Source organism: Vibrio sp. HA2012 (assembly GCF_002812955.1).
Taxonomy (GTDB): domain Bacteria; phylum Pseudomonadota; class Gammaproteobacteria; order Enterobacterales; family Vibrionaceae; genus Vibrio.
This window is the reverse complement of sequence record NZ_PFXK01000012.1, coordinates 1-52,545: the sequence shown is the minus strand read 5'-3', so window position 1 is coordinate 52,545 and position 52,545 is coordinate 1. Positions and strand designations below refer to the sequence as shown.

Below are 52,545 nucleotides of genomic sequence, written 5' to 3'. Positions count from 1 at the left end.
CCGTGTACAGGAGGCGGGAATTGAAGGAAAAGAGATCAGTATTTCTTTGACCCGGGAAGATGTGGTGGTTCAGGAACATGCTCTGAATCATAGTGAGCTTCCGGACGAGTTTAGTGAATTTGATTTTTACGATTGTGAAAGTTCAGCTTGTTGTGGTTTGGAAGATTTTGAACAATTGCTGTTTTCATGGATGGAATTTATTCGCCGGTAAAAGACCGATAATTACCGGACGGAAAGGGCCTCTTCTTGTCTGGAGAAGAAGACTGTGCTTATTCTTTATTGCACAACAATGGGGCTGATAGCCTTCTCGCTTTAAAATAGGGAAACTGGCGCACTATTCTGGTGCGCCTTTTTTCTTTTGTACCTGTATATAAATATATTTTACCTTTTAAAACAATAAGATATTGAGTTGGCATACTCCTTGATAATAGTCTAGGTGTTCAAGAACTCAATGCTCAGAGGGGATGCAATGAAACTTATCAACGCAATTATTAAACCATTCAAACTGGACGATGTCCGTGAGGCACTGTCTGATGTTGGTATCGAAGGGATGACGGTTTCTGAAGTAAAAGGCTTTGGTCGTCAGAAAGGTCATACTGAACTTTATCGTGGTGCAGAATATCAGGTAGATTTTCTGCCTAAAGTAAAAATTGAAATTGCAACACAGGCGGAAAACGCAGACAGGGTAATCGATGCTATTAGCAAAGCCGCTCATACAGGAAAAATCGGTGACGGTAAGATTTTTGTTTTTGACCTGGGACAGGTTGTACGTATCCGTACCGGTGAAATGGACACCGAGGCGCTTTAAGGCTTAATGGACGAGGATTTTATAATGGAACTATTAACGACAGTAACAGAGTTGCGTTACGCACTGGACACATTTTTCTTTTTAATTTCAGGTGCGTTGGTTATGTGGATGGCAGCAGGATTTGCCATGCTGGAATCAGGCCTTGTACGTTCTAAGAACACAACGGAGATTTTGGCTAAAAACTTCATTCTATATGCAATTGCTTGTACTATGTACCTGCTGATTGGTTACTACATCATGTATGTCGATAATGCAGAAGGTGGTTGGTTCCCGTCTTTGGGCGGTCTTATCGGTACACAGGGTGAAGACGCAGACCATTCTCTGGAATCTGATTTCTTCTTTCAGGTCGTGTTTGTAGCAACCGCCATGTCTGTGGTTTCCGGTGCAGTTGCTGAACGTATGAAACTATGGGCATTCCTGTTTTTCTCTGTAGTGATGACTGGCTTTATTTATCCAATGGAAGGTTACTGGACCTGGGGTGGCGGTTTCTTGTCTGCTGCAGGTTTTAGTGACTTTGCCGGTTCCGGTATTGTACATATGGCTGGTGCTGCTGCAGCTCTTGCTGGTGTACTTCTGCTTGGTGCTCGTAAAGGTAAGTATGGTAAGAATGGTGAAATCCATCCGATTCCGGGCTCAAATATGCCGCTTGCAACACTGGGTACATTTATTCTGTGGTTTGGCTGGTTCGGTTTTAACGGTGGTTCACAGTTGATGGTGTCTGACTTTGAAAATGCAACCGCTGTCGGTCAGGTTTTCCTGAATACTAATGCTGCAGCATCAGCTGGTGCGATCACTGCTCTGCTGGTTTGTAAAACAATGTGGGGTAAAGCGGATCTGACAATGGTACTGAACGGTGCGCTTGCGGGTTTGGTAGCTATTACTGCTGATCCTCTGTCTCCGTCTCCGGTTGCGGCTGTGATTGTTGGTGGTCTGGCTGGTGTGCTGGTGGTATTCAGTATTCTGGCTCTGGATAAAGTGAAAATTGATGATCCTGTGGGTGCAATCTCTGTTCACGGTGTTTGTGGCTTCTTTGGTTTGATGATGGTTCCTGTAAGCAATGGTGACACCAGCTTTGGTTCTCAGTTACTGGGTGCTGCCGTTATCTTTGCCTGGGTATTTGTGGTAAGTCTGGTTGTATGGTCAGTTCTTAAAGCAACTATCGGTATCCGTGTATCAGAAGAAGAAGAGATGGAAGGTATGGATATGAGCGATTGTGGTGTTGGTGCTTATCCGGAATTCGTTACCGTAAAATAAGTTATCTTCTGACTGTTTTACTCTAACTTGAACATAAAACCCGTCGTAATGGCGGGTTTTGTCTGTTTAATAAGATGGGTTTTATTTGACTGGCAGTCTGTCTTTGAAAACTCTCTCACAAGGTTTGTTGCGATTTTTATCGCTTATCAGATAAAAACTGATTGAATTTTCAAAGATTTTTTGTTTTAACTTTTATGTAAGGATAAAAGCGTAGTAATGGATCATACTTGAAGTTTTCTTTCCGTATGCTAAGTCTTAACTATGAGACAAGAAACTTTGTGAAAATCCCGTTTCTCGTCAGTGTCACGTTTGCTAGATTTGATGTTAGAAAAATAAAAAGAAAGGAAAAAAAATGGCTACTAAATTCCGTATGGATTCTGTACCAGGTTCATTGACTGTGGTTGGCGGTAAACATGAACCTTGGTTATCCGTACTTGAACAGGCCGGCTGGCAGTGCCAGCGCTGTGGTGATCTGCGGAAAGCAGATTCATTGTTTACTGAGTCAGGGCCATGTATCGGTATTGTAGACCTTACTCAGGATGAATTCAGTTTGAATGGTATTGCGAATTTGGTCAGCAGTCATAAGCAGGTACGTTGGCTGGCTTTTATTCGTGAAGCTCAGTTAAGTTCAGATACGATCTGCCAGTTTATTGTTAACTTTTGTATCGACTTTTTTACGGCTCCGATACCGGATACGCAGCTTTTGAGTACGATTGGTCACCAGTTGGGTATGCTGAAGCTGGAAAAGAAGGTATGGCCTACTTACGGACAGAATACGGACATGGGATTACTTGGCGATTCCATGCCGATAAAGCGTCTTCGAGAACAGATTAAGCGTATTGGTCCGACGGATGTCAGTATCCTTATTTACGGAGAAAACGGAACTGGCAAGGAAACGGTTGCAAAAGCCATCCACAATACCTCTTCCCGGGCAAAGAAAGCATTTATAACGGTTAATTGTGGCGCTCTTTCTGAATCCCGAATGGAGAAAGATCTGTTTGGTATTAACAGAGAAGAGGGGGATGCTCCGTCTTTACTTGAACAGGCTGATGAAGGCACTCTGTTTTTGAATGATATTTTAAGTATGCCCAGATCACAGCAGGTTAATCTGCTGCGTTTTATGCAGGAAGGAAGACTGGAAACCGATGAAGGCAGTATTGAGCTGAATGTCAGGGTGCTGGCTGCCAATTGTTGTGATATCGAAAAGGCATTGCTGGAGAATGATTTTGACGGAGATCTTTATCACTATATCAATGTACTGAGGATCAATGTTCCGAGCCTGAAAGAAAGAGTCGGAGATATTCCGGTTCTTGCTGCCCACTATTTGCGGGAGTTTTCCCGAGAGTATCATGCTCAGGCTGTTGAGTTTTCAGATGAAGCCATGAAGGCTCTGACACAGTATATGTGGCCCGGCAATATTCATGAATTGATCAATCAAATTAAGCGGGCTGTTTTGATGTCAGACGGAGCCATGATTCATATGGCTCAGCTTGATTTACCACAGCGCCTGAACGGAAAACGCAGCCTGAAAAGGATAAGGGAAGATTCTGAACGGGATGCGTTGGTACTGGTACTGGAATCTCATGGCGGACAGGTATCACCGGCAGCGAAAGAGCTGGGGGTTTCCCGGGCAACTATGTACCGTTTGCTGAATAAACATAACCTGATTGCTGAAGAGGGATAAAGAGAGCTTTGCATGGAGAACGGGGCTGATGAACAGCCCCGTTTTTGTAGATTATTTCTTTTTCACACGACTTTTTTTTCCGCCTGCTGCGGAAGCCTTTTTACCTGCCGGTTTGGTTTTACTTTTTTTCTTCTTTTTGAATACCGGTTTTTTATGTTTTGGACGAAGCCCTTCAACAAAACGTTCTTTGATATCTTCTTTAATGTAACGGGAAACTCGTTCCAGCATCGGCTGATCGTGAGCTTCAACCAGAGAGACGGCACTGCCTTTTTTACCGGCTCTTGCTGTACGTCCGATACGGTGAAGGTAAACGTCTGCACTGCGAGGCATATCATAATTGATTACGTGACTGATATCCGGCAGGTCTATACCCCGAGCCGCTACATCAGTTGCCAGAAGGATATTTACCTCTCCGTCGCGGAAGCGGCGAATTGCATTGTTACGTCTATCCTGAGGCATTTCTCCCTGAATCCAACTGCACGTGATTTGAGCACTTTCCAGTTTACTGCGCAGTTCTGACAGGCGTTCCCGAGTTTTTACAAAAATAATGGTTCGCTCAGCCTCTTCTGCCAGCAGATGCTTCAGCAAATCCAGTTTATGCCCCATATCATCGGCTCTGTGATACCACTGGGTAATTTTCTTTCTTTCCCGGCGTGAAGGCTGGGCATCGATTTCTGCCGGATTATTCAGCAGATCGGCGGTGAACCCTTCGACGCCTTTTCCTTCTAGTGTTGCAGAAAACAGCAGCGTCTGTTTCCGCCAGCGGCATTCATCGGAAAGCCGGTCTACTACTGGGCCGAATCCCATATCCAGCATCCGATCTGCTTCATCCAGTATCAACCATTCAATAGCACGACAGTCGAAACGTTCGGCCTCTATATACTCCATCAGACGGCCGGGAGTGGCGACCACAATATCTTGAGTCGCCGCCAGAATATCAGCGTGTTCCTGATACATGACACCACCGGTAATGGTGATGATTTTCAGTTTGGTATTTTGAGCCAGTAATCGGGTTTGTTCCGCTACCTGCATTGCCAGTTCGCGGGTTGGAGTCAGGATCAGGATCCTGGCTGGTCCTGCTTTTTGACGGGGAAAATCCTGCAGATATTGCAGTGCAGGGATCGCAAAGGCGGCTGTTTTTCCGGTTCCGGTTGGCGCTGAAGCGAGAATATCCCGGCCATCCAGTGCTTGTGGGATGGCTTCAGCCTGAATCTGGGTCGGACGAGTAAAGCCACACGTCTGAATTGCATCCAGCAGGTTTGAATCCAGTTCAAGTTCAGAGAAATTTTTGATCACAATAGGATCTCCACAAGCAGGGGATGTTAACAGAACAACGTTGTTCTTAGAATGAAGGCAGTTACCTGACGGAAGGTAGTTACCTGTTTGGCCGCGCATTATAGAGCGATATATCTGTCATCTCAATATGTGAGATTCGACAGAAACTGATCTCACTACATTTTGAGATAAAAATCTCTGGTAAGAGTGGTAAAAGATTCGCTGTATCCTTGCATATCATGCACGATCAATTCAGATTCATCACAATTGCCTTTTTGCAACGATAGTTCAATCAGTAAACGGTGTACAGGTTTGTTTGCTGTAGAACGTACTTTGCAGAGCCGGGATATAAACCATTCGCAATTTTCTGCCGTATGAATAAATGCCAGGCCTTCTGTGAGCGGAAGAATAAAATTGGCTCTGCCTTTAAGTGTAATTAATTCTTTACACTTGTTAATAAGATCATCGTGTGAAAGAGAGTTTGTGTGTCGGGCTATGGCTCTTGAAGGATGCTCTGATTGTGCGCCAGAGTTGAAATAGGGTGGGTTACATATGATGGCGTCAAAACCACACTTTGAATCGAAGTTTTTTATATCATTATGAATTAAATTGATTTTTTCTTTCCATGGGCTTTGGCTGAAATTGTATTCAGCGGCCAGTGCAGCCTGAGGTTCAAGCTCGACTGCCGTGATCAGTGTTTTCGGATAGCGCTGTGCGCACATCAGTGCCAGTAGCCCGGTTCCTGTACCGATATCAAGTATTCTATGGGTTCCGCTCATATTACACCAGGCTCCCAGTAGTACACCGTCTGTACTAACCGGCATTCCGGATAATCCACCATAAATGGAGAATTGTTTGAAATGGAAATCTTTAGTGGTTTTTTCTTGTTTTTGCATAAAATTTCACAAATAGATCACAATATAGAATCAAAATCTGTAAATCAGGCTATGAATGGTTTTATCTTTTCGATTCTTGCTTTGTTTATTTTTGGTTAATTGGTTTTAAAAACTAATTAATCTGCTAATGTTGGGCTTTAACTCTGGTTTTTTGGGTTTTGGTTGGATTAAAGCTCTGTTTTTGTCGTTCCGGTTGATCCTTATTACTCATTTGTTCATGATTCGCGCTAGGTTTTTAGTGAATTATCCTTTTGTTTATAAAAAGAGCAAAAGATTGTGATAGAGGTGTTCTGTGGATCAGAATCTTAAGTTAACCGATATATTTGCTGTCGGTTTTATGTTGTTTGCCTTTTTTCTGGGTGCAGGCAACATTATCTTTCCTCCTATGGCCGGTCAACTTGCCGGTGAAAATTTATTGCCGGCGATGTCTGGTTTTCTTATTACAGCTGTCGGTCTTCCTCTGATCACCATTATTGCTGTCGCTATTGCTGGTGGCACATGGGGTCATTTGACGGAAAGCTTGCCTAAGCGTGCTGCGACAATTATGGCTGTGTTGATTTTTGTGATTATAGGGCCGGCTTTTGCTGCTCCGCGAACAGCATTGGTTTCTTATGAAATGGCTGTTAAGCCTTTTATTACTGATGCAACTCAGACCGACCTGACTCTTTTTTCTATCCTGTTTTTTGTTGTCGCAATGTTTTTTGCCTGGTCTCAGGGAAAGTTAATTGATGTTATCGGTAAGCTGCTGACTCCAGTATTGTTCATTTGTCTTTTGGTTCTGGCTATTGGTGTGTTTGTTAATCCTCAGGGTTATGCTCTGGCTGCTCAGGGAAACTATATTTCTCAGCCACTGACGACAGGGTTTCTGGAAGGCTATAACACAATGGATACTTTTGCTTCTCTGATGTTTGGCATGTTGATTGTCGACGTATTGCGTAAAAAAGGGATTCATAAAGAAGCTGCGATGACGAAATATCTGATTCAGGCTGCCGTTATTGCTGCTGTCGGCCTGGCCTTTGTTTATATTTCCCTGTTTTATCTGGGAGCAACCAGTGGGGGGGTGATAGTCGGAGCAGATAATGGTGGGGTGATTCTCAGTGCCTATGTTCAGGCTTTATTTGGTCCATCGGGTCAACTTGTTTTGTCGGTGATTATCCTGCTGGCATGTTTGACAACAGCTATCGGGCTGATTTCTGCCTGCTCAGATTATTTTTGCTCATTAACTCCGCTTTCGTATAAATCTTGGGTAATTGTTAATGGCATCGCTTGTGCAACCGTAGCGAATGTTGGCCTGTCACAGTTGATCACTCTGTCTGTTCCGGTTTTGTTTGCACTGTATCCGGTGGCTATTGCTCTGGTTATGTTGACGTTTTCCCGGCGCTTTCTGGCTAATTCGGAGTTGGCGTATCGCACTGTGATTGCGGTTTCTCTGCTGTTTGCTCTGATTGATGCCGCGAAAGTGGCGGGTGCTGATGTATCTGTATTTGGCTTCCTGCCTCTGGTTGATTACGGGATGGGATGGCTGTTGCCAACAGTGGTAACGCTGGTGGTCATGTGTTTTATCGGTTCTCAGAGCTCTGCTCGTCTGGTTACCGGTTCCGGGCAGTAGACGTTAGGTATTGATGCAAAGGGAAAGCAAAGCTTTCCCTTTGCATTTTATCCCAGCAGATCCTGCAGCTTATTGTACAGATAGCAGAGCTTTTTCCGTTTTTCGGATGTAGCTGTGCAATGAGTCAGAATGAAATCAGCCGATTTTAATACGGTTCTCCAGCGTGGGCTTTTCGGCAATGTTTTAAGATGCAGGTATTTATCCAGTGTCCGGGTCTGCAATGTTCCCCTGTCAAGATAAACACGCCACAGACCGCTCTGCTCTGCTAAATCAAATTTGTTGTAGCCGGTGGCCTCTTCCCAGTAATTCAGTGCTGCGTTCATGGTCTCTACCAGAGTTATCCGTATGGTTTGCCTCTGCTTTTCCTGATCTTGTTGCTGGTTTAGCTCTTTTTCCTGACCATGGGATGTAGATTTTTCTGCTGTCAGAAGTAGTTTTAGCAGAGGCGAAGAAGGTGCTGTAAACAGGGTATATGAGGTAAGAAGAGCCAGAGCCGCTGTAAATAGTACACTAATGATAAGAATCTGTTTCAGGTGCACGATTTTGTTGTTTGCTCTGTTTCCCGGTGCTTCGGTCAGCAGTGCCCAGTGATGATTATTGACTCTCACTGGCGTATAGGCGGCGATAACATCTGTATTCTGGCTGTTTGTATAGTTGCTTACACAAGCTTCTCCAGAGAGTGTTTTTTTCAGTATCATCTGTCGGTTTTTTATCTGCGAGTCTGTTATTCCCAGCGTTCGGGGTAGCAGGTCACTGCCGACCAGAAGGGTTTTCAGGGATTCATTACCTGCGTTATCTGTGATTATGCGGCTGATGCCAGTCATAGGCAGGCGGAGTAGTACATAACTGTGCAGATAGCCTTGTTGAATTATTGGTGCGGCAAACCAGGCGTAGCTTTTGTCTCCTTGTCCGGAAAAATCAGACATAATAACCGGGGTATACTCTTCTATGTCTTTGTGTGACTGTGCTACGGTTTGCTGTAAGGTTCTGAATGTCTTACCCAGATTTGAATTGCGGTAGATTCCCGTTAACAAATTGGTACCGAAATCATCATTCTTATTGGCTGAATAAGTAACGTTACCTTGGGGGTCAACCAGCAAAATGTCATCAAAATCTGAGCGTTTCAGCAATTCAATAAAGGCTCTGTGGTAACGCTCATGTAATAGCCGATAGCGTTCACTACCGGAATAGTTGTCTGATTCTTTTAATACGGATGTTTGTATCTTATCTCCAGAGCCTTGAATATATCGGCGTTGGGCATTTTTTCTCGCCTGATCCATATCCTGTCCCAGATCACGGAAAGCGTGGATCAATCCATAAAATTTTCCGCCGCTGACATAGGTCAGTTCTGAACGGACAACCCCCAGTACATAAGATTCCTGCGCATTAAAGTAATCAATTATCTGCTGATGTTTGGCGTCCCGGATTGAACGGAGGTATGCATGGTCTTGTTCTTGCAGAGCCTTGGTGTGGGCCTGAAGGTAAACCAGAGCAATACTGGTCAGCGGGATAAGGCTAAACAGCAGTAATATCCCGGTCAGAGTGCACTGCAGGTGTTTTAGTCTCCGGCTATTAGCGTGTTGGATTAACATTGGATGTAAAATACAGATTGATTGCCATGGTATGTGCGGACAGCAGCCATGCTGTTGTCCGACGGATACACTAAAACTACCAACTTATTTTTCTTTGGCAAGAAAGTTTTGTCTGAAACGTGGTTTGTGGTTTGTTTTTGTCCTTTTTGTCCTTTTTGTCCTTTTTGTGCTTAGATATTTATCATTTTAAACGATTTAGGTTATTTTTTTGCATGGTAAATTGTGAATTTACTGGTCTTATTAATTGCTGCGTAATTACCGAATGCCGTTTCGATAATCGGAGGGTATTTTAAGAAACTGTTGGCAACAATGTAAAGTTCTCCATGGGAGGACAGGTATTTCGGAGCCTGTTCCAGCAACGTTTCGGTCGCATTGTAGCTGGTATCCAGTCCTGAGTGAAAAGGAGGATTACTGATCAGAAAATCATAGTTTCCGGATATATCCGAATAGACATCAGACGCAAAGACTTTACCCTGAAGGCCATTTTCCTGCAGGGTGGCACGACTTGAAACAATAGCAAACGCATTGATATCGCACATTTCCAGTTCTATTTCTGGATTTTTTCTGGCTAATACACTGCCGATAACACCGGCACCACATCCGAAGTCCAGTACTCGTCCCTGCAATATCGGCAAGGTGTTAATAAGTAACTGGGTTCCGAGATCAAATTCACCATGGCTGAATACACCAGGCAGACTTTTGATGGTTAAATGTGTACCGGCTATGTCCAGCGGGTAAGTTTTAAACCATTCTTCCAGCCGGAAAGGGCGGGGTATTTCACTACAGATTCCGCGGTAAAAGGAGCAACGCCGGGCTGAATCGTATTTGCGGATAGTACCGTAAGGCTGAAATATCTTTTCGATGCTTTTCACCCCGGAGCGATTTTCTCCAACAACACAGATTTCAGTATTTGTACCCAGACGGGAAAAGAGCATATGTAACAGATACTGGGCTTCTGCTTTGGCTTTCGGCCAGTACAGCAGGATCATATCGGCTTCAGCTTTTGTATCCAGCTCTACATCAAAATAGCAGTTGATTGTCGGGTAGGCAGAGAGCTGACGGTAATAGCCGTAGTTGGTCGTAAATACGGAAACGGATTCACAATGGCCGGCGAGTTCTACCGGCAGCAGATCTTCTGCTTCACCGGCTACTAATACCCGTTTACCTTTGAAGCAGGAAAACTGACGTTCGGTTATCTGACTTGGGGCGGTATAAACTGACATTTTTTTCTCTTAGCGGGTGCAGTAAAACAGCAAAAACGGGCAGATTTTCGCATAATCTGCCAGCACCATGAAGTAAATTTAATTTTTATCCTGATTATGGAGAAAGTGATGAAATTCTTCTTCGTAGATATTAAATAAAACAATCGTAATAGCGAATATCAGTGGACCATATATTAACCCAATCAGGCCGAATACGTGGATCCCTCCCAGTAAAGAAAAAAAGATCATTAGTGTATTCATACCAGCACTGCCCTGCATCAAAAACGGGCGTAAGAGATTATCAATGGAGCCGACAACAGTGATACTCCAGAGCGCGAGGAAGACAGCCCATCCTGTTTCACCGGTCAGCAGAAGATAGGCTGTTGCCGGTAGCCAGATCAATGCGGTACCGACGACAGGAATAAAAGAGGTGAATCCCATTACTGTTCCCCAGAAAAGTGCCGGAAATCCGACTATCAGCATCCCTATGCCTCCGGCCACTCCTTGTGCCAGAGCTGTCAGGAAGGAACCCATGACAGCGGATTTTGATACTTTTTCTATTTCATCCAGAAGTTTGTCTTCTTGACTCCGGGATAAAGGAAATACGTGTCTTATTACCCGGATGATCCGGTCATGATCCCTGAACAGAAAAAACAGAACAAACAGCATCAGAAAGAAGTTAACCAGAAAGTTTGTTGCATCACCGAGGATCTTTGCGCTGATGGATACCAGCTTGCTACCAAAAGTAGTTGAAAACTGTGCAAGTTTTTGGGCTATTTGTTGTGGTTCTATGTTATCAAACGGTGAGTATTCGTTAATCAGGGTCACAATATTCAGGAGCCAGGGTTGAGCAAAAAATTGGTCAATTCCTCCGTTGCTTACCCAGTGATAGACATTTTGTGACGCAACGGATCCTTGCTGAACTATAGCAGCAAAGATAACCAGCAATGGGATCACGATAATAAACGTCAGTACAATACAAGAGAGAAAAGAAGCCGTATTCGGTGAATTGGGCAGCCTGTTTTCAATGCGTTGGTGGACGGGAGACATCAGCAGAGACAGAATAAAAGCCATCACGATAGAATTTATGTAAGGCTGAATCAGCAGGTAACAGGCATATCCTGCGGCCAGTAGAGCAGTGATGAGTACCCAATGACCGGAATTGAGCGGTAGTTTCGTTTTCACCTGGAGATTCTCTTTTTCATCATGATGTTAGTGGTATTACTTCGGTCTATATAATGGACGTTTAAGTGGTTATTTTCAATTAGCAGTTCGGTGAAATGCAGAGGATCATTGCCAGAAGATGGTGTGGTCTTTTTAAGGTTATCCACAGGTATTTCTTTGTTACAGGATCTATTTTCTGTTTACTGGATCAATTAACAGGGAGTTAGTAGTGATAAACCGCTTGCAAAATGGGGTTTCTTCTTATTTGAATATTTGTTGATGTGGATAAAGAGCGGTGTGATGGATCTTTGACCGATCCGTTTTTTTCGAAAAAAAACGTAGCCAGAAAAGATCTTTTTAAGTTCTTAATTAAGATTAACTTATTGTTATTTTGGTATTTTTGTTTTTATTTTTTTGTTCTTATAATTCGTTGGTTGATGCTTGTATGATCTAAGCTTCATTCAGGATCCTAATTCTTCACACACTTATTCACAGAAAAGGTGAATAAATGTGGATTATGTCTCACTCGTGTGTTGATAACTTATTTCTTCACAGAAAGTTATTCAAAATATGGGCTCTGGATAATAAAACTTAAGTAAAATCACCTGCTAAGTTTGCCCCATCTGGGGATATGTGGAAAAATCAGGCCAATAGAAATTTTTTTAGAGGTCAGCCAGTGATCGATGGCGATGGTTACCGCTTAAATGTGGGAATTGTGATTTGTAACAACCATAGTCAGGTATTCTGGGCTAAACGATACGGACAACATTCCTGGCAGTTCCCTCAGGGGGGGATTGATGATGGTGAAACTCCCGAACAGGCAATGTATCGTGAATTATACGAAGAGGTTGGTCTTACAAAACAAGACGTGAAAATCATAGGAACAAGTCGGCACTGGCTAAGGTATCGCCTGCCAAAACGACTGGTTCGCTGGGATTCAAAACCGGTTTGTATCGGACAGAAACAGAAGTGGTTTTTACTGCAGCTGAATTGCGATGAGTCGCAGATTAATATGCAGCGTGGTAATACGCCTGAGTTTGATGGTTGGCGTTGGGTAAGTTATTGGTACCCTGTCAGACAGGTTGTTTCTTTTAAACGAGATGTTTATCGTCGTGCAATGAAAGAGTTTGCATCTGTTGCAATGCCTTTTAGGGAGCGAAAAGTAAAAGGTAAACGTAAAAACCGCAGAGGATAGAAATGCTTACCCAGCTAAGGGATATCGTTGAACAGGTATCAAAAGTCGATGACGTCCATCAGGCTTTTGCTGTTCTGGTTAAAGAAACCTGTAAGGCCATGCAGACCGAGTGCTGTACCGTTTATCTGGCTAATAATGAAAAACAGAGGCTGGAACTGATTGCAACACAGGGTCTGAAGTTTCGGGGTAAAACCATTTATATCGGTTACCATGAAGGACTGGTTGGTCTGGTACGCAGAAATGCGGAGCCTCTTAACTTGGCTAAGGCTTCTGAACACCCCGAGTTTAAATATTTTCCTGAGCTGGGAGAGAATATTTATCACTCTTTTCTCGGTACACCTATTATTCACCGGAAGCAGGTATTGGGTGTACTGGTTATTCAGCAGAAATCTCCCCGTCAGTTTAGTGAAATGGAAGTGTCTTTTCTGGTCACACTGGCGGCTCAGATTGCTGTCATTATTGCTCATGCACAGGCGCAGGGACACTGGCTGATTTCTGATAAAACCAGTGAAGTGATTCAGGGGCTGGGGGCATCGTCCGGTATCGCTGTGGGTTCTTTCTGGTGGGATAATACTCAGCCTGAGCTTTCTGAGGTTTATCCTGCTTCTTCTTTGGATACAGAGCAGGAGCAGGAGCGGATGGCGATGGCAGTGGAAAATGCCACGGTCGATTTTCGCCGGATGCGGAAGAAACTGGATAATGAAATCAATAAAGATGCTCTGGCTATTTTTGATCTTTTTACTCACCTATTGAACGATCCTATGCTGCGTTCTGATCTGAAAAGTCAGATCAATAAAGGGGATCGCGCTGACTGGGCATTAAGGCAGGTTGTGGAAAGTTATTCCAACCGTTTTGCCAAAATGACGGATGTCTATATGCGGGAAAGGGCACAGGATATTCGTGAGCTTGGTCAGCGTCTGCTGTATTTTCTTTATAATACGGAAGCCTGTAGGCTGGAGATGAAGGATCCGGTTATTCTGGTTGTAAGGGAGTTAACCGCTTCAATTCTGGCTGGTATTCCTAAAGATAAATTATTGGCGGTTGTTTCTATGGAAGGAGCCGCCAATTCACACGCAGCAATCCTTTCCAGAGCTCTTGGTATACCGGTGGTGATGGGAGCCAACTGTAATCCTGAAGCCCTGCATGGTAAAACCGGTGTTATAAACGGGTATAATGGTCAAATTCTGGTTGATCCGGATCCACAGATTCTGCACGAATATCGTCTGCTGCAGACGGAAGAATCAGAGTTCTCCCGCATGGTTGAAGGTGAAATCACTGAGCCAGCCAAGACTAAAGATGGATATAACATTGAAGTATTGCTGAATGCTGGGCTGAACGCTGATGCGAATACCGGCATTAATCCCGGGGTTGATGGGGTTGGTTTGTACCGTACGGAGTTTTCTTTTTTACTTCAACACCGTTTTCCTTCTGAAGAAGAGCAGGCACAACAGTATCGGGCAATTTTGCAGACCTATGCCGGGCAAAAAGTGGTGCTGCGTACACTAGATATTGGTGGAGATAAAGCATTGCCATATCTGCCGATAGAAGAGGATAATCCGTTTCTAGGCTGGCGGGGGATCCGCTTTACTTTAGATCATCCGGATATCTTTCTCATTCAGGTCAGAGCCATGCTCCGGGCCAGTATCGGAATAAATAACCTGAGTATTTTGCTGCCGATGATTTCCAGTTGTCAGGAGTTCGATGACGCCATGATGCTGATTTGGCAAGCGTATAATGAGGTGAAACGGCTTTTTCCTGATCTCATCAAGCCACAGATTGGTGTGATGGTCGAAGTACCTTCCATGCTTTATCTATTGCCCATGATGGCAAATGATGTGGATTTTGTTTCTGTCGGAAGTAATGATTTAACCCAGTATTTATTGGCCGTTGATCGAAATAACACCCGTGTGGCTGATATTTATGAATCGATGCATCCGGCAGTGATTATGGCACTGAAACAGATCAGGGATATCTGTACTCGTTATCAGTTACCGGTTTGTGTCTGTGGTGAGCTGGCGGGAGATCCTATCGGGGCATTATTATTGACCGGACTGGGTTACCGCTCTCTGAGTATGAACGCTTCTAATGTGGCACGGATTAAGTACCTGCTGCGTCAGTCTGACTGTTCGGAATTAAACGAGTTGGCGGAAAAGGCTCTCATGCAATCGTATGGGCATAAGATATCTAATATTGTATTTAGGTATCTGGAAGAAAAAGGGCTGGCCGGGTTGGTTCGGGCCGGTAATAAATAGAGGTTATCTTGAATTACGAATTATTAGTGATGCTTTTCCTTATTGGGGGTATCGTCGGTATTATGGCTGGTCTGCTGGGTATCGGGGGCGGAATTATCGTGGTTCCGGTTTTGTTGTGGCTGCTGCCGGAAGCCGGGATTGGTGCTGATAATATTATGCATATTGCACTGGCAACCTCTCTTTCTACTATTATCGTGACATCCGCTTCGTCGGTTCGTAACCATCTGAGAAAAGGGAATGTTGATCTGTTTGTCGTAAAATGGCTGATCCCCGGCATTATTTTGGGAGGATTTCTGGGGGCTTATGTTGCTGAACTGGTTCCGGCTGACAGTCTGCCTAAAATATTTGGTGTGATTTTACTGGGGCTGGCACTGCAGATGTTTCTCTCGGTTAAAACCACAAAAGCACGTCATATGCCGGGAAAAGTTTGTATGGCGCTGTCTGGCGTGCTTATCGGTACGGTAGCAACACTAGCCGGGATCGGTGGTGGCTCGCTTACAGTCCCTTTCCTGAGCCGATTTGGTGTTGAGATGCGAAAAGCTATTGGCTCGGCTTCAGCCTGTGGTTTTATGGTTGCAGTATCCGGTATGATCGGTTTTGTATTGAATGGAGCCGGAGAAGAAAACTTACCGGATTACAGCCTTGGCTATGTATACCTTCCTGCTATGTTTGCGATTGTGGCTGCATCTATGTTCACTACCCGTATTGGGGTGTCATTAACTACCCGGTTGCCAACCCGTTTGCTGAAAAAAGTATTTGCTGTTTTTTTGCTGTTTGTCGCTGGTAAGATGCTGTTTATCTGATTGATCCATCCTGTTTAAAAAGAGAATGTTTATGACTCAGGGGTTTATTGAGTTTCCACAGATTGATCCTGTTCTGGTTTCGCTTGGGCCTTTGTCCATTCGTTGGTATGGGCTGATGTACTTGTTTGGCTTTATCTTTGCTCTGTGGCTGGCAAACCGGCGGGCAGATAAAAAAAGCAGCGGATGGAGCAGAGAGCAAGTTTCGGACTTATTATTTGCTGGTTTTTTAGGGGTTGTTATAGGCGGACGGGTTGGTTACGTTCTGTTTTATCATTTTGATTTGTTTATGGATGATCCCCTGTATTTGTTTAAAGTCTGGACAGGTGGTATGTCTTTCCACGGAGGGCTTCTGGGGGTTATCAGTGCTATGTACTGGTATGGCTGGAAAAATAAACGCTCTTTCTTTAGTGTTGCCGATTTTATTGCGCCACTGGTTCCTTTCGGGTTGGGCATGGGCAGACTGGGGAATTTTATGAATGATGAGCTTTGGGGACGGGTGACGGATGTGCCATGGGCTATCCTGTTTCCTAGTGGTGGTTATCTGCCACGTCATCCTTCCCAGTTGTATGAATTTGCACTGGAAGGGCTACTGTTGTTTGCTATTTTAAATCTGTTTATTCGTAAACCAAGACCTGCCGGTTCGGTTTCTGGATTGTTTTTAACAGGTTATGGCGTATTCCGGTTTATCGTTGAGTATTTCCGTGAACCTGATGCTCACCTTGGGTTATTTAGCGGCATTATTTCTATGGGACAGATCCTGTCGTCTCCAATGATTATTATCGGGATTCTGATGATGGTTTGGGCATATCGGGCAGAGTCGAAAAAAATATAGTTTTTGGGTGTTATCAAGGCTGTACCGTATGATGGTACGGCCTGCTTTTTATTATTTCTCATTACACAGGAATTCTTCCAGCACATCGACAATCAGCTGGTGGTCTTCAGCCTGCGACAGACCAGAAACCGTAATGGCTCCTATTGTACCGACATTGCGGATGTTGAGAGGGAAGCTGCCACCGAATGGGGCAAATTCACAGGGGTCAACCAGTGATGCTTCAGCAATAGATTTTCCCTTTGCTTTATAGTAGTTACCGACATACCACGAACTGTTTTGATAGCGTTGAACTACGTTTCTTTTACGTCGAATCCATTCGACATTGTCGAGGCGAGTTCCTGGCATGGTATAACTGAAAATACACAGGCTGTTCATAGTGATATCAATAGCAATCTTTGCTTCTTTCTGTTCTGCTGCTTTTTTTAATGCACATCCCAGTTCCCAGGCTCTTGTATGGGAAAAATGGAGAAACTGTAGTCGTTGCTCTTGTTGCAAAAGGTGGTCTAAAAGTTTGTTCATTGCTCAGTCCTTATTTGGCATCCCTGATATAAGTGATAATGAAAAAGGGCAGTACTGAATAAGTACTGCCAATATCCCGAAGGAGAGTATATCACCATATGAAATGTAACATTTTGAAATAGAAGGAATCTTTGTGTTTATAATTCCAGTTCAGCCTTAAGTATTGTTTCGATAGCTTCGGTTGATGCTGCATTCATCAGGTTTTGGCGGAACTCGGCATGCATAATACGTCGAGCTAATTTAGAGAAGATTTTCATATGTTGATCTCCTGCAGCGTGTTTATTCAGGGTCAGCATAATGACAAACTGCGCTTCTTCATCTCCCCAGGTTATGGGGTTAGCTAAGCGGGATACACTAATAGTGGATTGCTCGATATGTTCACTTTTGGTGTGAGGAATCGCGAAACCAAAGCCCAGCCCCGTAGAAAAAACATCCTCACGCGCCCATAAATCATCAGCTAGTTTTTGTGGGTAGCGGCAGCGACCTGCCAGAAACAGGTTGTCGGAAAGCGTCTTGATTACCTCTTCCTTGCTGCGGAGATCATTGTCCAGCGTAATACACTCCTGGGAAATCAGTGGTGCATCACTCTGCTCCATACGGAACTGAGCCAGCAGGTGTTCTACTTCCAGAGAAGTGCGGCACTGCATGGCCTTATTCAGCAACCGGCGACAGGAGCGGCTGTCCAGTTTTGCTATCCGTTCTTTGGTAGCAGGAATACTCGGAGCACTCATACTGATCTCATCCAGACCCAAACCTACCAGCAGTGGTAGCACCGATCCTTTGGCACCCAGTTCACCACACAGACCGATCCATTTGCCATGACGGTGAACTTCACGTACGACATGATCCAGGGTTCTCAGAAAAGCCGGGTTTAAGCTGTTGTAGTGCTTGGTTACTTTGGCGTTGTCTCTGTCTACAGCCATCAGATATTGGGTTAGGTCGTTACTGCCGATACTGAAGAAGTCGATCTCTTCACAGCATTGATCGATGATAAAGGCCACTGATGGAACCTCCAGCATGATGCCCAGCGGGATCTTCTCGTCGAAGGGAATATGTTCGGTGCGGAGTTCTTTACGTACCTCCGCCAGCACATCTTTCACCCACAAGATCTCTTCCAGAGAAGAAATCATCGGGATCATGATCTTCAATGAACCGTGAGCCGAAGCGCGAAGGATGCTGCGTAGCTGTATCTTGAACATGTCTAAGAACTCTTCGTAGATACGCACGGCACGATACCCCAGAAACGGGTTGTTTTCCTGAGGAATATTTAGGTAGTCCACCGGTTTATCACCACCGATATCAATGGTTCGAATGATTATCGATCTATCGTTTGCTGCATCCAGAGCCTGACAGAATATGTTGTACAGTTCATCTTCATCCGGGGCTGAGTCGCGATCCATGTATAGCATCTCAGTGCGGAACAGTCCGATGGCTTCTGCACCGTTACCAAATGCAGATTTAGCTTCCACTGAATGAGCGATATTAGCGGCGATCTCCAGCTTTTGGTCATCTGCAGTTTTACCTTGTTTCTCACGAAACTTGCTCTGACGTTGTTCAATAATGCTGGCCATGCGCTGTTCTTCTGCGTAGTAGCGGCGCAGAGGTTCGGTGATCTCTGTTGCAACCAGTCCTAGGTTGCCATCAACGAAAACCTGAGTATCGACCAAGGCTGACAGTTTGGTTTCATCAATACCGACGAGAGTTGGGATGGCAAAAGATCGAGCCAGGATGACTGTGTGGGAAGTACTGCCACCGTGAGTCAGGATGAGTCCTTTCAGAAGTTTTTTATCCAGTTCAAGAAACTGACTCGGTGTCAGGTCGTCGGCAATACAGATACTCGGCTGCTCAAGCGTGAGCTGGTTGGAGAACTTGTCTTCACCATAGAGAGTCTGAAGTAACTGAAAACAGACGTCACGAATATCCAGTTCACGTTCACGCATATAGGCAGAAGTTGAGTTTTGCAGTTGTTCGCTGAAATGTTTGGCGGTCGCGATAACGGCATCAGCACAACTGCGTCCTTCTACGAGGTTTGCTTCCAGTGTTTGGTGAAATTCAGCATCTTTAACAATCGAAATATGGGCTGTAATAACTTCCGCTTCAGTATGGTTCGTGGTGGTTATCTGTAATTCAAATGTTCGGTAAAGTTGTTTTAAGCCTTTTGATAAAGCGGCTTTTTCTTCTGCAATTGTTCGATTTTCAGGAAGATCATTCAGGTTATCGAAGTTGATTGCACCAACTTGAACCAATTGGCCAGATCCAAATCCGCTGCTAACTGCGTGGCCGCGAATTACAGGTATATTCAGATTGGAAAAATTACGCGGAAGAATGCTCAGTTCCCCATCATTCTGCTCAGTTTGTTCCAGAGGGGCATCACAGTGTGGAAATTCGTGTTGAATAAAAGAGAAAAGTTTCTGGAATGCTGCATCTTCGTCTTTACCTTCGATAAAAACCAGACATGGATCTCCTTGCAATGTATCAGTGCCTATCAGGGAGAGTACACTTTTTGCGTTGGCAGAAATACCGGTACGTTCATTTTTCCACTGAATGTCAGCTTCAAATTCATTACACAATGCCTCTACATAGCTCGCCGGACGAGCATGGACACCATTTGGCAGCTCACAAGAGAAAGAGAAGGTTTTCATAAATACTGTCCTCAGAACGAATAATTTTTTTGCCTCTGAATCGGTTGCTTCATCGGGTTCATTTTGTTTTTACACAATAAAACGTCATTTTTATTATCTCTATTGGAGATTTCTTCGTTTTACTGGATATTTGTTATATTTGTTCTCGAGTGTGATCTCTGTCTAATATGCTGTGTATATGGATAAAAAAGTGAAGGTTCTAAATGTGTGTTTTGTTTTTATTTTTTACTAATTTGTTTATTTTCATGTAATTAGTTTTGTATTTTTATCTTTTTATGTCAGGGTGACTATTGTGTGTTGTAGATCACCTTCTGAATTTGATCTTACAAAAATCCAGTAAATAGAAGTTTTATCTTCTAACTTGATAGCATATTTGCTAACTATATTAGTGTCACAACTTCGAAGGTTAGTATCGGTAATTCCGATGCTGTGAACTTATTGCGCAGTAAGTAAACGTGAACAAATCCAAGACTAACTATTAAAAGCTTTGTGCTCTAAGGAACAATGTTATGAATGACATCATTTCCATACTGAAAAATACAAGACAGCACCTGATGACGGGTGTATCCCATATGATTCCATTTGTTGTTGCAGGCGGTATTTTGCTAGCAGCATCGGTTATGTTGTACGGTAAAGGTGCTGTACCCGAAGAGGGAACCTGGCTGCACGATTTGTTCTTTATCGGCGTGGCAGGTTTCCAGTTAATGGTGCCGATTCTTGCAGCTTATATTGGCTACTCGATTGCTGATCGCTCAGCTCTTGCTCCGTCTGCAATTGCTGCTTTTATTGGTGCCAATATGTACAACACGGGCTTCTTTGGCGCTATCTTCGCCGGTATTTTGGGCGGTATCGTTGTTCATTATCTGAAAAAGATAAAGGTTCCTGCATTTGCCCGTTCCATTATGCCCATTTTTGTCATTCCTATTATTGGTACGTTTATTACTGCGGGTGCAATTGTTTGGGGAATTGGTGAGCCAATCGGTTCGGCTACCGCTGCTCTGACTGGTTTTCTTAAAGGTATGCAGGATTCCAGTATCGTTGTGTTGGCAATTATTATGGGTTTGATGATCGCATTCGATATGGGGGGGCCGGTAAACAAGGTGGCATATGCATTTGTCATTCTGTGTGTAGGGGAAGGCATTTATAACGTTGCTGGTATCTCTTCAGTGGCTGTGGCTGTCCCGTCTGTCGGGATGGGGCTGGCAACCTTTATGAATAAAAAACTGTATGCTGCTGACGAACAGGAGGCCGGCCGCGCATCTATTCTGATGGGAACCATGGGGATAACTGAAGGTGCTATTCCGTTTGCGGCTGCAGATCCTCTGAGAGTATTGCCTTCTATCATGATTGGTACAGCTTGTGGTTCTGTAATCGCTGCTGTACTTGGTGTCAAAAGTTTTGCAGCATGGGGTGGGCTGATTGTACTGCCGGTAGTGGAGGGTCGTTTTAGTTTTATTATTGCACTGGCTGCGGGTTCGGTTGTCACTGCACTTATGGTGAACTTTCTTAAAGCTCGCCGTAAGGTTGGTGCAGGAAAACAGACAACAACGAAATCAGATGAGGTAGATCTAGATATTTCGATTGGTTAATTCATATCCGTATTCAATAGATGATTTGGTTCATTATTCAATGCAGAGCTGTTTGTCAGAAGACTGGCAGCTCTTCCTAACAAAAATATCTCAGGAGAAACAATATGGTCAATGTCGTCGCTGTTACCGCATGTCCGTCGGGTGTAGCACATACATATATGGCTGCAGAAGCAGTAGAAGCAGCCGCAAAAGATAAGGGCTGGAGCTGTAAGGTAGAGACTCAGGGCTCTATCGGTATTGAAAACGCGCTGACAGCAGATGAAGTTGCTGCCGCAGATGTGGTTATTTTGACCAAAGATATCGATATTAAAAATCAGGAACGTTTCGAAGGTAAAGTCGTTGTTCGTATCGGGGTTAGTGATGCAGTGAAGAGAGCGGCTGCGGTTATGGATAAGATAGAAGCACATCTGGCAAACGTTTAATGCATTAATTCCTCTCTCTTATCAGGAACAAGGGAGGGTATATAACAAGACTCAACACCTCATTATTAACGGAGCTTGCTATGAGCACTGTAAGAATAGAAAAACTTAAATCTGCACTGTTTGAAGCGAACAGAGAAATATCACTGGAACGTGCACTTCTGTATACAGAAAGTCACCAAAAGACGGAAGGTGAGCATACGCTTCTTCGCCGTGCAAAAGCTACTGCTCATATTCTTGATCATGTTGCAATTTCCATCCGTGAAAATGAACTGATTGCCGGTAACCGTACTGTTAAGCCACGTGCCGGTATTGTGTCGCCGGAAATGGATCCGTACTGGATAGATAAAGAGCTGGATACCTTTGATACCCGCCCACAAGACCGGTTTTATATCTCGGAAAAAGAGAAAGCCATCTATCGTGAACAACTGCTGCCGTACTGGTCAGAGCGTTCCATGAAAGATTTTATAAATAGCCAGTTTCCGGAAGAGATTAAAGCCGCAGTAGGTCAGAAGGTTTTCAGCGTAAATCAGACTGACAAAGGCCAGGGACATATTATCATCGATTTTGAACGCCTGCTCAGCAATGGCCTTGGCGCATTAGCTGATGAACTGGAGTCTCGGGCACTGTCTAATCCTGACAATGTTTTCTACCAGTCGGTACTTATTCTTCTGCAGGCATCTATCCGACATATTCGTCGCTATGAAACACTGGCCGCTGAGATGGCCTCGCAGTGTGAAGATGTTAGCAGAAAACACGAACTGAATATGATTGCCAGGGTATCTGGAAAGATAGCCACAGAAAAGCCGGATAACTTTATCGAAGCGTGTCAGCTGTTCTGGTATATGAATATTATTCTGCAATATGAGTCGAATGCCAGTTCTCTGTCTCTGGGACGATTTGATCAGTATATGCTGCCTTTTTACCGGAAGTCAGTGGCGCAGAATGAAGATACCGCGTTTTTGCGGGAATATCTGGAGAGTCTGTGGATCAAAACTAACGATATTGTGTTATTGCGTTCATCAGGTAGTGCGAAGTTTTTTGCCGGCTTTCCGACCGGCTACACCATTCTGCTGGGGGGGTTAACGGAAACGGGCCAAAGTGCCGTTAATGAACTGTCTACCTTATGCCTTGATGCCTATCAGAGTATTCAGCTTCCACAGCCAAACTTGGGTGTGCGGGTAAATGAGTTTATTGATCGGGCATTTTTAAATAAAGCGGCGGAAACCATTCGTTTGGGGACGGGGATTCCTCAGGTATTCAATGATGAAGTAATTGTGCCTGCTTTTCTTAACCGTGGTGTGTCTCTGGAAGATGCCCGTGACTATGCGGTTGTAGGGTGTGTAGAGTTGTCTATTCCAGGCAAAACTTATGGTCTGCATGATATTGCGATGTTTAATCTGCTTAAGGTGATGGAGCTAACGCTTAAGAGTAACGAAAATAACACAAATGTTACTTATGACAGCCTGATGTCCCAGATGAAAGAAGATATCTGCCATTATGTGAAGTTGATGATCGATGGCTCTAATATTTGCGATATCGGCCATCGCGACTGGGCTCCGGTACCACTGCTCTCTTCTTTTATCAGTGACTGTATCGAGAATGGTAAAGATATTACCTATGGTGGCGGACGGTATAACTTCTCAGGGGTTCAGGGAATAGGTATTGCTAACTTGTCTGACTCACTACATGCACTAAAACGATATGTCTTTGAAGAAAAACGCAGCACATTTAAGGCATTTATTCAGTTATTGAACGCTAACTTCGATTTGGAAGGGGGGGATAAAATCCGGGCTCGTTTGATTAACCGGTATGAAAAATACGGTAATGATATTGATTCCGTCGATCAAATCGGTTCTGAGCTGTTGCGTCTGTTTTGTAAAGAGGTTGAACGTTATAGCAATCCTAGGGGAGGTATGTTTACTCCTGGATCTTATACTGTTTCCGCTCATGTACCTTTAGGTGCTGTTGTTGGTGCGACACCTGACGGACGTTTGTCTGGTGAACAGCTGGCAGACGGCGGGCTTTCTCCTATGCTGGGTAAAGATCATCAGGGACCAACTGCTGTGCTTAAATCGGTTTCTAAGCTGGATAATTATCTGCTGTCTAACGGCAGTTTGCTGAATGTGAAGTTTACACCATCTACATTGGAGGGGGATGCGGGGCTGAATAAACTGAGTCAGTTTCTGCGAGCTTTTATGAAGCTGAAACTGCAGCATATTCAATTCAATGTGCTGAATGCGGATATGTTACGTAAAGCCCAGGAAAATCCGGAAGATTATGCAGGGCTGGTGGTACGGGTAGCTGGATATAGCGCTTTCTTCGTTGAACTGTCGAAAGAGATCCAGGATGACATTATTCGAAGAACTGCTCATGAACTGTGAGCAGAAAGCTCGGGAAACCGGGCGAATATTTAATATCCAGCGCTATTCTCTGCATGATGGGGAGGGGATCCGTACTGTCGTATTTTTCAAGGGATGCCCTTTAAAATGTCCGTGGTGTTCGAATCCTGAGTCTCGTTCTTTGCAGTCACAAGTGATCCGGCGGGAAGTGAAATGTCTTCACTGTAGTCAGTGTGATATGGATGTTGATGATTGTCCCGGAGGGGCTCTGGAAATAGTCGGCAGGGATATGAGTGTGGAGGAGATCCTTGCTGAGATAGAGAAAGATGATGTGTTCTTCCGAACGTCTGGCGGAGGCGTCACTTTATCCGGAGGGGAAGTTCTTATGCAGGCTCCGTTTGCCATTATGCTGTTGAAACGACTTAAGCAGTTAGGTTACCGGACAGCGATTGAAACATCTGGCCAGGGCAATATAAAACAGTTACTCAGGCTGGGAGCTTTGTGTGATGAAGTCTTGTTTGACTTCAAGATTATGGATTCAGAACGTTCCAGACAGGTGACCGGAATTGATTTGGAGCGGGTACTGGCCGGTTTTAGTCAACTGGCTGGTATGGGGATTAACGTTATTCCCCGATTACCGTTGATCCCCGGTTACACATTAAGTTTGACTAATGTGGATAAAATATTGGCATTTCTACGGCCATTTCAGTTGCGCGAACTGCATATTCTGCCTTTCCACCAGTATGGTGCAAGCAAATACGAAACGTTTAATCTGGAATATGCTTTCAAAGATGTTCCTGTCCCCGGTACAGAAGAGATCGCTTCTGTTTGTCGTCATATTGAAGCTTATGGTTACACAGTCATCATTGGAGGTTAATGATGCAGAAAATACTTATAACGGGTGCAAACGGTTTTTTTGGTACTCGTTTTATTCAGTTGTATCAGAATCGGTATGCCATTACGGCAACAGATGTGGAGCAACTGGATATTACAAATGCAGAGGAGGTCTCTGCGATATTTTCAGAAGTTAATCCGGATTATGTTATTCATGCTGCGGCTATTGCGGTAACGGATTTTTGTAATAAGCATCCGGATATTGCTCATAAAGTTAATGTTCAGGGAGCGGTAAATGTTGCGAAAGCCTGTAAAGATATTGGGGCTAAATTAGTCTTTATCAGTACGGAGCAGGTTTTTAACGGTAATGAGGAAGCGGGTCCATACTCAGAAGGTGATATACCAGCCCCGGATACGGTTTATGGTCAAAATAAACTGGAAGCAGAAAAAGAGCTCAGTTCTATTCTGGATGAATTGTGGATCCTGCGTTTTACCTGGATGTTTGGTCTTCCAGAACGAAATACCAGTATTAATCCGAATGTGTTGTGGAATGTTCTTCAGGCATTGATCTCCGGACAAAAAATGACTGAGCGTCGTAATGAATATCGGGGTCTGACTTATATTCATGAATTAATTGAACAATTTGAAAAGATCTTCGAAATTCCATATGGAATTTATCATACCGGTGCGCATAATCAGGCCAGTCGGTATGAGATTACCCAACATATACTGACTGAAATTGGGCAGAAGGCTCGTCTGGGAGATCTTCTGGGGCACAATGATGCACCAAAGACCCGGGATGTCAGGTTGAATACTTCTAAGCTGGCTGAGCAGGGGGTTGTTTTTACTGAAAGTAAGGCTGCTATTACCCGCTGCCTGAAAGAATTTGGATTTAAGAAATAACCATTGGAGATAAGCATGATTTATATGTTAGATACTGCCAACCCTGAAGCAATAAAAAAAGCACTGGATCTGTATCCTTTGGATGGCGTAACCACCAACCCGTCAATTGTTGCCAAAGAAAACAAACCACTAAAGGATGTACTGACCGGAATTCGTGAAATCATTGGTTCTGAACGTATGTTGCATGCACAGGTGATGGGAACGACTGCCGAGATAATGGTTGAAGAAGCGGAAGCCATGTGTGCTGTAGACCCCTTATTGATTATTAAAGTGCCGGTGACACCTCAGGGTATTAAAGCGATGAAGTTATTGAAAGAGAAAGGCATTCGTATTACAGCAACGGCTATTCTGACACCTCAGCAAGCATTAATGGCGGCCAAAGCCGGGGCGGAGTTTTTGGCTCCTTATGTTAATCGGCTGGATAATATTTGTGGTGACGGAACCCTGCTTGCAGCAGAGATTGCTCACTTAATCAATATATATGGTCTGGATGCAAAAGTACTGGCAGCGTCATTCAAGAACGTTCAACAAGTGCATGAGGTCGCAAAAGCCGGAGCTCAGTCTGTAACAATCGCTCCGGATGTGTTTGATCTTCTTCTGTATCACCCATTGACTGATACTGGCATTGCGGGTTTTAAGGCTGATTGGGATAACGTATATGGGAAGGACAGCACGGTTTTGAATGCGCTTTAAACCGATATAATGATCAGCATCTTACTCTCTGAAAAATCAATAAAACAACATCAGTAAGTCATAAATAATAGAGGTATACTTAGGTTATACCTCTATTTTTTTATCTGTTAATAGATTATGAATATTATTGCTGTTACTGCCTGTATCAGTGGCGTTGCTCATACATATATGGCTGCAGAATTGTTAGAAAAGTTTTGTAAAAAGAATGAGATTCAGATTGAAGTGGAAACTCAGGGTGCACTTGGCAGTGAGCATATTCTGTCTGAAAAGCAGATTCAGAATGCGGATGTAGCTGTGATCATTGCAGATATTAACATTGAAGGAGCTGAACGTTTCGGACAAATAAGGCAGATACGCAGTAATATATCCACATTTTTACGCCAGCCAGAGGAACTGTTTATGCATCTTGATAAGGCTTACCGTTCCCCTCCTGGTACGATTATCCAGCTATAGCCTTTTCTATCCGTTGTCTTTCATCAGAAAGCTATGGCTACGATAGTGAGTACGATATTCTGATGGTGAGCGGGCTGTCTGGTTTCTGAATACCCGGCAAAAATAATTACTGTCACTGAAGCCACATCTGTGTGCGACTTCTTTTACTTTCATATCATATTCTTTGAGCAGATATTTTGCGCGTTCCAGACGTATGTGGTTGAGATGTTCGTTGAACTTCATTCGGCCTTCTTTCTGAAACAGTTGTGACAGGTAATTGGGGGAAACATAAAAATGTTGTGCAACTGATTCCCTGGTCAATGGTTCATGATAGTTCTGCTCAATGTAATCCCGTACAGCTTCAAACAGCGCCTTACTACGGGAAGGGGTTTCAGGGGGATTAGTGATTAGATCTTTGATATGGCTGAACAACGATGCTATCAGCAGTTTTATTGTGTATTGATCATCTTCATGCCAGCGGAGTTCTTCCAGAGACTGTAAAATAAACGTCCCTGTCCGGGGCCCCCGGCGTTGAGTGCTGGTTTTCTGAGGGGTTTCAAACTGCTCTCCGTTCCAGTGCAGTATGCTGATCCCAAAACTTTGTTTGCCTACCAGCACATTAAGCATAGTCACCGGCTTGTTCCATAGTGGCTTATTCCAGCAGTTTGCCGGAATATAAAGAGAATCCCCTTGTGTAAGAACATGGCGGGTTTCGATACCAATATCGTTACCCACTTCCATCTCTACTTCTCCTTCAACCACCATTTCCAGACGCTGAAAGTGAACCTGATATGATAATTCCGGAGGTTCCGGCAGATTACCGGCAAAATACACCCGTCCAATATTCATAGGAGCGTTGAAATAATGGGATAATAGCTCTTCAGGTGATTGGGAAAAGCTTTGAATCATGATGCTCATACAGTTGTATTTGTCCGCGGCAGTGAAATATTAGCTGATCTCTGCGCGATCAAACAGAAAACGGATATCTGATGGCTTCGTGGTGCTGATAATCTTCAACCTCAAAGTCATCCAACGTTACCCAGGTTTCCAAATCTTCCAGCGTCTTAATCTCTGGATTAATAACCAGTTTGGGTGACGGAAGGGGGGATCTTTTTAACTGTACATTTTGCATCAGATCCAGTTGGTCTTCATAGATGTGAGCGTTTACTATCTTATGGTAAGCTTGCCCTGCTTTCTTTCCAGTGATTTGTGCCATGATAGCCAAAAAGAAATAGACCTGAACCATATTAAAGTTTAGCCCTAGCGGGACATCACAACTTCTCTGGGTACTGTTCAGATACAGGGTGTCACCCAACAGGGAAAAATGATGGCTGTACATACAAGGGCGCAGACAGCCCATATGAAATGCACCGGGGTGATAGAACGTGAAAATTTCCCCCCTGTTGTCGATACCTTCAGACAAGTCATCGACAATCTGCCGTAGCAGGTCGATACTACCTCCGTCTGGTTTCGGAAAGTTTCGTCCTACTTTGCCATAGATAAAACCACAGTCATCCGTTCCTTTACGATAAGGATTAGCCAGCCAGTCGGCATTGTCGTTTGCATTGGCATCCCAGGTTTTTGTTCCCAGTTTTCTGAAATCCGCGGCATTATCATAGCCACGGATATAGCCAATGATTTCTGCAATCGCTGATTTCCAGAAGCTCTTTCTGGTGGTGACCAGAGGGAATTCGCTGTTTGCTACATTGTAGGTCAGGTCGGCATTGATAACAGTCAGGCATTTTTTTCCTGTACGCTTATTATCAATCCAAACTCCCTCATCCACGATTCGCTGGCATAACTCTAAGTACTGTTTCATAAATCTGATCTGATGGTTAGTTTAATTGCGGCCAATCGTATCATTTTTATGATCTGGTTTCATTTATCAATCACATAAGCTGGGATCAAAAAAGCCTGCAGGTAAACCTGACAGGCTTAAAGAGATATTTTTTGCTTTGTCCGAACATTACACAGTCAGTGCCAAAATGGTTCCCGGCATGATGATAAAAACACAAAGCAGGTAGGCAGCGACAATGGCTTTATTCTTCATTGCAAGGTCTGAGATAAGATCCGCACCTTTTAGTGGTAGTTCTCTCAGGAATGGTATACCGAAAATCAGTATGGTCGCCATAATGTTAAATGTAAGGTGAACCAGAGCGATCTGAAGAGCAAAAGCAGCAAATTCACCGGTAACAGCGGTTGCAGCCAGCAGAGCTGTAATACAGGTACCGATATTAGCTCCCAGAGTGAATGGATAAACATCCCGAACCTTGAGAACGCCTGTACCAACCAGTGGTACCATCAGGCTGGTTGTTGTAGATGAAGACTGAACCAGTACAGTAACGATAGAGCCAGATAAAATACCGTGCAGTGGCCCCCGTCCAATGGCATGTTTCAGGATATCCCGTGCCCGGCCGACCATGAGGCTTTTCATCAGCTTACCCATTACGGTGATTGCTACAAAGATAGTTGCAATACCAAGAATAATCAGTACGGCACCACTAGCACCATCGCTAAACTGACTGAGAGGCCCTTTCAGAGCGCTGATGACGGGTTTGGTTATTGGTTTAACAAAGTTAAAGCTTTTAATGCTCATATCACCGGTTGCCAGCATTGGGGAAACCAGCCAGTGGGATATTTTTTCCAGCAGTCCAAACATCATTTCCAGTGGTAGAAAAATGGCTACAGCCAGAAGGTTAAAAAAGTCGTGAATGGTGGCACTGGCAAATGCACGTTTGAATTCATTTTTACAGCGCATATGGCCAAGACTGACCAGTGTATTGGTAACGGTTGTGCCTATATTGGCTCCCATCACCATTGGAATAGCGGTTTCAACAGGAAGTCCGCCAGCAACCAGTCCTACAATGATAGACGTTACTGTACTGGAAGACTGGATAAGCGCGGTTGCAACCAGACCTATCATCAGTCCCGCGACAGGATGAGATGCGAACTCAAACAGAATTTTTGCCTGTTCTCCGGCTGCCAGCTTAAAGCCGCTGCCAACCATTGATACGGCCAGTAGCAACAGGTAAAGCATGAAAGCCAGATTGATCCAGCGTAGTGAACGTGAGGCACTGTTTACCGGCTGTGTTGTTGCAGTCGTTGCCTGGTTCATCATAATGTTTTCTCCGTGACCTTTATTGTGGTGGTCAGTTGATTAACCTGACGGCGATACTAGAGACTAAATATTTCAGTTATATGACACTTTTGTAAAAGTGAGATCTGGGTGGTTTTTGAGTGGGAAACCGTTTGTGTGGTATTTTTTATTTTTTAATATTTTGATTTAAAAGAGTTTTGTATTTTCATTGGGTGTGAGGTTTTCACTGTTATTTCATTTGAGCTGTTCTTTTTTATTGAAAAAGATGACATAACTGTCATATTGTAATTTTGAAGATTCGGTATTTCCGAGTGTTTTGTGGTTATTGAGTTGTTTTTTTATGTGTTTGTGTGTATTGGTGGTATGATTGAAAATGGTAAGAACGTTTTCTGGAGTATTTACTGATGTCACACCTTAATTATAATCATCTTTATTATTTCTGGATGGTGTGTAAACAGGGTTCCGTTACTAAAGCTGCAGAGGCTCTTTTTCTGACCCCTCAAACGGTTACCGGGCAGATAAAGGCATTGGAAGACCGGGTTAAAGGAAAATTAACCAAACGTAATGGCAGAAATATTGAGCCAACGGAATTGGGACAGCTTATTTTTAAGTATGCTGATCGTATGTTTGGCCTCAGTTATGAAATGCTGGATATTGTTAATTACAGTCAGCGATCCAATCTTCTGTTTGATGTCGGGGTTTCTGATGCGTTATCCAAACATCTGGTCAGTAAAGTGCTTACCAGTATTGTGCCTGAAGACAATCGTATCCATCTGCGTTGTTTTGAATCTACCCACGAGTTATTAATTGAGCAGCTTTCTCAGCACAAGCTGGATATGATTCTGTCTGATTGTCCGGTAGATTCCAGCCAGAGTCCCGGTTTGTACAGTAAAAAACTCGGAGAATGTACGCTGAGTTTTTTTTGTGCCGGATGCGTCGATACACCAGACTTTCCTGCTATTCTGGAACAGAGAAAGTTGTTGGTTCCCGGTAGCCGTACTTCTATGGGGAGGAAAGTTTCTCAGTGGTTTGAGCAGCAGGGAATCCAACCGAATATTCTGGGAGAATTTGATGATGTTGCACTGATGAAGGCTTTTGCCCGTTATAACAGTGATGCGATATTTCTGGCTCCGCATTTCTATTTGTCAGAAGTGGGTGATGAATTTCAGTTGCAATTGGTTGGTGAGGTCAGAGATTTGAAAGAAGAGTACTACGTAATTTTTGCTGAAAGAATGATCCAGCACCCGGCAGTAAAAAACGTCTGTGATACGGATTTTAGTCATCTATTCGATTGATTTTCGTTTCTGTTAACACAAAAGTGAAAGATAAACGGTGGTGAATACTTTTATACGCTTTATGAATGTATTAACATCCGAAGATTAATTTGCAGGAGTAATATGGCATTGCTCAACCCGGTGTAGTGACCCAGTGGAGGTAAAAATGAACCTACAGGATATGGAGCAGAATTCTGCTCAGGCGGTAGCCCTGTTAAAGGCCATGGCAAATGAGAGGAGATTGCAAATCCTTTGTCTGCTTCATGAGCAGGAGCTTTCTGTCGGAGAATTGTGCGCCAGACTGGATCTGAGTCAGTCTGCTTTGTCACAGCATCTGGCCTGGCTGAGACGGGACGGACTGGTGAATACCCGTAAGGAAGCTCAGACAGTATATTATTCACTGAGAAGTGATGAAGTTAAGCAGATGATTCATTTGTTGCACAGTTTGTACTGTTCGGTATAGCGGTATAGATAGATACATGCCGGAGGGACTCATGTGTTTCCGGCAAAAAAAGATATAAAAAAACCGGCGTAAGCCGGTTTTTTTCTCTTGCTTTAAGGTTCTGATTACAGAGCTTTAATTGCAGCAGAGAAGCGAGACTTATGACGAGCAGCTTTATTCTTGTGAATAAGGCCTTTAGTCGCCATACGGTCAAGGATAGGTGTAACTACAGCGAATGCAGCAGTTGCAGCTTCTTTATCGCCAGCGTTGATAGCTGCGATAGTTTTCTTCATGTAAGTGCGCATCATAGAACGACGGCTAGCATTGTGCTGACGACGTTTTTCAGCTTGGATAGCGCGCTTCTTAGCAGATTTACTGTTTGCCAAGGGTCTAACTCCCAAAAACTTTAGTTCGGTGACAATTTAAGGCGGAGGAATATGCCTCTTTATCGCCGAAATGTCAAATGATTTGTGCAAAAACCCATCTAATCCACACAAATTTTGGAATAGTCAGGTTAACGCGGTTAAGATGGCGGGGATTCTATCAGCATTTTTCTGCCAATGCCATTAAATAAGTGTTCCTTATTGCAGGTTAACCGGCAGGTTACTAGACTGCTGTCGGAACATGACAGATGTAAATTAATTTTATCTGTCATTGGTTTTTATTTTTAACTTTAATATCATGCGGTTGCGTTTTTTGTTTTGTTCCGGCATGGATCTCCTGCTCATTATGGATGAGGTGTTTGTGAGTAAAAAATTGTTAAAGTCCGGCTTGATTGTAAGCATGATGACTTTTATCTCTCGTGTACTTGGCTTGATCAGAGATGTTGTCGTCGCAAATCTGATGGGAGCCGGGGCTAGTGCGGATGTCTTTTTCTTTGCCAACAAGATCCCTAATTTTTTACGTCGTCTGTTTGCTGAAGGAGCATTTTCTCAGGCATTTGTGCCTGTGTTAACCGAATACGAATCGTCCGGTGACAGAGACAAAACCCGGGAGCTTATTGCTCGAGTATCCGGTACTTTGGGTGGTTTGGTCAGTATTGTGACTCTATTTGGTATTGTCGGTTCAGGCGTGGTCACTGCATTATTCGGCGCTGGCTGGTTTATTGACTGGCTGAATGACGGACCGGCAGCCCCAAAGTTTGAGCTGGCCAGTCTGATGCTGAAAATTACGTTTCCTTACCTGTGGTTCATTACTTTTGTGGCGTTGTCCGGTGCTATTTTGAATACTCTGGGTAAGTTTGCAGTGTCGTCTTTTACCCCCGTATTCCTTAATATCATGATTATTGCCTCAGCTCTGTTTATTGCTCCAAACCTAACTCAGCCTGAAATTGGTTTGGCTATCGGGGTGTTTCTTGGTGGGCTGGTTCAGTTCCTGTTTCAAATTCCGTTTCTGCTCAGGGAAGGAATGCTGGTCTGGCCTAAATGGGGATGGCGAGATCCAGGTGTGGTGAAGATCCGAACTTTGATGATCCCTGCTCTGTTTGGTGTTTCAGTCAGTCAGATTAATCTCCTATTCGATACCTTTATTGCCAGCTTTTTACAGACTGGTTCGATAAGCTGGCTGTACTACTCTGATCGGTTACTGGAGTTTCCTCTGGGACTGTTCGGTATTGCTATCGCGACGGTAATTTTGCCCGCTCTTTCCCGAAAACATGTGGATGCTCATAGTGAGGGTTTTTCCAGCACCATGGACTGGGGGATTCGTATGGTCGTATTGCTAGGCCTTCCAGCTATGCTCGGTCTGATGGTCCTGGCGAAGCCAATGATGATGGTGCTGTTTATGCGTGGAGAGTTTACTCCGTCTGATGTTCAGCAGGCTTCATTATCGCTGCTGGCTTACGCATCCGGGTTACTCTGCTTTATGTTGATCAAAGTACTGGCTCCCGGTTATTACTCACGTCAGGATACCAAAACACCGGTGCGATACGGCATCATTGCGATGGTATCCAATATGGTGTTTAACGCTATTCTGGCATTTTTCTATGGTTATATCGGATTGGCAATGGCGACAGCTTTGTCTGCTTTAGTCAATATGGGGCTGTTATATCGCGGTTTGCATCTGGCGAATGTGTATCGTATCAGCAGGCAGACTCTGGGATTTGTAATGCGGTTACTTATTGCCGGAAGCGTTATGGTGGCGGCTATTTTATGGCAACTGGAAGCCATGCCGGTCTGGCTTGCCTGGAGTCTGACAGAGCGAGCCATGATGCTGGCGCTGTTGATCGGTTTTGCCGGGCTGGTCTATATTGCGACGGCCACTGCTTTAGGTGTACGGCTGCACCATTTAAAGGCGGATTAATATACCTAACCATCTTGAAGTTACTTGAGTATGGAGTGTAAGACGGCATGAATAAACAGATATTTTGTTATAGATGGCTTGGTTGAGAGGCACGGAACAAATATTGGAAGCAAAACGGCCACTGGTATATAATCCGTCGGTTTCACACTAAGCATAATAAACAGAGTTGAGTTCATAGCTGGTTCAAATGGAACTGATTCGTGGTATTCACAATATAAAGCCAAAGCACTATGGATGCGTTCTGACGATAGGCAATTTCGATGGTGTGCATCTTGGGCATCAGCAGGTGTTAAAACAAGTTGCAGAAAAAGCACAGGTGATGGGTTTCCCCTCGGTTGCCTTAACTTTCGAGCCACAGCCGCTGGAGTTGTTTGCCGGAGATAAAGCGCCTGCACGTCTGACCCGGTTACGGGATAAGTATGTTCAGTTGCGTAAATTACAGATAGATCGTCTATTGTGTATCAACTTTAACCGGCATTTTGCTGATATATCGGCTCATGATTTTATTCGAGACTTGCTGGTCGATCGTCTGGGTGTTAAGTTTCTGGTTGTCGGTGACGATTTCTGTTTCGGCAGGAACCGGGTCGGCAATTTTACCATGCTCAAAGAAGCGGGTGATAAGTACGGTTTTGAAGTCGTGAGTACCCATAGTTTTTGTGTGCGGGAGCAAAGGGTTAGCAGTACTGCTATCCGGGAGGCTCTGGCTGCAGACGAACTGGGGGAAGCGGAAAGGATGCTGGGACGAACTTACAGTATCAATGGCCGTGTATCGCATGGTCGTAAGCTGGGTCGGACTATTGGTTTTCCTACAGCCAATATTCCCCTGAAGCGATGTGTATCGCCGGTATCTGGTGTTTATGTTGTGCAGGTGCATGGTCTGGAAAATGGTCCTTTTGGTGGTGTTGCTAATATCGGACAGAGGCCAACAGTGAATGGTATTCGTCAACAACTGGAAGTGCATCTGTTTGACTTTAAAGCTGACCTGTATGGTCGACAGCTTGAAGTCGCTCTGCTGAAAAAACTGCGTGATGAAAAACGTTTCGAATCGTTCGAAATGCTGAAACAACAAATTGAATTGGATGCTGAGGCGGCAAGGGTGTGGCTGCATCAGCTCAAGCGCTGAGTGGCTGTTCCTCCACTTGGTATAATGTCTAACTTTCGCCCAATATAACGGAATTAAGAATCAATGACAGACTACAAAGATACCCTGAACTTACCTGAAACAGGGTTTCCGATGCGTGGTAATCTGGCTAATCGTGAGCCGGATATGCTGAAGCGTTGGTACAAAGAAGATCTTTATGGAGAGATCCGTAAAGCGAAGAAAGGCAAAAAATCTTTCGTACTGCACGATGGCCCTCCATATGCCAATGGTGATATTCACATTGGTCACGCACTGAACAAGATTCTTAAAGACATTATTATCAAATCCAAAACACTTTCCGGTTATGACGCACCTTATATTCCTGGCTGGGACTGTCATGGTCTGCCTATTGAACTGATGGTAGAAAAGAAAGTCGGTAAGCCGGGACAAAAAGTCACTGCCGCAGAATTTCGCGAGAAGTGCCGTGAATATGCTGCCGGACAGGTTGAAGGCCAGAAAGAAAGCTTTAAGCGTTTGGGAATTCTTGGTGAATGGGATAAGCCATATCGCACCATGGATTTTGCGACTGAAGCTAATATTATTCGTGCTCTGGGTAAAATTGCTGATCAAGGGCATCTGCATAAAGGATTTAAACCGGTTCACTGGTGTACGGACTGTGGTTCTGCGCTGGCTGAAGCCGAAGTTGAGTATAAAGACAAAATTTCTCCGTCAATTGACGTAAGGTTTGCGGCAGTAGATGAAGCAGCTCTGCTGAAGAAATTTACTCTGGCAGGAGAACATCACGGCGAAGGGGAAGTATCCATTGTTATTTGGACCACAACCCCTTGGACACTGCCGGCAAACCGGGCAGTAGCTGTACGCGCTGATCTTGAATATGTACTGATTCAGCTTGAAGGTGAGAAGAAAGAACGCCTGATAGTTGCTTCTGAACTGGCAAAAGATGTGATGGATCGTGTCGGAATCGAACATTTCCATAATCTTGGCTTCTGTAAAGGTGCGGATCTGGAGCTGATCCGCTTTAAACACCCATTCTATGCTTTTGATGTTCCGGCAATTCTTGGTGATCATGTCACAACAGATTCTGGTACAGGTGTCGTACACACTGCTCCAGGTCATGGTCAGGAAGACTTTGCTGTTGGTCAGCAGTATGGTCTTGAAGTCGCTAACCCTGTGGGTTCTAACGGTGTTTTTCTGCCGGATACTGAACTGTTTGCCGGTCAGCATGTATTTAAAGCGAACGATTCAGTACTTGAGGTATTGAAAGAACGCGGTGCTTTACTGCATCACCATGCTTATGAGCACAGTTATCCACACTGCTGGCGTCATAAGACTCCTATTATTTTCCGTGCCACACCTCAGTGGTTTGTTTCTATGGATCAGGCAGGTTTGCGTAAGCAAGCATTGGAAGCTATCAAAGGTGTTCAGTGGATGCCTGACTGGGGTCAGAGCCGTATTGAAGGTATGATCGAAGGTCGTCCTGAGTGGTGCATTTCCCGTCAGCGCACCTGGGGTGTACCTATTGCGCTGTTTGTACATAAAGAAACGTCTGAGTTGCATCCGAATAGTCCTGAGTTGATTGAAAAAGTTGCTAATCTGGTAGAAGAAAAAGGCATCCAGGCCTGGTGGGACATCGACCCTGCAGAGCTAATGAGTGAAGAAGACGCTCAGAATTATGAAAAGGTATTGGATACTCTGGATGTATGGTTTGACTCTGGTGTGACTCACTACGCTGTCGTGGATAGTCGTGAGGAGTTTAACGGCAACAGTGCTGATATGTATCTGGAGGGTTCAGACCAGCACCGGGGTTGGTTCCAGTCTTCATTGATTTCTTCCATCGCAATGAAAGGTGAAGCACCTTATAAGCAAGTATTGACTCACGGCTTTGTTGTGGATGGTCAGGGACGTAAAATGTCCAAGTCTATCGGTAACGTAGTTGCTCCGAAAGATGTAACTAACAAGCTTGGCGCTGACATTCTGCGTCTTTGGGTATCGTCAACGGATTACACCGGTGAAGTGGCAGTATCTGATGAAATCCTGAAGCGTTCTGCCGATGCTTATCGTCGTATCCGCAATACGGCACGTTTCTTCCTAGCTAACCTGAACGGATTTAATCCGGAAACGGATTTGGTACCAAGAGAGGAAATGGTGGCGTTGGATCGTTGGGCTGTCGGTCGCGCACTGGCAGCACAGGAAGAGATCATTAAAGCATACGATGAATATAATACCCATGCAGTTACTCAGCGACTGATGCAGTTCTGTTCTATCGAGATGGGGTCTTTCTATCTGGATGTAATTAAAGATCGTCAATATACCGCTAAACGTGGTGGTCATGCTCAGCGTAGTTGTCAGACTGCATTGTACTATATCGTGGAAGCTCTTGTGCGCTGGATGGCACCTATTATGTCATTTACTGCAGATGAAATCTGGAATGAGATGCCGGGTGAACGTGCTAAGTTTGTATTTACGGAAGAGTGGTTCGATGGTCTGTTTGGTCTTGCTGAAGGTGAAGAGCTGAACAATGCATTCTGGAGTGAGATTCAGGATGTGCGTGGTGCGGTGAATAAACTGCTGGAAGCTGCACGTAGTGAGAAGGTTATCGGTGGTGCACTTCAGGCAGAAGTGACTTTGTATGCTGATACCACTTTGGCTGAGAAACTGAATAAGCTGGAAGATGAATTGCGTTTTGTGCTGTTGACTTCAAAAGCAGAAGTGAAGCCTCTGTCAGATAAGTCAGACGTAGCTAATGCAACAGACATTGAAGGTTTGTTTGTGACAGTGAAAGCCTCTGAAGCTGAGAAATGTGACCGTTGCTGGCATCATGTGGCCGACGTAGGTACTATTTCTGGTCATGAGAAAATTTGTGGCCGTTGTGTGTCTAATGTCGAAGGTGAAGGCGAGCAACGCCGCTTTGCGTAATGGCTGAATCAGACGTGAGCGAAAACAGAAGCGCAGTGTCGCATTCCGGGATCCGCTGGCTTTGGCTGGCGGCTCTGATCTTTCTGGCTGATATCGGAATCAAATTTTTGGTTCTCGATCATATCGGTTATGGCTGGGAGCACCGTGTCGAGGTGCTGCCTTTCTTTAACCTGTTGCATGTTCATAATTATGGTGCGGCATTTAGCTTTCTTGGCGATCAGGCCGGGTGGCAGCGTTGGTTCTTTACCGGAATTGCCGTATTTGTCTGCCTGATGCTGGTGCGCTGGATGAGTAAGCTTCCGGTCACAGAAAAATGGAATAACAGCGCTTATTCATTGATTATTGGTGGTGCTGTCGGAAATTTGTTTGACCGTCTGGTGCATGGTTTTGTCGTGGACTATCTGGATGTATTCTGGGGGAATTATCACTGGCCGGCATTTAATCTGGCTGATTCAGCGATTTGTATCGGGGCTGCCATGATTATTCTGGACAGCTTTCGTTCGGGCAAGTCTGCATCCTAAAAAGGTTATTGATACAGTAAAAGGGCTCTGTTGATTAATACAGAGCCCTTTTTTGTGTCTGATTGTACGAGGAGAGCGGGAATGGTTTCAGCAGGATCAGATACCCATCATTTCGTTAAAGAAGCGATTTTTATATTTAGGATCTTTCTCTGCTTCATTGCCTTTGAGAGCGGGGTCTTTTCCTGTATTACCAAACATTGTATTGGCCAGCATCATTGCTTTAATATCAAAAGGAATATCTCCTCTTGCCGCAACAGATTTAGTAAACAGAGCCAATGCTTCTTTTGGGCTCAGGCCAGCGTCTTCACACACTTGTGCAAAAGCTTCTTTGGTTTTTTGATCTACCGGGCTCAGGTTGACGTTATAGCTCATGGTGCTTCTCCTCAGATACTCTCTTACCAGCATAATTGTACTGCTTTGTGGATAAAACGCCATACTCATTATTGAGAAATAAATCAATTACAAACTTGTCTTGTTTTTGAGAATTATGAAATTATTTATTTAATAGAGGATTAGCTTTGTTTTAAAGTGAAAGCTCTATTGATAAATGTAAAAATAAATAACGTAACTTTGATCTTGCTCCGAATATTTCTTTATAGAGTGGGGTCATCATCACCAAGCTCAGAAAGTTGTTCCATCTCTCTGTAGAGCAGAGCTTCATCACCAGTATTGAGTTCAACCAGCCGTTTTAGGTGACTGATGCTGTCAATATCAATGTTATAAATGCTGGTGCGCATGAGTGTCGGAGAGATATCAATGATTTTGGCGGTGAGAGAAATAATAATATCGCTCTCTGGAAGGTGAAAAAAGACATCTGCGGGTAATTCCGGGTTTAATGGATTGTCTTTTGCTGAAGTCAGCAGCATACCGTGAAGTGATAAATCTTGAATGGCGCAACTGAATTTAACCTCTCCCTGGCGCAGCTCTGCCGGAGCCTGATATAGGATGCGTGAAAAGCGGCGTCTTTCTGTCATAGGTTATCTCCGTATGTAATACTTTCTGAACAGCCAAATGAGTGATATCGGTATGACTGAGTATAATACTAAATGAAAAGGCTGCTTAAAAAGCAGCCTTGAGTATCATTTAATTCAATCAATACAGCAAATTATTTTGCAATACGCTTGTATTTGATACGATGTGGTTCTGCTGCCTGAGCCCCAAGCGTTTGTTTTAGCCACTCGGTATATTCAGTATAGTTACCTTCATAGAAGTTCACCTGACCTTCATCTCGGTAATCAAGAATATGCGTAGCAATACGATCAAGGAACCAGCGGTCGTGCGAAATGACCATAGCACAACCTGGGAATTCAAGCAGAGCTTCTTCCAGTGCCCGCAGGGTTTCCACATCCAGATCATTGGTCGGTTCATCGAGAAGCAGTACGTTCCCGCCCGCTTTCAGCAGTTTTGCCAGATGCACCCGGTTACGTTCACCACCGGAAAGCTCACCGATAACTTTTTGTTGATCCACACCTTTAAAGTTAAAACGTGAGCAATAAGCCCGAGCCGGAACTTCGAAGTTGTTAATACGAATAATATCCGCGCCTTCAGAAATCTCCTGAAATACGGTTTTGTTATCATCCATACTGTCACGGAACTGATCCACCGAGGAGAGTTTGACCGTATCCCCCAGTTCTATCGTTCCTGAATCCGGTAGCTCAGTACCACTCAACATCTTGAACAGGGTTGACTTACCTGCCCCGTTGGCACCGATAATACCGACAATTGCACCTTTAGGCATACTAAATGAGAGGTTATCAATCAGAACGCGATCACCGAACGATTTAGTCAGATTATTGACTTCGATAACCTTGTCACCCAAACGTTCACCCGGTGGGATAAACAGTTCATTAGTTTCGTTACGTTTTTGATGCTCAGTATTGTTCAGCTCTTCAAAACGGGCCATACGTGCTTTAGATTTTGCCTGGCGACCTTTTGGATTCTGACGAACCCACTCCAGCTCCTTCTCAATTGTTTTCTGGCGGGCTTTTTCCTGAGCGGCTTCTTGTTTCAGACGGGCATCTTTCTGTTCCAGCCAGGATGTGTAGTTACCCTGCCACGGAATACCTTCACCCCGGTCAAGTTCAAGGATCCATCCTGCGGCATTATCCAGGAAGTAACGGTCGTGGGTAATGGCCACTACTGTACCACTGTAATCGACCAGGAAGCGTTCCAGCCAGCCGACGGATTCTGCATCCAGGTGGTTGGTTGGTTCATCCAGCAGCAGCATATCCGGTTTTTCCAGTAGCAGACGGCAGATAGCAACACGACGGCGTTCACCACCAGAAAGGTTAGCGATTTTAGCGTCCCATTCTGGCAGGCGAAGTGCGTCAGCAGCCCGCTCCAGTGCATTATCCAGATTATGCCCGTCTTTTGTCTGAATCAGGGCTTCCAGTTCACCCTGTTCTTTGGCCAGTGCGTCAAAATCAGCATCAGGTTCGGCATAAGCAGCATAGACGGCATCCAGACGTTTTAATGCTCCAGCAACGTCAGCAACGGCTTCTTCTACCACTTCACGGACGGTTTTGGACTCATCTAGAACGGGTTCCTGCGGCAGATAGCCAACGTTTAACCCCGGTTGTGGACGGGCTTCGCCGTCTATATCAGTGTCTATTCCCGCCATAATGCGCAGCAGGGTCGATTTACCTGCACCGTTAAGGCCGAGTACGCCTATTTTTGCACCGGGGAAGAAGCTAAGAGAGATATCCTTCAGAATTTGACGCTTGGGTGGAACGATTTTGCTCACCCGCGACATGGTATAAACGTATTCAGCCATTGCCGATTAAACCTACTATCAAATAAAAATTAGACTGTATTTTATATCGGGCCTGTTACCGATTTCAAATCAGAAAGTGTATTAACCATGGTTCTGTGATGCAGAAAAAATATTTGTTGTTGATTCACTTTCTTTGCGGATATTCTCATTTTTTTCATTTCTGGGTCAGACTTCCTCTGCGTATTAGGCTAGTATGAAATTTGGTGATTTTTACCCCGAAAGATGAATCAGGAAGATTTAAACAGATGCATAAGTTGAAAAAACTTGTTTCTGCTGTTTGGCCTTTACTGGCTTTTTCTTCTGGTGCCTATGCGGCACCAGCGTCTCTTGCACAGCAGCGAGTTATATACCAGCAGGCACAAAGTTATTTGGATAATAAGCAAGTAGATGAGTATCTGGAGATCCGTGAGAAAATAGCGGATTATCCGTTGACTCCGTATGTTGATTACCGGACTTTTTTGCTGGATATTGATAAGCGAACACCGAAAGAGGTGGACCAGTTTACTGAGCTGCACCGATCATTTCCTTTTGTTAATGATATCCGGGCAGCTTATTTGGATGCTCTGATAAAAAAAGGACACTGGGAAACCTTTTACCGCTACCAGACCGATGAACCTAAGATGGAGAAGTATCGCTGCAGCTATTATTATGCTCAGTTAAAAAATGGTCAGTCTGATAAGGCATTTGCCGGTGCAGAGAAACTCTGGCTGAAAGGCGATAGTATCTCCAGCAATTGTGACCCATTATTTGAAGCTTGGGAGCAGGCTGGGTTGCGAACCGATGAGCTGGTTCTGCGGAGAATGTTGCTGACGTTCGATAATCGCAGCAGTGCTCTGCTTTCTTATCTTGCGGGCATGACTCAGAGCGAGAAAAGTCGGTATCAGGCAAAAGAGCTGAAATATATGTCGGCACATCCTGCTTATGTTGAGGTTTTTGCTCAGGTCAACCCACCTTCAGAATTCAATCGTAAGCAGTCTGGTATTGCTTTGAAGCATCTAGCCAGAAAGGATGTTAATCAGGCGCATGCTCTACTGGATATTGTTTTTAAATCCCAGCAGTTTTCCGCTACTCATGCACAGAAAGTCTCTGAATATCTGGCAGTACGTTTAATGGATACTGATGAAACAGGACTAGCTGACTGGCGAGATAAGATTCTGGTAAAGAGTCGATCGGTATCAGCTCTGGAATCACGTATTCGTCTGGCGATCAGGGAAGGAGACTGGTCGGGAACCCGGAATTGGATCCAGCTTTTACCGTTGGACAGCCAGAAAAATTTGTGTTGGCAATATTGGCTTGGCCGGGCAGATCTATCTTTGGGTGAGAGACAGAAGGGTATAGAGCGCTTACAGTCCATTCTGGGTGAACGTAATTTCTACAGTGTTGCTGCAGCTAAGTCACTGGACAGGCCAGTGTTTTATCAGACGCGAAAAACATATGCTGATATTCATATCCTTGAACCCTATAGCCGTAGTCTGGAGCGGATTGAGGAGATGATTGAGCTGGATAAGATTCACGCTGCTAAACGTGAATGGAATTGGCTGCTCTGGATGGTCAGTGAGCCAGAGAAAAAGGCTATGGCTCTCTATGCAGCTGAGAAAGGATGGCATCATCTGACGGTCAAGGCCACTATTGAAGCTAAGATGTGGGATGATACCGCACTTCGTTTTCCTGTTGCGCATCGCTGGTGGTTCAATTTCTACGGGGATAAGCACAACGTCGATCCGATAACCCTAATGTCACTGGCACGGCAGGAAAGCGCGCTGGATGCTCAGGCTCGCTCTCCAGTCGGCGCTAGGGGGATTATGCAGGTAATGCCTCGCACGGCAAAGTATACGGCAAGAAAATACAAACTTCGTTATCAGGGGGCTAATGACTTGTATAACGTAGAGAAAAATATAGAAATCGGAAGTAAGTATCTGAATAGTTTGCTTACCCGTTATGATAATAACCGCATACTGGCTTTTGCTGCGTATAATGCCGGGCCGCACCGGGTAGACAAATGGCAGGAAATAAGTGCAGATAAACTAGACGTGTTTGCCTTTATTGAAGCTATTCCGTTTAAAGAGACCCGGCGTTATGTACAGAATATTCTGATGTTTGAAACCTACTACCGGGATTTGATGGGCGTGGAGGGTGATTTTCTGCACCCTGATGAACTGAAAGCCAGATACTGAGCGGGGTCTGGTGCGCAAAATACGGACGGAAAGGCTACGGAAACTCGCATCTCTAGGGGGCTTGAGTATACAATGCCGGGAAATAAATAGCTGACGAGTACATAGCATGTCTTCTACAAATGAGAATTTAACTCCGGAGTTTTCTGACTGGCAACATTTAATGAAATTAGTCAAGGATGCGGCAGTCAGAGATCAGCATGAAATGTTGCTGACTATGATGATGACGGCAGATGAACGTGATGCTCTGGTTGCTAGGGTTAATATTCTGAACGAACTGCTGAAAGGTGAAATTTCTCAGCGTCAGATCAGTCAGATGTTAGGGGTTGGTGTTGCGACGATTACCCGGGGATCGAATGAACTGAAAAGTCATTCGGAGGAAGAAAAACAGAGTCTGCTGGCTTTACTGTGTGCGAATAAGTAGGTGTCTGAGATGAACAGTGGGGTATTTCTGTACAGTCAGCAATACCTCGATGTTCATCTTAGAATCTTGTCTGGAAACGAGTAAACACTGGCTTAAATATTTTCAGGAAAGTGATCCGGGTTCGTAAAAGGGATTAATGCTAGTATCAGCGCCTGATGATAAACAGAGCTACGTGTCAGTATGTGGTTGGTCAGTAATCCGATGGCACCGCCTTTTTGTTTGATATTATCTGTGCCGAATTCTTCATCCATCACATCACCCAGTTCTTTTCCCCTATGTACACTTTCCACCACATGTGGAGGAAGCATCAGGCTGGCAGAACGGGATTCTCCTCTGCGTTTTTCTGCTTCAATTACCATCCAGGCAAAAGTGACATTGTGTTCGTTGCCGGCTTCCAGACCGACATAAAACATGGCATCAGGTATTGCCTTTCTTGCATTTCTGACCCGATTTAGTGCCCCTTGTTTAGTTTCTTCATCCGATAAGGGCTGATCCGCAACTTCACTAGGAACACTCACCCCTTCAAAGATGAAGTTTTGTTCAGGAAATACTGCCTGAAATGCACTGGTGACAGCTTTAATTTTTGCCGGGTTCAGAGAGGCAACAATAACTTTTTTCATCAAATAGTACCTGTTTCTACCTGAGTTGGCTGTACATTATCCACAGGGTAGCAGCCTAACACTTTTAGATGGCGAGTTATTTTCGTCAGTTCAGCCAGAGCCTGTTGCATGGGGTCTGAGGTGAGGTGGGCTTCCAGATCTACGTAGAACATCTCTTCCCACGGATTTCCCATAATAGGGCGGTTTTCCAGCTTGGTCATATTGATTCCGTAACGTTGCAGTACCAGCAGAGCTTGTACCAGGGAACCGGCTTCCTGTGATGTTGACATGATTAATGTTGTTTTTGCAGGGATCTGTGAAGAGACTTCTACCGGTTTCCGGGCAACCACGATAAAGCGGGTATAGTTTTCTGTCTGATTAGCAATATTCCCTTGAATAGACTGCAGTCCGTACAGTTTACCACTGGATGCATTTCCTATGGCTGCCACATCGGAACGGTTCAGTTCTTTTACGGTTTTCATTGCATCAGCAGTACTGGCACAACTTTTTAGCGTGACACCTTGCAGGCGGCTGAGAAATTCGCTGCATTGCTGGTGAGGCTGAGGATGAGAATAAAGCGTTTTGATTTCTTCAAGGCGGATATCTGAGTTAGCCAGAATGCAGTGTTCGATATGTTGGGTCAGCTCTCCCACGATATATAACGTAGTATGTTGCAGCAGATCATAAACTTCATTTATCGAACCAGAGCTGGTATTTTCGATGGGTAGAACAGCAAAATCAGCATGACCGGACTCGACCGTCTTTGTGACTTCTTTAAAGTTGTCACAGTTTAGTTCAACCAGTTCCATATTTTTGCGGCCAAAGTATTCCCTGCTGGCAAGATGCGAGTAAGATCCTTTTGAGCCCAGATAGGCAACTCTGGCTAATGGTTTTCTGCTGAGTTCCGGGTTAGCGAGATTTTGCAGATAAGCCTGTTGAAGCAGTACTGAGTCTTCAATAATGGTATGGAAAATCTTGGTAATGTACTGGGCATCCAGTTGGTAACGTTGTTTACCATTTTCAATGAGTTTGACTAACAGTTGCTGTTCCCGCTCAGCATCCCGAACCGGTTTGGATGTCTTTATTTTACTTTTTGCTACTTCAATGCTTAGTGCCCGTCGTTCAGAAAGAAGCTGTAGCAGGTTGTCATCCAGTTCGTTCAGGCGAATACGAATCTCATCCAGAGAATAGTTACTGTCTGTCATAATCTAATTATCCTTATTAAAAAAGCCTCCCGTGGGAGGCTTTCTGTTCGTTTTTGATTTATTTTTCTAAAACGTTTCAGCCCCCAGTTAATTAGGAGATAAAAAAGAAATCAAAACGGAACAGGGAAATCATTTGCATTAGGTTTAGTCCTGTAAAATTACCATCACACAATAAGCAAGGGGGCGGGATGCGTCAAGCAGATCTTTTTGCAAACAAAAATAGCGCCGATTGGCGCTATTTTCTAAATCCTCTCTGTATGAGTTAAACGGCTTCATCCAGCTCTGGCTTATCCAGATGGGTAGCCCGCCGAGCTCCGGGTTTGTGACGCAGTTTATTTAGTTGACGCTCCAGTTTTTGTTCTGTTTCTGTAATAGCGGCGTACAAGTCTTCATGAGTTGCTGAGGCTACCAGTTTTCCTTTAGGAATTGTTACACTTGCTTCGAATTTCTTCTGTCGGTTTGGTTCCTCACTGATGGCGGCCTGACAATCGATAATATCTACCTGCCATTTTTCCAGCTTTTTGAATTTCTCTTCAATGTGCGTACGGATTGCAGAGGTTGTGTCAATATTCTTACCAGTGATACTTACTCTCATAGATGCTCTCCTCTGTTACATCCCTTATGGGTTAACTTCAGACTACCTGACTGAATATAAAAAAATGTGATGGAGATCACTTTGAGGTAACAATAAATCGGGCTGAAATATAAATGTGATCATCTACAAAAACTGTTTTAATTAATTATAAAAAAGCTTGTAGATTGATGGTATTTTGCTACCTTGAAAGAAGGTCAAAGCTAGAAATGTATTGTTTTTAGGGGGGCTTGATCAGCTAGAAATAAAGTGTTGAGTAAATAGTAAACACTTACTTTTTGTGATCTGAGACTTATCTGTATACAGAGTTATAAAAAATGCCGCTTACTTTTGTTTGCGGCATTTTTTATGGTGTTTTTCTGCTTAGTTGTCCGGGTTTAGTCTAATCTGCTGTTGAGTTCGTTCAACGGCATCCTGAAGTCCCAGTTGTTGGTAAGCTTCAAGTTGAATCTTTAGTGATTTCCTTGCTGCGGTCGTATCCGGGTAAGTTTTTTGTAGTTGCTGACAACGGTTAATTGCGGCAATCCAGGCTTCACGGCGCAAGTAGAAGTCTGCTGTTGCCAGATCATAATCGGCTAGCCTGTTTTTTAATGAAAACATTCTCTTGTAAGCATCAGCAGCGTAAGCACTGTTCGGATAGCGTTGCAAAAGTTTCTTGAAATTGCTGAATGCTGAGCGGGCAGGTTCCGGATCCCGGTCTGAGCGATCCATATTAAAGGCTCGGTGCATAAAGCTGGTATCCTGAGCCATATAGCTCAGACCACGCATATATAAGACCCAGTCCATTTTTTCATGTGTCGGATTCAGGCGCTGAAAACGTTCCAGACTTGCCAGCCCTAAAGGTATGTCGTTGTTTTTATAGTAAGCGTAAATCAGATCCAACTGAACCTGTTCCGAATAAGCCCCGAATGGATAGCGGGAGTCCAGTGCTTCAAGCTTTTCTATCGCTGTTGTCCAGTTGCCGCTTTGAAGAGATGACTGTGCTTCTGAATAAAGTTCGGCAGCAGGAATATCTGGAACGATCTCTTCGCTACTGGAACAGCCAAACAATATGGATAAGGTGAGTAAACTCGATAAAGTGCGGTATTTCATGTCGGGAGTTCATTCCTCAGATTAAATAATTTTTGAGCGTCCGTTACTTTTTCAACGGTTACGGATACAATAGCTCGACCACATATTCTTTCATAGAAGTGAGTATTAGTCTCACTGTTTTTAAAAAAGTTCGATATGGCCCAACAGATTGAGTTAACAAATAAAGTAAAAGAGAGCCAGCTTGGCCAGCGATTGGATCAGGCTGTCGCCGAGTTGTTCAGTGATTTTTCCCGCTCTCGTTTAAAAGAGTGGCTATTGGATGGCAAAGTTCAGGTAAACGGTGAGGTTATTACCAAACCGAGAACCAGAGTCATGGGAGGGGAAGAAATTACCGTTCAGGCTGAGCTGGAAGATGAAGAACGCTGGGAAGCGCAGGAGGTTCCTTTAAATATCGTTTATGAAGATGACGATATTATTGTCATTGATAAACCACGGGATCTGGTGGTTCATCCTGGTGCGGGTACACCTGACGGGACGGTGTTAAATGGATTGCTATATCACTATCCGCCGATTGCAGAAGTGCCAAGAGCAGGAATCGTTCATCGTCTGGATAAAGATACGACAGGTCTGATGGTGGTTGCTAAAACGGTTCCGGCTCAGACTCGCTTGGTGCGTGCCCTGCAAAAAAGAGATATTACCCGGGAGTATGAAGCAATAGCCATTGGTACAATGACAGCTGGTGGTAAGGTTGAAAAGCCAATTGGTCGTCATGCAACCAAACGGACACTCATGGCTGTGAATGAAATGGGGAAACCTGCTGTTACTCATTATCGTGTTGCAGAGCATTTTCGCGAACATACAAGAATTCGTCTGCGTCTGGAAACTGGACGGACTCATCAGATCAGAGTCCATATGTCCTATATTCAGCATCCGTTGTTAGGCGATATTGCTTACGGTGGCAGAGCTAGGATTCCAAAAGGTGCTTCGGATGAACTGGCAGAAATGATTCGGAGTTTTGACCGCCAGGCTTTGCACGCTGTAATGCTAAGATTTAATCATCCTATCAGCGGTGAGCCACTGGAGTTTCATGCTCCTGTTCCAGAGGATATGGTCGCAATGGCGGAAGCTTTGCGTGAAGACACTAGGCTGCATAAAGAAGATGACATCTGATATGGATATCATTGTTCCTGGCTGGAAGGTTCCCGGGCATATAAAAGCCATCAGTACGACAAAAGTTGGCGGGATATCACTTCCGCCGTTTGATGGCCTGAATCTGGGGATGCATGTCGGGGATGATCCTAATGTAGTCAAAACCAACCGGGATATGCTGGTAAGATATAACTGCTTACCAGCTACACCTGTATGGTTGGATCAAACGCATTCAACGGTAGTCGCAAGGATCGATACACCTCAAGATGTACCGGTTCAAGCGGATGGTGCCATCTCCTCAGCAGCAAAGGTGGTTTGCTGTGTAATGACAGCAGATTGCTTGCCTATTTTACTCACTGATATTGAAGGCTCTCAGGTAGCGGCTGTGCATGCGGGTTGGCGTGGACTGGCTAACGGGATCATTGAAAACGCCGTTCGTCAGTTTGATAAACCGGTGCTTGCCTGGCTTGGACCCGCGATAGGTGCCAATGCTTTTGAAGTCGGGCATGATGTATTTGAGGCATTTACCAGTCATGATCCTATTGCTGAATGGGCTTTTCGCAGTAAGGGAAACGGTAAGTATCTTGCCGATATGTTTCTGTTAGCAACGCAGCGATTAAAGGCGGCAGGTGTTAAAGACGTTGTTGACAGTGGCCTTTGTACCTATTCGGATCCTAAGCATTTCTACTCATACCGGCGTGAAGGTATCACCGGGCGTCAGGCTTCTCTTATCTGGATCGAAAAATAGATCTTATCCGCACACTTTTCTCTTGAAAATCCTTCGGTCAGTAACCATCTTTCTTTTAACAGAATTATCTCGCCGGAGGTTGTCATGCGTTTAGACAGATTTACCAGTAAATTTCAGTTAGCTATTTCCGATGCTCAGTCTTTGGCTCTCGGGCGTGATCATCAGTATATCGAGCCTGTTCATCTAATGGTCGCATTGCTGAATCAGGATGGCAGTACCATCCGTCCACTGCTAACGATGTTGAACATTGATGTGGTTCAGTTGCGCTCGAAACTGGCTGAAATGCTGGATCGTCTGCCGAAAGTCAGTGGTATCGGTGGTGATGTTCAGTTATCCAGTCATCTGGGGATGCTGTTTAATCTGTGTGATAAAGTTGCCCAGCATAGGAAGGATTCTTATATCTCTTCTGAAATTTTCCTGATAGCAGCTATTGAAGATAAAGGTGATCTGGGCAATCTATTAAGAGAGCAGGGGCTGACAAAAGAGTCTGTTTCTGAAGCAATTGATAAGGTGAGGGGGGGGCAAAAGGTTGATGACCCCAACGCTGAGGAAAAACGTCAAGCTCTGGAAAAATTTACGATTGATCTGACTGAGCGTGCAGAGCAGGGAAAACTGGATCCTGTTATCGGACGTGATGATGAAATTCGACGCACCATTCAGGTGTTGCAGCGCCGGACAAAAAATAATCCGGTTATTATTGGTGAACCAGGAGTTGGTAAAACAGCCATTGTTGAAGGCTTGGCACAGCGTATCATCAATAATGAAGTGCCAGAGGGTTTGAGGGGACGCCGTGTACTGTCTCTGGATATGGGAGCTTTGGTCGCCGGAGCAAAATATCGTGGTGAATTTGAAGAACGTCTGAAATCTGTGTTGAATGAGCTGGCAAAAGAAGAAGGAAATATCATCCTTTTTATTGACGAGCTACATACTATGGTTGGTGCTGGTAAAGGTGAAGGCTCTATGGATGCCGGTAATATGCTTAAACCAGCACTGGCTCGCGGTGAATTACACTGTGTAGGAGCAACAACGCTGGATGAATATCGTCAATATCTTGAAAAAGACGCAGCTCTGGAACGTCGTTTTCAGAAAGTATTGGTAGATGAGCCGACAGTAGAAGATACGGTTGCTATTCTGCGAGGTCTTAAAGAGCGTTATGAGCTGCACCATCATGTAGAGATCACTGATCCGGCTATTGTTGCGGCTGCCAGCTTGTCACATCGTTATATTTCCGACCGGCAGCTCCCGGATAAAGCGATCGATCTGATTGATGAAGCGGCATCCAGTATTCGTCTGCAGATGGATTCTAAGCCCGAATCTATGGACAGACTGGAGCGTAAGATAATTCAACTGAAGATCGAGCAACAGGCTCTGGTTAATTATCATGATGATCCAAGCGTGAAAAGACTGACAGCTCTGAATGATGAACTGAATGAAAAAGAGCGTGAATATGCGGAGCTTGAAGAGGTCTGGAAGGCAGAAAAGGCAGCTCTTTCCGGGACACAACATATAAAGTCTGAGCTGGAACAAGCCCGGTTGGATATGGATGTAGCTCGTAGAGCCGGTGATCTGAATCGGATGTCAGAACTGCAGTATGGCCGGATTCCTGAACTGGAAAAGCAGCTTGATCTGGCTGCTCAGGCTGAAATGCACGAAATGACATTACTGAAAAATCGGGTGACTGATGCTGAAATTGCAGAAGTTCTGTCTAAACAAACAGGAATACCGGTTTCTAAAATGTTGGAAGCTGAAAAAGATAAGCTTCTGAAAATGGAAGAAGTTCTTCATAAACGGGTTATCGGGCAAGAAGAAGCTGTTGAAGTCGTCGCTAATGCGATCCGACGTAGTCGTGCCGGACTTTCGGATCCTAACCGTCCTATTGGCTCTTTCCTTTTCTTAGGTCCGACCGGCGTAGGGAAAACCGAGTTGTGTAAGACACTTGCGACATTCATGTTTGATAGTGAAGATGCCATGGTGCGTATCGATATGTCTGAATTTATGGAAAAACACTCTGTAGCACGTTTGGTTGGGGCTCCTCCTGGCTATGTGGGTTATGAAGAGGGCGGTTATCTGACAGAAGCTGTACGCCGTAAGCCATATTCTGTCATCCTACTGGATGAGGTAGAAAAAGCACACCCGGATGTATTCAATATTCTGTTGCAGGTATTAGATGATGGCCGCCTGACGGACGGACAAGGGAGAACGGTTGACTTTAGAAACTCTGTGGTCATCATGACGTCTAACCTTGGTTCAGCGCGAATTCAGGAAAACTTCATGCATCTTGATTATCAGGGTATCAAACATGAAGTGATGGAAGTTGTGACGAAGCATTTCCGTCCAGAGTTCCTTAACAGGGTTGATGAAACAGTTGTATTCCATCCTTTGGGTAAAGAACACATTCGGTCAATTGCGGCAATTCAACTAAAAAGACTTGCTAGCCGTATGCTGGAACACGGCTATGAGCTGGAAGTTTCGGAAAAAGCACTGGAAGTTATTGCAGAAGTTGGTTTTGATCCTGTTTATGGTGCAAGACCTCTGAAACGTGCAATTCAACACAGTGTCGAAAATCCTCTGGCCAAATCAATATTGGCCGGAGAGGTAACACCAGATAAGAAAGTACAACTGGTCGTCAGTAACGGGAAAATACTGGCGTACCAAAGCAAACTTGAAGGCTAAATACTGAGGGGATCTATGTGTAAAGCCTCTTTTTTAATCGCATTGAGTGTATATTGAGCGCTTAGGTCTTTTTTTTGTATTTTTATAAAAAAAGGGGTTGCCAATGTGATGGGGATCTCTATAACGCCGCCTCACTGACACGGCAGAGCCGACAAGGCCTCAGCGCAGAGTCAGTCAGGACGAAAGCTCTGGTGAAATAAATTTGAAAAAGTGTTTGACACTGACCGTTATCTCGCTAAAATGCACGTCCGCTTTGAGGGAAAGCCTTTAAAGCAAAGTTCTTTAACAATTTAAACCTATCAATCTGTGTGGGCACTCGTTGATGACAATCGAAGATGATTCTAAAGAATCAACTGGATTTCAATGAACTGAGTGACCAAGTTGAATGAGCAATCATTCGAGCACAGTCAATTCAACATTACTTAGCTTTTAATTAAGCAAAAGAATGTAATCAGTATTCATTGAGCCAAAAAACTTTAAATTGAAGAGTTTGATCATGGCTCAGATTGAACGCTGGCGGCAGGCCTAACACATGCAAGTCGAGCGGTAACAGAAAGAAGCTTGCTTCTTTGCTGACGAGCGGCGGA

General features: G+C 44.4%; 45 protein-coding genes, 1 rRNA gene and 1 other annotated feature. Of the genes, 28 read left to right on the top strand and 18 right to left on the bottom strand.

All coding sequences use genetic code 11. The features are described 5' to 3' along the window. The 4 genes from CSW98_RS16835 to CSW98_RS16820 all read left to right on the top strand — a co-directional run. Positions 1-211: YacL family protein (locus CSW98_RS16835; protein WP_198517360.1), on the top strand; the 211-nt coding region annotated here is incomplete at its 5' end. 258 nt (positions 212-469) lie between these two features. Further along, the gene (gene glnK, locus CSW98_RS16830; RefSeq protein WP_100801639.1) at positions 470-808 is read left to right on the top strand and encodes a P-II family nitrogen regulator; all 339 of its coding nucleotides are present in this window, start codon (positions 470-472) and stop codon (positions 806-808) included. A gap of 24 nt (positions 809-832) precedes the next feature. Then, complete coding sequence (amtB, locus tag CSW98_RS16825) at positions 833-2,062, top strand: ammonium transporter AmtB (RefSeq protein WP_100801638.1); 1,230 nt, start codon at positions 833-835, stop codon at positions 2,060-2,062. Between the two features lie 352 nt (positions 2,063-2,414). Continuing rightward, entirely contained in the window at positions 2,415-3,746 is a 1,332-nt protein-coding gene (locus CSW98_RS16820) for a sigma-54-dependent transcriptional regulator (RefSeq protein ID WP_100801637.1), read from the top strand. Positions 3,747-3,797: 51 nt separating this feature from the next. Here the strand turns inward: CSW98_RS16820 and srmB are convergent, their stop codons facing one another. Then, on the bottom strand, positions 3,798-5,042 hold the full coding sequence (srmB, locus tag CSW98_RS16815; RefSeq protein ID WP_100801643.1) for an ATP-dependent RNA helicase SrmB: 1,245 nt from the start codon (positions 5,040-5,042) through the stop codon (positions 3,798-3,800). A 155-nt stretch (positions 5,043-5,197) separates the two neighbouring features. Beyond that, the gene (locus tag CSW98_RS16810; protein WP_100801636.1) at positions 5,198-5,917 is read right to left on the bottom strand and encodes a tRNA1(Val) (adenine(37)-N6)-methyltransferase; all 720 of its coding nucleotides are present in this window, start codon (positions 5,915-5,917) and stop codon (positions 5,198-5,200) included. Positions 5,918-6,209: 292 nt separating this feature from the next. Here CSW98_RS16810 and brnQ point away from each other — a divergent pair, with 292 nt between their 5' ends. Beyond that, positions 6,210-7,526, top strand: coding sequence for a branched-chain amino acid transport system II carrier protein (gene brnQ, locus CSW98_RS16805; protein ID WP_100801635.1), 1,317 nt, complete (start codon positions 6,210-6,212; stop codon positions 7,524-7,526). Between the two features lie 47 nt (positions 7,527-7,573). Here brnQ and CSW98_RS16800 read toward each other — a convergent pair whose 3' ends face one another. The 3 genes from CSW98_RS16800 to CSW98_RS16790 form a co-directional block, all read right to left on the bottom strand. Beyond that, complete coding sequence (locus CSW98_RS16800; RefSeq protein WP_100801634.1) at positions 7,574-9,118, bottom strand: hypothetical protein; 1,545 nt, start codon at positions 9,116-9,118, stop codon at positions 7,574-7,576. Between the two features lie 200 nt (positions 9,119-9,318). Further along, entirely contained in the window at positions 9,319-10,341 is a 1,023-nt protein-coding gene (rsmC, locus tag CSW98_RS16795) for a 16S rRNA (guanine(1207)-N(2))-methyltransferase RsmC (protein ID WP_100801633.1), read from the bottom strand. 78 nt (positions 10,342-10,419) lie between these two features. Further along, positions 10,420-11,505, bottom strand: coding sequence for an AI-2E family transporter (locus tag CSW98_RS16790; protein WP_100801632.1), 1,086 nt, complete (start codon positions 11,503-11,505; stop codon positions 10,420-10,422). 655 nt (positions 11,506-12,160) lie between these two features. On the opposite strand from CSW98_RS16790, the gene rppH reads away from it, so the two are divergent. Genes rppH through lgt form a run of 4 tightly spaced genes read left to right on the top strand, consistent with a single transcriptional unit; the run spans position 12,161 to position 16,566 of the window. Further along, entirely contained in the window at positions 12,161-12,679 is a 519-nt protein-coding gene (gene rppH / locus CSW98_RS16785) for an RNA pyrophosphohydrolase (protein WP_100801642.1), read from the top strand. A 2-nt stretch (positions 12,680-12,681) separates the two neighbouring features. Then, on the top strand, positions 12,682-14,931 hold the full coding sequence (gene ptsP / locus CSW98_RS16780; protein WP_100801631.1) for a phosphoenolpyruvate--protein phosphotransferase: 2,250 nt from the start codon (positions 12,682-12,684) through the stop codon (positions 14,929-14,931). A gap of 8 nt (positions 14,932-14,939) precedes the next feature. Continuing rightward, on the top strand, positions 14,940-15,734 hold the full coding sequence (locus CSW98_RS16775) for a sulfite exporter TauE/SafE family protein (RefSeq protein ID WP_100801630.1): 795 nt from the start codon (positions 14,940-14,942) through the stop codon (positions 15,732-15,734). Between the two features lie 31 nt (positions 15,735-15,765). Further along, on the top strand, positions 15,766-16,566 hold the full coding sequence (gene lgt, locus CSW98_RS16770; protein WP_100801629.1) for a prolipoprotein diacylglyceryl transferase: 801 nt from the start codon (positions 15,766-15,768) through the stop codon (positions 16,564-16,566). Positions 16,567-16,617: 51 nt separating this feature from the next. Here the strand turns inward: lgt and CSW98_RS16765 are convergent, their stop codons facing one another. Beyond that, positions 16,618-17,085, bottom strand: coding sequence for a heme-degrading domain-containing protein (locus CSW98_RS16765; RefSeq protein ID WP_100801628.1), 468 nt, complete (start codon positions 17,083-17,085; stop codon positions 16,618-16,620). 137 nt (positions 17,086-17,222) lie between these two features. Beyond that, the gene (gene ptsP / locus CSW98_RS16760) at positions 17,223-19,727 is read right to left on the bottom strand and encodes a phosphoenolpyruvate--protein phosphotransferase (protein ID WP_100801627.1); all 2,505 of its coding nucleotides are present in this window, start codon (positions 19,725-19,727) and stop codon (positions 17,223-17,225) included. Positions 19,728-20,236: 509 nt separating this feature from the next. Between ptsP (CSW98_RS16760) and CSW98_RS16755 the strand changes: the two genes are divergently transcribed. The 7 genes from CSW98_RS16755 (at position 20,237) to CSW98_RS16725 (ending at position 26,960) form a co-directional block, all read left to right on the top strand. Further along, the gene (locus tag CSW98_RS16755; protein ID WP_100801626.1) at positions 20,237-21,316 is read left to right on the top strand and encodes a PTS fructose transporter subunit EIIC; all 1,080 of its coding nucleotides are present in this window, start codon (positions 20,237-20,239) and stop codon (positions 21,314-21,316) included. A 104-nt stretch (positions 21,317-21,420) separates the two neighbouring features. Continuing rightward, positions 21,421-21,738 (top strand): PTS fructose-like transporter subunit IIB, encoded by a 318-nt coding sequence (locus CSW98_RS16750; protein ID WP_100801625.1) that lies wholly within the window; start codon positions 21,421-21,423, stop codon positions 21,736-21,738. A gap of 80 nt (positions 21,739-21,818) precedes the next feature. After that, entirely contained in the window at positions 21,819-24,119 is a 2,301-nt protein-coding gene (locus CSW98_RS16745; RefSeq protein WP_100801624.1) for a formate C-acetyltransferase, read from the top strand. Further along, complete coding sequence (locus CSW98_RS16740) at positions 24,085-24,954, top strand: [formate-C-acetyltransferase]-activating enzyme (RefSeq protein WP_100801623.1); 870 nt, start codon at positions 24,085-24,087, stop codon at positions 24,952-24,954. Before CSW98_RS16745 ends, CSW98_RS16740 begins: the two co-directional genes overlap by 35 nt. A gap of 2 nt (positions 24,955-24,956) precedes the next feature. Beyond that, entirely contained in the window at positions 24,957-25,814 is an 858-nt protein-coding gene (locus tag CSW98_RS16735) for an SDR family oxidoreductase (RefSeq protein ID WP_232733548.1), read from the top strand. A 15-nt stretch (positions 25,815-25,829) separates the two neighbouring features. Further along, complete coding sequence (locus tag CSW98_RS16730; RefSeq protein ID WP_100801621.1) at positions 25,830-26,507, top strand: transaldolase family protein; 678 nt, start codon at positions 25,830-25,832, stop codon at positions 26,505-26,507. A gap of 117 nt (positions 26,508-26,624) precedes the next feature. Continuing rightward, the gene (locus CSW98_RS16725; protein WP_100801620.1) at positions 26,625-26,960 is read left to right on the top strand and encodes a fructose PTS transporter subunit IIB; all 336 of its coding nucleotides are present in this window, start codon (positions 26,625-26,627) and stop codon (positions 26,958-26,960) included. A gap of 6 nt (positions 26,961-26,966) precedes the next feature. Here the strand turns inward: CSW98_RS16725 and CSW98_RS16720 are convergent, their stop codons facing one another. From CSW98_RS16720 to CSW98_RS16710, 3 genes are all read right to left on the bottom strand, one after another. Continuing rightward, the gene (locus CSW98_RS16720) at positions 26,967-27,857 is read right to left on the bottom strand and encodes a helix-turn-helix domain-containing protein (RefSeq protein ID WP_232733547.1); all 891 of its coding nucleotides are present in this window, start codon (positions 27,855-27,857) and stop codon (positions 26,967-26,969) included. Between the two features lie 49 nt (positions 27,858-27,906). After that, positions 27,907-28,758 carry a thymidylate synthase gene (locus tag CSW98_RS16715; RefSeq protein WP_100801618.1) on the bottom strand — a complete coding sequence of 284 codons (852 nt, stop codon included), beginning with the start codon at positions 28,756-28,758 and terminating at the stop codon, positions 27,907-27,909. A 147-nt stretch (positions 28,759-28,905) separates the two neighbouring features. Next, a complete protein-coding gene (locus CSW98_RS16710; protein ID WP_198517361.1) occupies positions 28,906-30,054 on the bottom strand; it encodes a Na/Pi symporter in 1,149 nt (382 codons plus the stop codon). A gap of 386 nt (positions 30,055-30,440) precedes the next feature. On the opposite strand from CSW98_RS16710, the gene nhaR reads away from it, so the two are divergent. Both nhaR and CSW98_RS16700 read left to right on the top strand, forming a co-directional pair. Further along, complete coding sequence (gene nhaR / locus CSW98_RS16705; protein WP_100801616.1) at positions 30,441-31,331, top strand: transcriptional activator NhaR; 891 nt, start codon at positions 30,441-30,443, stop codon at positions 31,329-31,331. Between the two features lie 145 nt (positions 31,332-31,476). Then, positions 31,477-31,773, top strand: coding sequence for an ArsR/SmtB family transcription factor (locus tag CSW98_RS16700; protein ID WP_100801615.1), 297 nt, complete (start codon positions 31,477-31,479; stop codon positions 31,771-31,773). A gap of 104 nt (positions 31,774-31,877) precedes the next feature. Here CSW98_RS16700 and rpsT read toward each other — a convergent pair whose 3' ends face one another. Then, positions 31,878-32,138 carry a 30S ribosomal protein S20 gene (rpsT, locus tag CSW98_RS16695; protein WP_100801614.1) on the bottom strand — a complete coding sequence of 87 codons (261 nt, stop codon included), beginning with the start codon at positions 32,136-32,138 and terminating at the stop codon, positions 31,878-31,880. A gap of 358 nt (positions 32,139-32,496) precedes the next feature. Between rpsT and murJ the strand changes: the two genes are divergently transcribed. The 4 genes from murJ (at position 32,497) to lspA (ending at position 38,592) form a co-directional block, all read left to right on the top strand. Next, positions 32,497-34,053, top strand: coding sequence for a murein biosynthesis integral membrane protein MurJ (gene murJ, locus CSW98_RS16690; RefSeq protein WP_100801641.1), 1,557 nt, complete (start codon positions 32,497-32,499; stop codon positions 34,051-34,053). A gap of 187 nt (positions 34,054-34,240) precedes the next feature. Then, a complete protein-coding gene (ribF, locus tag CSW98_RS16685; protein WP_100801613.1) occupies positions 34,241-35,176 on the top strand; it encodes a bifunctional riboflavin kinase/FAD synthetase in 936 nt (311 codons plus the stop codon). Positions 35,177-35,239: 63 nt separating this feature from the next. Next, on the top strand, positions 35,240-38,071 hold the full coding sequence (gene ileS, locus CSW98_RS16680) for an isoleucine--tRNA ligase (RefSeq protein ID WP_100801612.1): 2,832 nt from the start codon (positions 35,240-35,242) through the stop codon (positions 38,069-38,071). A 14-nt stretch (positions 38,072-38,085) separates the two neighbouring features. Next, entirely contained in the window at positions 38,086-38,592 is a 507-nt protein-coding gene (gene lspA / locus CSW98_RS16675) for a signal peptidase II (RefSeq protein WP_232733546.1), read from the top strand. Positions 38,593-38,688: 96 nt separating this feature from the next. Here the strand turns inward: lspA and CSW98_RS16670 are convergent, their stop codons facing one another. The 3 genes from CSW98_RS16670 to ettA form a co-directional block, all read right to left on the bottom strand. Then, entirely contained in the window at positions 38,689-38,964 is a 276-nt protein-coding gene (locus CSW98_RS16670; RefSeq protein WP_157810403.1) for a type II toxin-antitoxin system RelB/DinJ family antitoxin, read from the bottom strand. A 221-nt stretch (positions 38,965-39,185) separates the two neighbouring features. Next, entirely contained in the window at positions 39,186-39,566 is a 381-nt protein-coding gene (locus CSW98_RS16665) for a PilZ domain-containing protein (RefSeq protein WP_100801609.1), read from the bottom strand. A gap of 131 nt (positions 39,567-39,697) precedes the next feature. Then, positions 39,698-41,365 (bottom strand): energy-dependent translational throttle protein EttA, encoded by a 1,668-nt coding sequence (gene ettA / locus CSW98_RS16660; protein WP_100801608.1) that lies wholly within the window; start codon positions 41,363-41,365, stop codon positions 39,698-39,700. Between the two features lie 245 nt (positions 41,366-41,610). Here ettA and CSW98_RS16655 point away from each other — a divergent pair, with 245 nt between their 5' ends. Together CSW98_RS16655 and trpR are read left to right on the top strand one after the other, a co-directional pair. Continuing rightward, positions 41,611-43,539, top strand: a complete 1,929-nt coding sequence (locus CSW98_RS16655) for a transglycosylase SLT domain-containing protein (RefSeq protein ID WP_100801607.1) — start codon at positions 41,611-41,613, stop codon at positions 43,537-43,539. A gap of 106 nt (positions 43,540-43,645) precedes the next feature. Continuing rightward, positions 43,646-43,960: a trp operon repressor gene (gene trpR / locus CSW98_RS16650; RefSeq protein ID WP_100801606.1), complete on the top strand. Its 315-nt coding sequence runs from the start codon at positions 43,646-43,648 to the stop codon at positions 43,958-43,960. Positions 43,961-44,052: 92 nt separating this feature from the next. On the opposite strand, the gene yjjX is transcribed toward trpR, so the two are convergent. The 4 genes from yjjX to bamD all read right to left on the bottom strand — a co-directional run bounded on the left by yjjX (position 44,053) and on the right by bamD (position 47,448). Next, entirely contained in the window at positions 44,053-44,580 is a 528-nt protein-coding gene (gene yjjX / locus CSW98_RS16645) for an inosine/xanthosine triphosphatase (protein WP_100801605.1), read from the bottom strand. Continuing rightward, positions 44,580-45,764 (bottom strand): prephenate dehydratase, encoded by a 1,185-nt coding sequence (gene pheA, locus CSW98_RS16640; protein ID WP_100801604.1) that lies wholly within the window; start codon positions 45,762-45,764, stop codon positions 44,580-44,582. The genes yjjX and pheA overlap by 1 nt, the downstream gene beginning before the upstream one ends. Before the next feature lie 15 nt (positions 45,765-45,779). Further along, positions 45,780-45,901 (bottom strand) — a sequence feature (Phe leader region). 125 nt (positions 45,902-46,026) lie between these two features. Beyond that, complete coding sequence (gene hpf, locus CSW98_RS16635) at positions 46,027-46,359, bottom strand: ribosome hibernation-promoting factor, HPF/YfiA family (protein WP_100801603.1); 333 nt, start codon at positions 46,357-46,359, stop codon at positions 46,027-46,029. 360 nt (positions 46,360-46,719) lie between these two features. Continuing rightward, positions 46,720-47,448 (bottom strand): outer membrane protein assembly factor BamD, encoded by a 729-nt coding sequence (bamD, locus tag CSW98_RS16630; RefSeq protein ID WP_100801602.1) that lies wholly within the window; start codon positions 47,446-47,448, stop codon positions 46,720-46,722. Between the two features lie 135 nt (positions 47,449-47,583). On the opposite strand from bamD, the gene rluD reads away from it, so the two are divergent. The 4 genes from rluD to CSW98_RS16610 all read left to right on the top strand — a co-directional run. After that, the gene (gene rluD, locus CSW98_RS16625) at positions 47,584-48,558 is read left to right on the top strand and encodes a 23S rRNA pseudouridine(1911/1915/1917) synthase RluD (RefSeq protein ID WP_100801601.1); all 975 of its coding nucleotides are present in this window, start codon (positions 47,584-47,586) and stop codon (positions 48,556-48,558) included. Between the two features lies 1 nt (position 48,559). Further along, a complete protein-coding gene (gene pgeF, locus CSW98_RS16620) occupies positions 48,560-49,285 on the top strand; it encodes a peptidoglycan editing factor PgeF (RefSeq protein ID WP_100801640.1) in 726 nt (241 codons plus the stop codon). A gap of 84 nt (positions 49,286-49,369) precedes the next feature. Continuing rightward, a complete protein-coding gene (clpB, locus tag CSW98_RS16615) occupies positions 49,370-51,958 on the top strand; it encodes an ATP-dependent chaperone ClpB (RefSeq protein ID WP_100801600.1) in 2,589 nt (862 codons plus the stop codon). A 478-nt stretch (positions 51,959-52,436) separates the two neighbouring features. Next, a 16S ribosomal RNA gene (locus tag CSW98_RS16610) occupies positions 52,437-52,545 on the top strand; the annotation flags it as partial.

Excerpts from the sequence above, each read along its gene's own strand:
- glnK (WP_100801639.1), top strand. The coding sequence starts at position 470 with ATGAAACTTATCAACGCAATTATTAAACCATTCAAACTGGACGATGTC.
- amtB (WP_100801638.1), top strand. The coding sequence starts at position 833 with ATGGAACTATTAACGACAGTAACAGAGTTGCGTTACGCACTGGACACA.
- CSW98_RS16820 (WP_100801637.1), top strand. The coding sequence starts at position 2,415 with ATGGCTACTAAATTCCGTATGGATTCTGTACCAGGTTCATTGACTGTG.
- CSW98_RS16810 (WP_100801636.1), bottom strand. The coding sequence starts at position 5,917 with ATGCAAAAACAAGAAAAAACCACTAAAGATTTCCATTTCAAACAATTC.
- CSW98_RS16800 (WP_100801634.1), bottom strand. The coding sequence starts at position 9,118 with ATGTTAATCCAACACGCTAATAGCCGGAGACTAAAACACCTGCAGTGC.
- rsmC (WP_100801633.1), bottom strand. The coding sequence starts at position 10,341 with ATGTCAGTTTATACCGCCCCAAGTCAGATAACCGAACGTCAGTTTTCC.
- ptsP (WP_100801631.1), top strand. The coding sequence starts at position 12,682 with ATGCTTACCCAGCTAAGGGATATCGTTGAACAGGTATCAAAAGTCGAT.
- lgt (WP_100801629.1), top strand. The coding sequence starts at position 15,766 with ATGACTCAGGGGTTTATTGAGTTTCCACAGATTGATCCTGTTCTGGTT.
- CSW98_RS16765 (WP_100801628.1), bottom strand. The coding sequence starts at position 17,085 with ATGAACAAACTTTTAGACCACCTTTTGCAACAAGAGCAACGACTACAG.
- ptsP (WP_100801627.1), bottom strand. The coding sequence starts at position 19,727 with ATGAAAACCTTCTCTTTCTCTTGTGAGCTGCCAAATGGTGTCCATGCT.
- CSW98_RS16755 (WP_100801626.1), top strand. The coding sequence starts at position 20,237 with ATGAATGACATCATTTCCATACTGAAAAATACAAGACAGCACCTGATG.
- CSW98_RS16750 (WP_100801625.1), top strand. The coding sequence starts at position 21,421 with ATGGTCAATGTCGTCGCTGTTACCGCATGTCCGTCGGGTGTAGCACAT.
- CSW98_RS16745 (WP_100801624.1), top strand. The coding sequence starts at position 21,819 with ATGAGCACTGTAAGAATAGAAAAACTTAAATCTGCACTGTTTGAAGCG.
- CSW98_RS16740 (WP_100801623.1), top strand. The coding sequence starts at position 24,085 with ATGACATTATTCGAAGAACTGCTCATGAACTGTGAGCAGAAAGCTCGG.
- CSW98_RS16735 (WP_232733548.1), top strand. The coding sequence starts at position 24,957 with ATGCAGAAAATACTTATAACGGGTGCAAACGGTTTTTTTGGTACTCGT.
- CSW98_RS16730 (WP_100801621.1), top strand. The coding sequence starts at position 25,830 with ATGATTTATATGTTAGATACTGCCAACCCTGAAGCAATAAAAAAAGCA.
- CSW98_RS16725 (WP_100801620.1), top strand. The coding sequence starts at position 26,625 with ATGAATATTATTGCTGTTACTGCCTGTATCAGTGGCGTTGCTCATACA.
- CSW98_RS16720 (WP_232733547.1), bottom strand. The coding sequence starts at position 27,857 with ATGAGCATCATGATTCAAAGCTTTTCCCAATCACCTGAAGAGCTATTA.
- CSW98_RS16715 (WP_100801618.1), bottom strand. The coding sequence starts at position 28,758 with ATGAAACAGTACTTAGAGTTATGCCAGCGAATCGTGGATGAGGGAGTT.
- CSW98_RS16710 (WP_198517361.1), bottom strand. The coding sequence starts at position 30,054 with ATGAACCAGGCAACGACTGCAACAACACAGCCGGTAAACAGTGCCTCA.
- nhaR (WP_100801616.1), top strand. The coding sequence starts at position 30,441 with ATGTCACACCTTAATTATAATCATCTTTATTATTTCTGGATGGTGTGT.
- CSW98_RS16700 (WP_100801615.1), top strand. The coding sequence starts at position 31,477 with ATGAACCTACAGGATATGGAGCAGAATTCTGCTCAGGCGGTAGCCCTG.
- ribF (WP_100801613.1), top strand. The coding sequence starts at position 34,241 with ATGGAACTGATTCGTGGTATTCACAATATAAAGCCAAAGCACTATGGA.
- ileS (WP_100801612.1), top strand. The coding sequence starts at position 35,240 with ATGACAGACTACAAAGATACCCTGAACTTACCTGAAACAGGGTTTCCG.
- CSW98_RS16670 (WP_157810403.1), bottom strand. The coding sequence starts at position 38,964 with ATGAGCTATAACGTCAACCTGAGCCCGGTAGATCAAAAAACCAAAGAA.
- CSW98_RS16665 (WP_100801609.1), bottom strand. The coding sequence starts at position 39,566 with ATGACAGAAAGACGCCGCTTTTCACGCATCCTATATCAGGCTCCGGCA.
- ettA (WP_100801608.1), bottom strand. The coding sequence starts at position 41,365 with ATGGCTGAATACGTTTATACCATGTCGCGGGTGAGCAAAATCGTTCCA.
- CSW98_RS16655 (WP_100801607.1), top strand. The coding sequence starts at position 41,611 with ATGCATAAGTTGAAAAAACTTGTTTCTGCTGTTTGGCCTTTACTGGCT.
- trpR (WP_100801606.1), top strand. The coding sequence starts at position 43,646 with ATGTCTTCTACAAATGAGAATTTAACTCCGGAGTTTTCTGACTGGCAA.
- yjjX (WP_100801605.1), bottom strand. The coding sequence starts at position 44,580 with ATGAAAAAAGTTATTGTTGCCTCTCTGAACCCGGCAAAAATTAAAGCT.
- pheA (WP_100801604.1), bottom strand. The coding sequence starts at position 45,764 with ATGACAGACAGTAACTATTCTCTGGATGAGATTCGTATTCGCCTGAAC.
- hpf (WP_100801603.1), bottom strand. The coding sequence starts at position 46,359 with ATGAGAGTAAGTATCACTGGTAAGAATATTGACACAACCTCTGCAATC.
- bamD (WP_100801602.1), bottom strand. The coding sequence starts at position 47,448 with ATGAAATACCGCACTTTATCGAGTTTACTCACCTTATCCATATTGTTT.
- rluD (WP_100801601.1), top strand. The coding sequence starts at position 47,584 with ATGGCCCAACAGATTGAGTTAACAAATAAAGTAAAAGAGAGCCAGCTT.
- pgeF (WP_100801640.1), top strand. The coding sequence starts at position 48,560 with ATGGATATCATTGTTCCTGGCTGGAAGGTTCCCGGGCATATAAAAGCC.
- clpB (WP_100801600.1), top strand. The coding sequence starts at position 49,370 with ATGCGTTTAGACAGATTTACCAGTAAATTTCAGTTAGCTATTTCCGAT.